This is a genomic window from Micromonospora sp. NPDC049081, from assembly GCF_040648835.1.
Taxonomy (GTDB): Bacteria; Actinomycetota; Actinomycetes; order Mycobacteriales; family Micromonosporaceae; genus Micromonospora; species Micromonospora antibiotica.
On record NZ_JBEZEK010000037.1, the window covers coordinates 1 to 44,529 of the forward strand.

General features: G+C 66.2%; 45 protein-coding genes and 2 pseudogenes. 19 read left to right on the forward strand and 28 right to left on the reverse strand.

The features are described from left to right. The first annotated feature begins 376 nt into the window (after positions 1-376). The 8 genes from AB0B63_RS30485 (at position 377) to AB0B63_RS30520 (ending at position 10,157) form a co-directional block, all read left to right on the forward strand. A complete protein-coding gene (locus AB0B63_RS30485) occupies positions 377-511 on the forward strand; it encodes an FxLD family lanthipeptide (protein WP_357025048.1) in 135 nt (44 codons plus the stop codon). Between the two features lie 111 nt (positions 512-622). Continuing rightward, the gene (locus tag AB0B63_RS30490; RefSeq protein WP_357025173.1) at positions 623-3,652 is read left to right on the forward strand and encodes a lantibiotic dehydratase; all 3,030 of its coding nucleotides are present in this window, start codon (positions 623-625) and stop codon (positions 3,650-3,652) included. Then, positions 3,649-4,911: a lanthionine synthetase C family protein gene (locus AB0B63_RS30495; protein WP_357025050.1), complete on the forward strand. Its 1,263-nt coding sequence runs from the start codon at positions 3,649-3,651 to the stop codon at positions 4,909-4,911. Before AB0B63_RS30490 ends, AB0B63_RS30495 begins: the two co-directional genes overlap by 4 nt. A 62-nt stretch (positions 4,912-4,973) precedes the next feature. Beyond that, positions 4,974-7,010, forward strand: coding sequence for a methyltransferase, FxLD system (fxlM, locus tag AB0B63_RS30500; protein ID WP_357025053.1), 2,037 nt, complete (start codon positions 4,974-4,976; stop codon positions 7,008-7,010). Positions 7,011-7,141: 131 nt separating this feature from the next. Beyond that, complete coding sequence (locus AB0B63_RS30505; RefSeq protein ID WP_357025055.1) at positions 7,142-8,278, forward strand: hypothetical protein; 1,137 nt, start codon at positions 7,142-7,144, stop codon at positions 8,276-8,278. A gap of 43 nt (positions 8,279-8,321) precedes the next feature. After that, positions 8,322-8,618 carry a hypothetical protein gene (locus tag AB0B63_RS30510; RefSeq protein ID WP_357025058.1) on the forward strand — a complete coding sequence of 99 codons (297 nt, stop codon included), beginning with the start codon at positions 8,322-8,324 and terminating at the stop codon, positions 8,616-8,618. Then, positions 8,615-9,325 carry a helix-turn-helix domain-containing protein gene (locus tag AB0B63_RS30515; RefSeq protein ID WP_357025061.1) on the forward strand — a complete coding sequence of 237 codons (711 nt, stop codon included), beginning with the start codon at positions 8,615-8,617 and terminating at the stop codon, positions 9,323-9,325. Before AB0B63_RS30510 ends, AB0B63_RS30515 begins: the two co-directional genes overlap by 4 nt. A 148-nt stretch (positions 9,326-9,473) precedes the next feature. Beyond that, positions 9,474-10,157 (forward strand): GIY-YIG nuclease family protein, encoded by a 684-nt coding sequence (locus AB0B63_RS30520; RefSeq protein WP_357025064.1) that lies wholly within the window; start codon positions 9,474-9,476, stop codon positions 10,155-10,157. 243 nt (positions 10,158-10,400) lie between these two features. Here AB0B63_RS30520 and AB0B63_RS30525 read toward each other — a convergent pair whose 3' ends face one another. Continuing rightward, complete coding sequence (locus tag AB0B63_RS30525; RefSeq protein WP_357025067.1) at positions 10,401-10,841, reverse strand: NUDIX domain-containing protein; 441 nt, start codon at positions 10,839-10,841, stop codon at positions 10,401-10,403. 920 nt (positions 10,842-11,761) lie between these two features. Here AB0B63_RS30525 and AB0B63_RS30530 point away from each other — a divergent pair. Genes AB0B63_RS30530 through AB0B63_RS30540 form a run of 3 tightly spaced genes read left to right on the forward strand, consistent with a single transcriptional unit; the run spans position 11,762 to position 13,499 of the window. Continuing rightward, complete coding sequence (locus AB0B63_RS30530) at positions 11,762-12,457, forward strand: hypothetical protein (protein WP_357025070.1); 696 nt, start codon at positions 11,762-11,764, stop codon at positions 12,455-12,457. Then, on the forward strand, positions 12,454-13,068 hold the full coding sequence (locus tag AB0B63_RS30535) for a DUF488 domain-containing protein (RefSeq protein ID WP_357025073.1): 615 nt from the start codon (positions 12,454-12,456) through the stop codon (positions 13,066-13,068). Before AB0B63_RS30530 ends, AB0B63_RS30535 begins: the two co-directional genes overlap by 4 nt. Further along, entirely contained in the window at positions 13,065-13,499 is a 435-nt protein-coding gene (locus AB0B63_RS30540) for a DUF488 domain-containing protein (protein ID WP_357025076.1), read from the forward strand. Before AB0B63_RS30535 ends, AB0B63_RS30540 begins: the two co-directional genes overlap by 4 nt. A gap of 13 nt (positions 13,500-13,512) precedes the next feature. Here the strand turns inward: AB0B63_RS30540 and AB0B63_RS30545 are convergent. Next, positions 13,513-13,770: pseudogene (locus AB0B63_RS30545) on the reverse strand (transposase); the annotation flags it as partial. Between the two features lie 50 nt (positions 13,771-13,820). Between AB0B63_RS30545 and AB0B63_RS30550 the strand changes: the two are divergent. Both AB0B63_RS30550 and AB0B63_RS30555 read left to right on the forward strand, forming a co-directional pair. Further along, positions 13,821-14,309, forward strand: coding sequence for a transposase (locus AB0B63_RS30550; protein WP_357025079.1), 489 nt, complete (start codon positions 13,821-13,823; stop codon positions 14,307-14,309). A 160-nt stretch (positions 14,310-14,469) separates the two neighbouring features. Continuing rightward, positions 14,470-15,333 carry a hypothetical protein gene (locus AB0B63_RS30555; RefSeq protein WP_357025082.1) on the forward strand — a complete coding sequence of 288 codons (864 nt, stop codon included), beginning with the start codon at positions 14,470-14,472 and terminating at the stop codon, positions 15,331-15,333. A gap of 80 nt (positions 15,334-15,413) precedes the next feature. Here the strand turns inward: AB0B63_RS30555 and AB0B63_RS30560 are convergent. Next, positions 15,414-15,563: pseudogene (locus AB0B63_RS30560) on the reverse strand (IS701 family transposase); the annotation flags it as partial. 266 nt (positions 15,564-15,829) lie between these two features. On the opposite strand from AB0B63_RS30560, the gene AB0B63_RS30565 reads away from it, so the two are divergent. From AB0B63_RS30565 to AB0B63_RS30575, 3 genes are read left to right on the forward strand one after another with little or no spacing between them, the layout of a single operon-like run. Beyond that, positions 15,830-16,420: a hypothetical protein gene (locus AB0B63_RS30565; RefSeq protein WP_357025085.1), complete on the forward strand. Its 591-nt coding sequence runs from the start codon at positions 15,830-15,832 to the stop codon at positions 16,418-16,420. After that, positions 16,417-17,067 (forward strand): hypothetical protein, encoded by a 651-nt coding sequence (locus tag AB0B63_RS30570; RefSeq protein WP_357025088.1) that lies wholly within the window; start codon positions 16,417-16,419, stop codon positions 17,065-17,067. The genes AB0B63_RS30565 and AB0B63_RS30570 overlap by 4 nt, the downstream gene beginning before the upstream one ends. Next, positions 17,064-18,044 (forward strand): hypothetical protein, encoded by a 981-nt coding sequence (locus AB0B63_RS30575; RefSeq protein ID WP_357025091.1) that lies wholly within the window; start codon positions 17,064-17,066, stop codon positions 18,042-18,044. The genes AB0B63_RS30570 and AB0B63_RS30575 overlap by 4 nt, the downstream gene beginning before the upstream one ends. Positions 18,045-18,127: 83 nt before the next feature. On the opposite strand, the gene AB0B63_RS30580 is transcribed toward AB0B63_RS30575, so the two are convergent. Continuing rightward, positions 18,128-18,904 carry a hypothetical protein gene (locus AB0B63_RS30580; protein ID WP_357025094.1) on the reverse strand — a complete coding sequence of 259 codons (777 nt, stop codon included), beginning with the start codon at positions 18,902-18,904 and terminating at the stop codon, positions 18,128-18,130. Positions 18,905-19,575: 671 nt separating this feature from the next. Here AB0B63_RS30580 and AB0B63_RS30585 point away from each other — a divergent pair. Then, positions 19,576-22,701, forward strand: coding sequence for a type ISP restriction/modification enzyme (locus tag AB0B63_RS30585; RefSeq protein WP_357025176.1), 3,126 nt, complete (start codon positions 19,576-19,578; stop codon positions 22,699-22,701). 290 nt (positions 22,702-22,991) lie between these two features. Here the strand turns inward: AB0B63_RS30585 and AB0B63_RS30590 are convergent, their stop codons facing one another. From AB0B63_RS30590 to folE, 21 genes are all read right to left on the reverse strand, one after another. Then, positions 22,992-23,699: an SDR family oxidoreductase gene (locus tag AB0B63_RS30590; RefSeq protein WP_357025097.1), complete on the reverse strand. Its 708-nt coding sequence runs from the start codon at positions 23,697-23,699 to the stop codon at positions 22,992-22,994. Between the two features lie 58 nt (positions 23,700-23,757). Further along, positions 23,758-24,627 carry an HAD family hydrolase gene (locus AB0B63_RS30595; protein WP_357025100.1) on the reverse strand — a complete coding sequence of 290 codons (870 nt, stop codon included), beginning with the start codon at positions 24,625-24,627 and terminating at the stop codon, positions 23,758-23,760. Between the two features lie 48 nt (positions 24,628-24,675). Beyond that, entirely contained in the window at positions 24,676-25,755 is a 1,080-nt protein-coding gene (locus AB0B63_RS30600; protein WP_357025103.1) for a glycosyltransferase, read from the reverse strand. Between the two features lie 112 nt (positions 25,756-25,867). Continuing rightward, a complete protein-coding gene (locus tag AB0B63_RS30605) occupies positions 25,868-26,815 on the reverse strand; it encodes a phosphotransferase (RefSeq protein ID WP_357025106.1) in 948 nt (315 codons plus the stop codon). A 93-nt stretch (positions 26,816-26,908) separates the two neighbouring features. Next, the gene (locus AB0B63_RS30610; RefSeq protein ID WP_357025109.1) at positions 26,909-27,577 is read right to left on the reverse strand and encodes a thymidylate kinase; all 669 of its coding nucleotides are present in this window, start codon (positions 27,575-27,577) and stop codon (positions 26,909-26,911) included. A gap of 14 nt (positions 27,578-27,591) precedes the next feature. After that, the gene (locus AB0B63_RS30615; RefSeq protein WP_357025112.1) at positions 27,592-28,401 is read right to left on the reverse strand and encodes an inositol monophosphatase family protein; all 810 of its coding nucleotides are present in this window, start codon (positions 28,399-28,401) and stop codon (positions 27,592-27,594) included. Next, positions 28,398-28,955: an AAA family ATPase gene (locus AB0B63_RS30620; protein ID WP_357025115.1), complete on the reverse strand. Its 558-nt coding sequence runs from the start codon at positions 28,953-28,955 to the stop codon at positions 28,398-28,400. The genes AB0B63_RS30615 and AB0B63_RS30620 overlap by 4 nt, the downstream gene beginning before the upstream one ends. Further along, the gene (locus AB0B63_RS30625; RefSeq protein ID WP_357025118.1) at positions 28,955-29,833 is read right to left on the reverse strand and encodes a nucleotidyltransferase family protein; all 879 of its coding nucleotides are present in this window, start codon (positions 29,831-29,833) and stop codon (positions 28,955-28,957) included. Before AB0B63_RS30625 ends, AB0B63_RS30620 begins: the two co-directional genes overlap by 1 nt. Next, on the reverse strand, positions 29,830-30,936 hold the full coding sequence (locus AB0B63_RS30630; protein WP_357025121.1) for a hypothetical protein: 1,107 nt from the start codon (positions 30,934-30,936) through the stop codon (positions 29,830-29,832). Before AB0B63_RS30630 ends, AB0B63_RS30625 begins: the two co-directional genes overlap by 4 nt. Beyond that, complete coding sequence (locus AB0B63_RS30635; RefSeq protein ID WP_357025124.1) at positions 30,933-31,727, reverse strand: hypothetical protein; 795 nt, start codon at positions 31,725-31,727, stop codon at positions 30,933-30,935. Before AB0B63_RS30635 ends, AB0B63_RS30630 begins: the two co-directional genes overlap by 4 nt. Continuing rightward, the gene (locus AB0B63_RS30640; protein ID WP_357025127.1) at positions 31,724-32,491 is read right to left on the reverse strand and encodes an HAD family hydrolase; all 768 of its coding nucleotides are present in this window, start codon (positions 32,489-32,491) and stop codon (positions 31,724-31,726) included. Before AB0B63_RS30640 ends, AB0B63_RS30635 begins: the two co-directional genes overlap by 4 nt. Then, a complete protein-coding gene (locus AB0B63_RS30645; protein WP_357025131.1) occupies positions 32,491-33,183 on the reverse strand; it encodes a ribulose-phosphate 3-epimerase in 693 nt (230 codons plus the stop codon). The genes AB0B63_RS30640 and AB0B63_RS30645 overlap by 1 nt, the downstream gene beginning before the upstream one ends. A gap of 6 nt (positions 33,184-33,189) precedes the next feature. Then, positions 33,190-34,011, reverse strand: coding sequence for a hypothetical protein (locus tag AB0B63_RS30650; RefSeq protein WP_357025134.1), 822 nt, complete (start codon positions 34,009-34,011; stop codon positions 33,190-33,192). 17 nt (positions 34,012-34,028) lie between these two features. Next, the gene (locus AB0B63_RS30655; protein ID WP_357025137.1) at positions 34,029-34,856 is read right to left on the reverse strand and encodes a TIM barrel protein; all 828 of its coding nucleotides are present in this window, start codon (positions 34,854-34,856) and stop codon (positions 34,029-34,031) included. Positions 34,857-34,922: 66 nt separating this feature from the next. Beyond that, on the reverse strand, positions 34,923-35,612 hold the full coding sequence (locus AB0B63_RS30660; RefSeq protein ID WP_357025140.1) for a 7-cyano-7-deazaguanine synthase: 690 nt from the start codon (positions 35,610-35,612) through the stop codon (positions 34,923-34,925). Positions 35,613-35,727: 115 nt separating this feature from the next. Next, positions 35,728-36,831: an aminotransferase class I/II-fold pyridoxal phosphate-dependent enzyme gene (locus AB0B63_RS30665; protein ID WP_357025143.1), complete on the reverse strand. Its 1,104-nt coding sequence runs from the start codon at positions 36,829-36,831 to the stop codon at positions 35,728-35,730. Continuing rightward, entirely contained in the window at positions 36,828-37,862 is a 1,035-nt protein-coding gene (locus AB0B63_RS30670) for a radical SAM protein (RefSeq protein ID WP_357025146.1), read from the reverse strand. The genes AB0B63_RS30665 and AB0B63_RS30670 overlap by 4 nt, the downstream gene beginning before the upstream one ends. Next, positions 37,859-38,353: a phosphoribosyltransferase family protein gene (locus tag AB0B63_RS30675; RefSeq protein ID WP_357025149.1), complete on the reverse strand. Its 495-nt coding sequence runs from the start codon at positions 38,351-38,353 to the stop codon at positions 37,859-37,861. The genes AB0B63_RS30670 and AB0B63_RS30675 overlap by 4 nt, the downstream gene beginning before the upstream one ends. Next, entirely contained in the window at positions 38,343-39,149 is an 807-nt protein-coding gene (locus AB0B63_RS30680) for a 7-carboxy-7-deazaguanine synthase QueE (protein ID WP_357025152.1), read from the reverse strand. Before AB0B63_RS30680 ends, AB0B63_RS30675 begins: the two co-directional genes overlap by 11 nt. Beyond that, positions 39,146-39,583 (reverse strand): 6-carboxytetrahydropterin synthase QueD, encoded by a 438-nt coding sequence (gene queD / locus AB0B63_RS30685; protein WP_357025155.1) that lies wholly within the window; start codon positions 39,581-39,583, stop codon positions 39,146-39,148. Before queD ends, AB0B63_RS30680 begins: the two co-directional genes overlap by 4 nt. Continuing rightward, positions 39,580-40,203, reverse strand: a complete 624-nt coding sequence (gene folE, locus AB0B63_RS30690) for a GTP cyclohydrolase I (RefSeq protein WP_357025159.1) — start codon at positions 40,201-40,203, stop codon at positions 39,580-39,582. The genes queD and folE overlap by 4 nt, the downstream gene beginning before the upstream one ends. A 782-nt stretch (positions 40,204-40,985) precedes the next feature. Here folE and AB0B63_RS30695 point away from each other — a divergent pair. Beyond that, positions 40,986-42,083, forward strand: a complete 1,098-nt coding sequence (locus tag AB0B63_RS30695; protein WP_357025179.1) for a helix-turn-helix transcriptional regulator — start codon at positions 40,986-40,988, stop codon at positions 42,081-42,083. Between the two features lie 8 nt (positions 42,084-42,091). After that, positions 42,092-42,439, forward strand: coding sequence for a PPC domain-containing DNA-binding protein (locus tag AB0B63_RS30700; protein WP_357025162.1), 348 nt, complete (start codon positions 42,092-42,094; stop codon positions 42,437-42,439). Between the two features lie 515 nt (positions 42,440-42,954). On the opposite strand, the gene AB0B63_RS30705 is transcribed toward AB0B63_RS30700, so the two are convergent. The 3 genes from AB0B63_RS30705 to AB0B63_RS30715 all read right to left on the reverse strand — a co-directional run. Next, positions 42,955-43,443 carry an NUDIX hydrolase gene (locus AB0B63_RS30705; RefSeq protein WP_357025165.1) on the reverse strand — a complete coding sequence of 163 codons (489 nt, stop codon included), beginning with the start codon at positions 43,441-43,443 and terminating at the stop codon, positions 42,955-42,957. A 203-nt stretch (positions 43,444-43,646) separates the two neighbouring features. Then, positions 43,647-43,856: a DUF397 domain-containing protein gene (locus tag AB0B63_RS30710; RefSeq protein WP_357025168.1), complete on the reverse strand. Its 210-nt coding sequence runs from the start codon at positions 43,854-43,856 to the stop codon at positions 43,647-43,649. Next, a partial coding sequence (locus tag AB0B63_RS30715) for a DUF5753 domain-containing protein (protein WP_357025170.1) occupies positions 43,849-44,529 on the reverse strand: 681 nt, incomplete at its 5' end. The genes AB0B63_RS30710 and AB0B63_RS30715, both read right to left, overlap by 8 nt.

A 44,529-nucleotide genomic window follows, 5' to 3' on the forward strand; every position in this document is an offset into this window, starting at 1 on the left:
CTCAGCCCAGTCTTCCAATGCGATCACCCCTCCAGCCTCGGAGGGGTCAGTCCCAATCCGCCGCTAGAGGGTCAGTCTCAGCGCGTCGTCGACAGCCTCCTCAATGCCTAAGCACTGTAATGCGCGCTCGCTTATCCGTTGAGGATCAACGACCAAGATCTGGTGAGAGACAACGGCGAGACTACGCCCCGGGCCTGTTCAACCGCTTCGTAGCACGGTTGGCTGTGGTTGCCGGATCGCGTTCGTCTGGCGCTTCTGAGGCTCCTGCTCGTCGTCACTGCCGGGGAGGGCGTGACGGCGGGCAGGACAAGACGCAGTGCTGGTAGCTGCGGGGGCTACCTGCCCACCCATCATCCCGGTCCTATTGGAGGTTGCCATGAACAGCGTGCTCGCCGTCAGCGACGACCCGTTCGAGCTCGATGTGCAGATCGTCACGGAGAGTCCGGTTGCCGCCGCCTTGCTGGGCGACACGGACGACGGCTGCGACACCGTGAGGGGCAGCGACTGCTGACCGATCATCCTCGCTGGTTCCGGCAGGCGATCCCCCGGTGCCTGCCGGAACCGGCACCCCCTATCCAGCCATGTCCCGCAGGAGCGCCTCGTGACGGAAGGAGAGCGACTCATGTTTCGGTCGGTCGATGCCGCGACGATCCGCATTGCCGCTCACTCATGGCCCGACGGCCCTGCGCCTTGGCCGGACCGGAGCGACGCCTCCGGTATCGGGGACTGGCTGCAAGCGACGTGGCGGAAGGTCGGTCTGGCCGAAGCTGTCTGGGCCGCCAGCCCTGAGTTCGCCGCTCGCGTAGAAGCGGTTCTCGCCACAGGAGGCGCTGCTCCGGACCGAGGGTGGCGGATGGCGTTGGCGTTGGCGCGGTACCTGGTCCGTGCGCAGCGGCGTGCTACGCCCTTCGGGTTGTTCTCGGGGGTGGCGGCCCTGCGGTTCGACGCGGTGGCTGCGGTGGTGCCGGCAGGGCGGCCGGCGATCCGGGTACGGCCGGACGCGAGTTGGCTCGCGTCCCTGATTGCGCGCCTTGAGGCTGAGCCCGACGTGCGCCGCCGTCTGCCCATGCAGGCGAACAACCTGGCGCTGGTGAACGGGCCTCAGATCGTCGTGGCCCGCCGGCCGCACGCCTCTGCACGTACGGAGTCGACCTCGGTCAGGAACACCGCAGCGGTACGGCTGGCGATGTCACTCACCCCTACTCCGTTGCCGTGGGGTGAGCTGGTCGACAAGGTCGCTGCTGCGTTTCCAGGCTTCCCACGCACATCCGCTGACACGATGGTTGACGGCCTGGTGAACCACGGCGTGTTGATCTCCGCTCTGCGGCCACCATCGACGTGCACGGACCCGATCAGGTATGTCCTGGACACCCTCGATGCGGCGTTCGACGGTGATCCGGAGGGGCAGCGAGCCGTTCGAGCCGAGCTGCGCTCGTTGTGTGGTCGTCTCGGTGGTACCAGCGCGGGGAGCTCGACGTACCTTCGTGGGCTCGCCGACCGTATGCGCAGCGTGGCATCGGCCACTCAGCCGCTCGCGGTGGAGCTTCAGCTCGCAGATCAGGTCACCCTGTCGGAGCAGGTCGCCACCGAAGTCGCCGCTTCGGTGGCGGTGCTGCGACGGCTGACGCCGGATCCGGCGGGGCGGCCGGAGTGGCGTGCGTACCGTGCCCGGTTCGTCGACCGCTACGGGATGGCGACGGTGGTGCCGCTGGATCGGCTGGTAGATCCGCTCGTCGGGTTGGGCTTCCCCGAGCACTTCGGCGCTGTGGCCGTCGCGCCTGCGGCTCTGCTGTCCGGCCGTGACGAGCGTCTGCTCGCGATGGCTCAGCAGGCGGTGATCGACGGTGCTCGTGAGGTGGTTCTCGATGACGCGGTCGTCGAGTGGCTCGCCGGCCCCAGCCGAGTCACGGGGCCTGTCAGCCCTCATGTCGACGTCTCGGCTGAGGTCCGCGCGGTTTCGCTGGAGGCGCTGACACGGGGACAGTTCACTGTCGCGCTGACCGGCATGGGACGCTCGGCGATGGCGACGAGCGGGCGTTTCCTCGACGGGCTGCCCTACGCCGATCGTGAGTTGATGTGCCGGGAGTTCGCCCGTCTTCCTGTCGCGGTGGCCGGGGCCATGCCGGTACAGCTGAGCTTCCCGCCGCGCAAGCTGCACACCCAGAACGTGCTCAGCTCCCGGCAGGTACTCCCGTGGCTGATCAGCCTGGCCGAGCACCGGCCCCTGGCCGAGAACATGATTGGCCTCGACGACCTCGGTGTGACCGCCGGCCGTGATCGGCTGGTTCTTGTGTCGATGTCGCGGCAGCGGGTGGTGGAGCCGACAGTGGCGCACGCGGCCGCCGTCCACACGATGCCGCTGCTCGGCCGGTTTCTCCTGGAGTTGCCGCGAGCTACGGATGCCCGGCTGAGACCGTTCGACTGGGGTGCGGCTTCCTGCTTGCCGTTTCGACCCGCGCTGAGGTACGGGCGCGTCCTCCTGGCGGCGGCCCGGTGGCGGGTCGATCCGGCGGCCCTGCCCGATGCGGACGCCAGCGATGGCGAATGGTTGACGGCCTGGGAGGCGCTTCGGGCGAGGCTGCGGTTGCCGGCATGGGTGCAGGTCGGCAATGGTGACCAGCGGCTTCGGCTCCATCTCGATCAGTCCATGGATCGTGCTCTCCTGCGTGCCCACCTGGAGGCCAGCGCCGGACCGGTAACCGTGGTGGACGCGGCGAGTCCGCAGGACTTCGGTTGGCTCTCCGGCCGCGCCCACGAGATCGTCGTGCCAGTCGCCTCGACGGTTGCGCCCGCTGCCGCGCCGGCTGCGGTTGGCGCGCGGAGCGCATGGCCTCCGCCCGCTCCCCCCGAGCCGGTTATTCCGGGTGCCAGTGGCCTGCTGTCCGCTTCAGTGACCGTCGAGCCTTCGACGGTGGAGCTGGTCTTGGGCCGAGGGCTGCCCGCGCTGTTCGCCGACTGGCCCGAGCCGCCGCTGTGGTGGTTCGTGCGCATGCGACGCCCCACCCCGCATCTTCGACTACGACTGCACACCGATGACTACGGCGACGCGGCGGTACGGGTCGGACGGTGGGTCGCCGGGCTCCGACAGCAGCGCCTTGCCGGCGATTGGAGCCTGGACACCTACCATCCCGAGTCCGGTCGCTACGGCTGCGGCACCGCGCTGGCAGCAGCCGAGAGGTTGTTCGCCGCCGACTCCTCCGCAGCCCTGGCACAGCTGGCAGTGCAGCCCGCGTCTGGAATCGATCGACGGGCACTGACCGCCCTGAGCATGGTCGACCTTGCCGCCTCGATGCTCGGCAGCCGCACCGACGCATGCGAGTGGCTGGTGGCGCGCCCCGAGCAGACCGGGCAGGCACCGATCCAACGAGACGTGCTGCGCCAAGCGGCCGCCCTCGACCCGAACGAACTTCCCGAGCCCATCCAGCATGCATGGCAGCAACGCTCCAGGGCCGCGACCCGATACGCCGGTCAACTGTCCGCCGTCGCCGGCCCGCTCACCCCCGCCTCGGTGCTCGCGTCACTGATGCACCTGCACGTCGTTCGCGCTCTCGGCCCCGACGAAGACGCCGAACAGCTCACATATCGGCTGGTACGCCATGTCGCGCTGGCGGCGGTGCGCCGCCGGACTCGCGCCGTAGGAGCATCCCGATGACCAGAGCACCGCTGAGGACACCGTTGCTACGGGCGGCCGAGACGATGGCCGCATGCATCACCGACACCCTGACCGAGCCGCCACCCCCGGATTTCGCAGCGGACGACTACGGGCCACGCAGTACCCGCTGGTACGCCCAGTCGCTGTCCCGGGGTGCCACCGGGGTGGCACTCCTGCACGGAGTGCGAGCGCAGACAGGACACGGCGGGTGGGAACCGGTCCATGCCTGGCTGCGACGCGCGACCGCTGACTCACTGAACAACGGCAGCGGAGCCGGACTCTGGTTCGGCGCACCCGCTGTCACCCACGCGCTGACCATGGCCATGCCGCACTCCCGCCCGGCGGCCCTGGACGCGCTTGATCACGCCCTCGATGACCTGGTGGAACGCCGCCTGGCCGCTGCCACGGCACGCCTCGCGGCGCGTGCCCGGCCCTCGCTGTCGGAGTTCGACCTCGTACGTGGGCTGACCGGCCTGGGAGCCCACCTGCTGCGCCGCACCCCGGACGGACCTCTGCTCCGGCGGGTGCTGGCGTATCTGGTCCGGCTCACCGAGCCGATGCAGACCGACGACGCCGCAGGTCGACTTGCGCCGGGGTGGTGGAGCGCAGACCCCGCAGACCGCGAAGGTTCGGAGCCGGGCGGGCATGCCAACGTCGGCATGGCGCACGGCATCGCCGGCCCGCTGGCTCTACTGGCCCTGGCCATGCGGCAGAACATCCTGGTGCCGGGGCACGCGGAGGCGATCCGCCGGATCTGCACGTGGCTCGACTCCTGGCAGCAGGCGAGCCCTGCGGGACCGTGGTGGCCGGAGAAGATCACCGTCGCGGAGTTACATGCCGGGAAACCCGCCATGAGCGGACCGGCGCGGCCGTCCTGGTGCTACGGCACCCCCGGAGTCGCCCGCGCCCAGCAGCTGGCCGGGATCACTCTCGACGACGCCGCCCGGCAAGAGGCGGCAGAAGAGGCGCTGACCCGCTGCCTGGCCGACCCTCTCCAACTCGGCCGGATCGTCGATCCGTCGCTGTGTCACGGCTGGGCAGGGCTTGCCGCTACGGCTTGGTACGCCGCCGCCGACGCCCGCACCACCAGTCTGCAGAAACAGCTGCCCCAGATCGTGCGCCTGCTGATCCAGCACGCCACGGACACCACCCCGGCACGATCCGGCTTGATCGCAGGCCCCGCCGGAATCGCCCTCACCCTGCACACCGTCGCGACCGGCACCGACGTCCGCTGGGCCACCAGCCTACTGATCAACTAGACGAGGAGAGCGTCGTGGATCTCGATCACGAACCCGACACCGAGCCACCAGGCGTGGCACCGATGAGCCGATGGCGCCAGATCAACCTGATCTTCTCGGACTGGCAGACCGCTGAGAATTTCGCCGCAACGCGGCTCGCCGCTGAGCTCGCCGCTGCGGAAGACCACCGGGCGATCACCGCCTTCTGGTTCATCCGCAAGAGCGAGACGTGGCGGCTGCGACTCCTGCCCGGCGACCGGCTCGCCCAGGTCTACGCCCTCCTCGCCGCCATCACCGACGACGACCGCATCCGCAGTGTCACCGAGCCCGTCTACCGGCCCGAGGCGTACGCCTTCGGCGGGGACCAAGCCATGACGATCGCCCACACCCTCTTCCACACCGACAGCCGCCACATCCTCGGCCATCTCGCCACCGCCAGCGGCACCCATCGGCGTGAACTCGCCGTCCTACTCGCCACCCGGCTCATGCGCGCCGCCGGACTGGAATTCTCCGAGCAGGGCGACGTCTGGCGGCTCCTCGCCTCCCGCCGGCACCAACCGAACGCCCCCGCGCCGAGCCCACGGCTCATCGCAGCGGTGCAGCGCCTACTCACCGCAGCCGACGACACGGCCGCAAGCCCACTGGCCATCACCCCGCAATGGCCGAAAGCCCACGAGCAGGCAGGCGCGGACCTCGGATTCCTCGACCGGCACGGCGCGCTGACCCGCGACCTACGCGAGGTACTGACCCACCACCTCCTGTTCCTGTTCAACCGGCTCGGCATCTCCGCCGCCGACACCTGGCTACTCGCGACGGCCGCCGTGACCGTCACCTTCCACCACCCCTTCGACACCCCATCCGGCTACCAAACCACCACCAAGATCGACAGTAGGGTCAACGCAGTGAACACTCCCCCCACCGCACCAGGAACGTCCAGTGCCGCGACGCTGCGCGAACAACTCGTCAGCACGCTCGAACAACGCGGCCACATCCGCTCCGCCCCCGTCGCGCACGCCTTCCGCACGGTCCCCCGCGAGCAGTTCCTCCCCGGCATCGACCTGGACACCGTCTACACCCGACGCCAGATCGTCACCAAACGAGACCCCAACGGTGCCGCGTTGTCATCAGCGTCGTCCCCCAGCCTCGTCGCGGACATGCTCGAACAACTCGCCCCACAACCCGGCCACCGCGTCCTGGAAATCGGCGCGGCCACCGGCATCAACGCCGCCCTCCTCGCCGAACTGACCAGCCCCGGCGGCACGGTCATCACCATCGAACTCGACCAGGACCTCGCCGACGGCGCCCGCGCCAGCCTCGACCGCGCCGGCTATAACACCGTCAAGGTGATCTGCGGCGACGGAGCCCTCGGCGACCCCGACCACGCGCCCTACGACCGGATCATCGTCACCGCCGGAGCCTGGGACATTGCCGCCGCCTGGTGGGAACAACTCGCCGACCACGGCCGCATCGTCGTGCCCCTGCGCGTACACGAGAGCGGCCTGACCCGATGCTTCGCCTTCGACCGCACCGACCCCCACCAGCTCGTCAGCACCACGACGCCACTGGTCTGCGGATTCGTCCCCATGCGCGGCAGCACCGAACACACCGACCACCACGTACGCCTCGACACCGACGTGGTCCTCAAACTCGACGCCACCGACCAGCCCGACCGCGCCGCGCTCGCCAGCGCCCTCAGTCACCCCCGGCTCGAACGCTGGACCGGCATCCAAGTCAGCGACGCCGACCCGATCGGCCACCTCGACCTGTGGCTCCTCGTGCACGCCAGCAGTCCGTTCGGCCGCCTCGGCGTCGGTGATACCGCCCGCACCAGCGGACTGGTCACCCCCGCCTACCGGTGGGCCGGTGCCGCCATCTACCACGGCGGCACCATCGCCTACCTCGCCTTCCAAGACACCGGCGACGGCCACCACGAACTCGGCGCAATCGCCCACGGACCCGACGCCAACGCGCTCGCCACCGACCTGACCAACCTGCTCGACCAATGGGACGCCGCAGGCCGCCCCAACCAGCCCACCGTCACCGCCCACCGCGCAGGAACCCGACCTGCCGAACCCGGCGACATCAGCCGACCCGACACCGCCCTCACGATCACCTTCTGACCGCACCCCGCGCCGGGACGGTGCCCTGTCCCGCCCCGGCACCCGTGGGACGAGCGCAGCTGAGATGTCGCGCACGCCCTGGACGCACCTCGTTGCCACTACGCGGCTCTTCCGCAGCAGATGAGGACACCATGACTCCGTCACTTGCCGCCACCATCGCCGCCCGATTCCCTCTCGTCGCCCGCAAACGACCGCCCGCCAAACCACTGGACGCTCGGGTCGACCGGCTCGTCAGGCTCGCCGAAACCGCACACCGCGAGAGCGACCCGGACAAGGCGTCCATGGTGTTCAACGGGGCCGCCCTCATCGCCTCCGACTGCGGAGAACCCCACCTCGCCCGCGCCTGGTGCCACCGCCACGCCAGCCTCTACCTCAACCAAGCCCCGCTGACCGGCTACACAGCCCGCTTCGCTCTCGAACCAGTCGTCAACCTCGCACGCCTACGCATCCGTGAAGGCGACGGCAACGGCGCGTACCGCCTACTCACCCACCTGTACACGGCAATCGTCGGCGGCATTCCCGTTCTTCTGGACGACCTGGAGGTACACCCTCGACAGCTTCCCGCCGATCCCGAAGAGCTCGATCAGATCATCAGTTGGCTGCGCGGCACACTGCTCTCCGACGGAACCCGCGCCCTCATCCTCGCCGAACGGTGGGACGACGCCGTAACCCATGTGCGCCGGTACGACGGGGTCGGACCTACCCTCATGGATGGACGACAGGTCGCGATCGTCGCCCACCTACTGCACAACGAAGGACCGGCAGCAGCAGCTCTCCTCACGACCACAAAGATCGAAGCGCCGTGGGAGCACGCGGTGCATGGACTCCTCACGACCTGGCTGGACCTGGCTGCGGGTCACACCCCCGTCGACCACGCTGACCTCATCGATCGAGTGTCGGCCACACCACGAACCACCGGTCTCACCGTGTTCCGCGTTCGCCTCGGACTGACGGCCCTGGACCTCTCGGTGGGCTTGCCAGTCGATGTCGTAGACAACCTGACCAAACAGTTGGTCGCAGATGCTATCCACGACGAGGACGCCCACGCGGCGCGCGACCTCATCAATCATCCGGCCGTTACCTCCGAAAGCGAAGGGACGCTGCGGGCTTTGATAGAGGCAAGTGGGTTAGGCCAGGGCCACCTACCAGCAGCAGCGGTTGATCAGCTTTCCTCAGCACTTGATGTGGCGGGAACCGCAATACAACGGCATCTGCCCTGCCAGCGGAACCGATTGAGGGCACGACAACCCCGGTCGATGCTGCGATGAAACGAGCCGCCATTCTCGTCGGAAGCTGTAGAGGCAGGTGTACGTGAGCCCGGACCTGCTCGGCAAGATCAACAAAGGCGAGCGTACCGCCAGCCTGGACGTCATGAGTCGCTGCGACCAGGCGTTGGGGACGGGCGGAGCGTTGGCCCGCTTACGACGATTCGTGGACCACCGCTCGGCAGCGCGGCCACGAACGGCTACCTCGGTGATGAATCCGACACGGTTCATGGTGGTCATGGAGATCCTGCCTGTCGGGCCTGTCGACTCCGCCGCCGTTCCCCTCGTGAACAGCGGCGGCCGGACCCGTTTGTACGCACTCCACGACGGACAGGGCAGATGATCGGAGCGGATGCCGTCCCGGTTCCCGTCACATCGGAGCAGATTCGCGACCTGCAGAAGGCACTGGGACGGCAGTTGGCCCACTGGCGCAAGGCAGCCGGGATGACCCAGGCCGCCCTCGCCAGGCGGACGGCCTACTCCCGCAGTTCCGTCGCGAACGTGGAGATCGGGCGGAACGCCATCACGCGTGGCTTCTGGGAACGCGCCGACCGCGAACTCCGAGCGCAAGGATCGCTGGTAGACGCGTTCGACACGCTCCAAGAGCTGATCACCATGCTCCAGAGGCATCGAGCGTGGCTAGCCGAACACGAACGACTGCTCCGCCATCAGGCAGCCGTACCCGCGAAGCCACCACCCGGCCTCATGATCACGACTCCAGCCTGCGCATGCACGGTCGCGATCGCTCGTTGGGGAGAACGGGAAGTCCTTGCGCTGCGGGAGGCACTGCGGCTCAGCCTTGGAGCGTTCGCCGAACGGCTTCGCGTGCCCCCCTCGGTCGTCGCCACCTGGGAGGACCGCAGACAGCTTGAACCTCCGAACCTGATGATGCAGGCAGCCCTCGACGACCTCCTCAAACTCGCCGACCAGGACACCCGGACCCGCTTCGCACGGATTCTCCAGATGCCACCGATGAGGTCCACAGGCCACCCCGGTATGCCTCAAATCGGTCAACCTGCGACGGACGGCGACCCCGCCTCACCGAAGTGAGGGACCGCAGGCCACCCGGTGAAGGGGACAACGATGGGCAGGCCGCAAAGGACCATCCCAGGATCGCGCCAGCCGGTCATGTTCGGGGCCCTACTGAGCAACGCCCGTTGCCACCAGTGGCGTCCCACCGGAAGCCCTCATCAGGTAGATGGGGTCCGGCTGGGGTCAGATCCGAGTAGCCGACCGCGTTCGCCCATTGGCTAGGTTGGCTGGACGACGACATCTTGGAGTGCCGGTGAACCCGCAAGAGGCTCTGCTACGTCCTGCCCGGCTTTACGGAGCTGAGGACGTCCGCAGGCGCGAGTGCCCGATACCTGCGGTCCCTGGCGTCTACGGCTGGTACTTTGCCTCTCCGCCATCCCTGGTCCCCGTCGAAGAGTGCCACAGGTGGAACGGGTCGATACTGCTCTACGTCGGCATCTCACCGAAGGCACCACCGAGCAACGGCCGCCCTCCGAGTCGGCAGACGATCCGAAGCCGGATTCGATACCACTACCGGGGCAATGCCGCCGGGTCGACGCTGCGGCTGACCCTCGGCTCGCTCCTCGCTCAAGACCTGGGGATCGGCCTGCGGCGGGTCGGGAACGGAAGCCGGCTGACGTTCGGCCGAGACGGAGAACAGCGGCTCAGCGCCTGGATGGCCGACCACGCCCGAGTCGTGTGGACCCCGGCAGAGCAGCCATGGGCACTCGAAGAAGAGTTGATCCGATCACACGTACTGCCGCTGAACCTCGACCAGAATCGGGATGGCTCCTTCCACAGCCAGCTCTCCGCACTCCGCGCCGCCCAGCGCGCACAAGCCCGGCTGTCACCCGTAGAACGGCAACCCTGATCAACGCCCACTCGCCGGGAACGCCAGCACGGCGCGCCTTGGCCTGTCGTCCGCCACCTCCCCGTGCCGCTGAACACGACCACCAGGCCGACCACGGTGGGCCACTTCGCCAAGGAGACACAGCGCATCGATGAACTTGGAACCAGCCAGGGCCGAGCGGCCCATCGCCGCCCGACGCGGCGGCCGCCCCCGGGCCTTCCTTCCGATACAAGCTCAACCCAGGCGCGGGCCGTCAGCCTGCCCCTACACCGAGAGCAGGGCCTCCTCGTTGGAGAGGATGAACTCTTTCAGCGCATCCGGCTTGAGATCCACCGCAGGCAGCTTGTCGATCGCCACCCGATCGACTTGGTAGCCACCACGCGACGGATCAGCGAACTCCTCCCCGGTCCGGGCGTCCTCGTTCAGCTGACGTAGCCGACAGACGAAGAAGTGCTGGACGGAAACGCCCTCACCAACGGAGGCGGTGAACAGGAACACCTGGACGAACCGGTCCGCCTCGGCACCGAGTTCCTCGTGCAACTCGCGGCGAAGCGCCGCCTCCAGGGAGACATCCGTCGACTCCAGACCGCCGCCCGGCATCGTCCAGTACGGCACCCGACCGGGCTTGATCCGCTTGATCAACACGAGACGGTCGTCCTCATCCAGCAGAACGGCCCGCACCGACCTACGTACGATCTGACGCACGACTTGCCCCTATCCGCGCCCAGAAATCACTAAGCGTTGCGAAACGTACCCGGTTGCGGTGTCGGGCGCACAACGAGGGACCCGGCAAGCCGCACCCCGCCGACGCGGACGTGACCGACGCGGCGCGTCAGGCAGTTGATCCGTCTCTCCACCGACGCCACCCGTCCAGCGGAAGCCGGAACGGTCCAACGGCTCCCGAGCACCCACCGAGACACCGAACCACCAACAGAAACGCCAAAAGGCTCTGACCCAGGGTGAAACCCCAGGTCAGAGCCTTTTCGGTGGTGCGCCGCCAGGGACTCGAACCCCGAACCCGCGGTTACCGAAAGTAGCGATCCGAACCTTGTCGCTGCCTGTCGAAAGTTGGCGCTGAGCTGCACAGACATGCCCGCGCTGTGATCGCTTCTTATCAACACTTGCCACTCACAAACGTGGGGTTTTCGGGGGGTAAAAGAGGGGGTGCCGACAGCCCGTTGCCAGGATCCACCGACCCGCCGCCCGGGTTAGGGCACTATCGGCGCGAGCACGACGAGCGCCTGCCCCTACCGCGACCCGCCCGCCGTCGGCAGGGGTTCGTGTCGGCGGGGAAACACGAACTGAAATCCAACCCTGTTCAGCGCTGTCAGCGTCGATCCTGTTGATCTAGCAGCTGATCATGGCGGCGTTCCGGTCCCACCTACAGAGTGGACCAATCCTGGGCACCACCTTCTCCACCCCTACCTATTTACCCACCCTTTACCCCTTTTCAGTGAACCTGAGCAGGTCATGCAATTCGGCCCCAGAGTTTCCATTTAGCCGCTCTTCAGGCAGTTGGGGTGCACAACCTCGCTCTTCAGCCCTGGTGTGACCAGAGTTCAATGATCAAGGTTAGACTGGCGCATGGGAGGGCGGTGCCCGAAATATTGCGCAGAGGAGGGGCGGTGCCTGAGACGAAGATAATCGTCTGCCTGGCAAACTCGTGGAAGAACCACGGTCGCTGCGTCGCTGGCGTCGAGTTGATCAACGGAAGGCCACGTGCCTGGATTCGTCCTGTTTCAGCGCGCGACGGCCACGCGGTTGACTTGACTGAACTCGAGCTTTTCGGTGGCGGGGACCCTGCGCCACTGGACATTCTTAAAGTACCGCTCCTCACCGCCCAGCCTAAGGGCCACCAGACGGAGAATTGGCTCCTGGACCCGACCCGCTGGTGGTCAAAGATCGGGGAGTACCACTGGAGCGATCTCGTAAATCTCAAGGACAAGCCAGTTGATCTATGGGGAACAGGCGACTCATCGGGCAAGGGCACGAACGACCGCGTCGCCGAGAGCGCAGCGATGTACCTAACGAGTTCCCTCGCGCTAATTCGCGTGAGAGAACTGGAGCTGCACGTGTTCGATGGAGGCTTCGGGCAGGTCAAGCGAGAGGTGCGCGCCATCTTCAGGTACGGTCAAGCCACCTACAACCTCGCGGTGACCGACCCCGTCTACCGCGATGAGTACCTGTCACGAGATGACGGGCGCTACCAACTGGGCGCCTGCTACTTGACGGTCAGCCTGGCCGAGCCGTTCCACGGGTTCTGCTACAAGGTGGTCGCCGCCGTCCTTGGCTCAGGTGTCCCTCCGGAAGGGAACCGATGATTTCAGCTTTCACTCACCTGACTGTGGGCCACTCGACGCATGAGATTGACCACTTTGTCGGATTGCTGCGTCTGAACGGCGTGACCGCCTTGGCCGATGTCCGCTCGGTGCCCGCAAGTCGCCATAGCCCACAGTTCAACCGTGCTCTGCTCAAGCAGTCGCTCGCTTCCGCAGGCATCAAATACGTTTTTCTCGGGCGAGAGTTGGGAGCGCGCTCGGATGATCCGGACTGTTACGAAGCGGGGAAGGTCCAGTACGATCGCCTCGTTAAGACAGAGCTATTCCAAAACGGAATTGAAAGACTGCTCCATGGCGCAACTAAGGAAACCATCGCCGTGGCCTGCGCAGAGCGTGATCCACTCGACTGCCACCGTACTCTTTTAGTTGCTACCCAACTCGTCGCCCGTGGCGCCACGGTCGGGCACATCCTTTCCGATGGCCGGATTGAGTCCCATGATGCCACAATGCTCAGGTTAAGGGCCATTCACGGCCTTGCAGAGCCTGATCTGTTCCACTCAGCGGCCGAGCTACTGGCAGAGGCTATGGACCGCCAGGAGTCACGAATCGCATACGTTAACAGCGCGGCAGCAACTGGAGGTGAGCACCCGTGAAGATCTACACGATTGGCTTCACGAAGAAGTCGGCGAGCGCCTTCTTCGAGCTGCTCAACAAGTCCGCAGCCGAACGTCTCGTTGACGTCCGGCTGAACAACGTTTCACAGCTGGCGGGCTTCACCAAGCGTGACGATCTGAAGTACTTCCTTGCTGAACTGTGCAGCATGGACTACGTCCACGAGCTGCAGCTCGCCCCCACGCAGACCATGCTGGACGAGTACAAGAAGCACAGGGCGAGTTGGCGCGATTACGAGCGCTGGTTCCTCGACCTAGTTAGGGAGCGCCGTATCGAGACAACGGTCCCTCGCGAGCTGATCGCCAACTCGGTGCTGCTATGCAGCGAAGCCACTCCTCACCACTGCCATCGCCGGTTAGCCGCCGACTACCTCGCCGAACACTGGGGCGGCGTGACCATCGAGCATCTCTAAGAGGACGTCTGATTCACGTATTTTGTGCGTGTTGTGGTTGTGGGGGTTCTCGCCAGGTTGGGGTGGTTTCGGTGGTGAGGCGTTTGGCGAGGTTGTCGATCATGGCGAGGGTGATCATGCTGGCGGAGTTGTGGGGTTGGGTTTCGTAGTCGCGGACGAGTCGGCGGTGGTGCATGAGCCAGCCGATGGTGCGTTCGACGACCCATCGGCGTTTGATCACGCTGAAGCCTTTGATCTGTGGGTCTTTGGTGACGATCTCGACGTCGATGCCGTAGGCCGGAGAAGCATCCTCATCGGGCGGTCGTCGACGGCATCCTGTACGTGGTGCGTACCGGGTGCGCGTGGCGGTATCTGCCGGTGGACTTCCCGCCCCGACAGACGGTGTACTCCCACTTCCAACGGTGGAACCGGCGGGGTGTGACCGATCGAACCCTCACCGAGCTGCGGGAGCAGGTCCGTCTGGCCCAGGACCGGGCGGCTGAGCCGACCGCGGGGATCATCGACTCCCAGTCGGTCAGGGCCGCGGACACCGTGCACTCCGACATCCACGGCTACGACAGCGGGAAGAAGGTCAACGGCCGCAAGCGGTTGACGGAGAGCGGTGGTTGGCCGAGCAGGATGCGGTGTCGCAGGAGGGTGAAGCCGACGCGTCGGGGCTGGCAGGTGCCCGAAATGCCAGGACAGCTGCCAGCCCGACCGGTCCGCGCGCGACCGTCAGAGACGGAAGGTCTGACGCGTCAAGGTGTGCGCAGTGCGAACCGCCTGAACGGCCACGGCCACGGCAGCCACCCACTTGATGACCTGGCGTAGATCCCTCATTCCTCTCACCTCCCCTACGTGCCGAGCTGGCTGGTTCCGACCAAAGGGCCGGAGTGGCGTGTCATGCCCATACGAGTGTGGACGCTTGAAGCTGCGAGATCCAGGGACTTCACCGATCTCACGAGCGCCGATGTGGTGTAGTTTCTAAAGTATGGATCTCGCCCAACCCGGCACCATCGATGATCTGGTCACGGATGCTCGGGCCGAGGGCTACCAGGCCACGACCCGGCTGATCACCGACTGGGTAAGCCTCGGTCTGCTGGACCGGCCGCGTCGCCAGCCACGAGGGCGAGGCCTGGGATCCAGCAAGGCTCTCTATGCTCCCCATCAGCGGAAACTCTTCCTCACGCTCCTCGCGAAACGCGCCGAAGCCTCGCGAGTAACGAGCCTGGCGCCCATCCCGGTGTTCATCTGGCTGTACTGGGGCGACGAGTTCGTACCGCTCCGCCAGGCGAGACGCGCACTGATGACTTGGCTGAAGGCCAACGAGGTGTCTAACCGGAAGCGGGCACGGGCGCAGGCACGCCTGCTCCTGGGACAACTGGACCATCCAGCCGCCGCCCCACGTGCTAGGCGCGAGCTCGTCGACGCCATGGCTGAGGTTGCCTACACGGGGCGGGCTGATCCTTCCCGCTTGGAAGCCGTTGTCCGTGAGGTGTTCGAGCCCGATGGCGTTCGGAGAGAGTTGGGACACCCAGCCGCGCTGCTGACGGTCGAGTCGGTCCTCCGGCTTATTGATGCCAGACTCGCTGCGGTGTCCGCGCTTAAGGCTGGAAAGGTCACAGACGGTCAGTTCGCCGAGACACGTCAAGCACACCTGATGGCCGCCGCCGACTACGCTGCAAGTCAACGAGAACTCGCCATGCAGGCCCCTCCGCATCTCAACAACTTCTACGAGCCGCTCACGATCCAGTCAACGTTCGACTCCTGCTGCGTAGATCTCCTGAGCATCATGGGGCTCCAGCTGAACAGCCGGCCGCCGACATCAGGGACCGCCTCGGACGCAACAGTCTGAGGCAGTCGGCCCGCGCGTGGGGCGTGCGCCGATTAGCCTGGCCGGGAGGGCTTGTAGTTCGCGGAGTAGGGCGTAGAGGGTCAGGCCGGCGCGGGGACTCTTGGGTCGAGGCGTTGCAGGATGCAGAAGGCGTCGGCGGCGGATACGAGGGTGACGTGGTGGTGCCAGCCTTGCCAGGTGCGGCCTTCGTAGTGGTAGAGGCCGAGTCCGGTTTTCAGTCGTTGATGTTCCGAGCACAGGTCGACATATGTTCGCGGTTAATCCCTTGGGCCTGCTGCACCCCTTGGCCGGGTCGCCGTACCGAGCCTCGCGGTGCATTCGGACGCGTTCGGGGCGATGGTGCTGAGCACCATGAGCGCGGCCGGCCACCCGAAACAGGTCCTGCCGTACAGAACGCCGGCACTCCGGGGCCGACGGGTGCGTACTTGCGGAGGATGACGCGACAGAAGCGATCTGCAACGATGCCATCGTCGACGATGATGGGAGGGAGCTACACGTGCACGCCGCTTCGGTGTGGAACAGCCTGGAGGTCGTCAAGCTCGTCATCGGCGGCATGGTTCCGGTCGCTGTGGCCGTATTAGCCGCTGTGTTCAGCCGCGCGTTGAAGCGTGCTGAGAACCGGCAGTGGTTCAGCCAGAAGCTGGTTGAGAAGCGTATCGAGCTGCTCACTGCCGCCTTGCCTGATCTCAACGACTTGTTCTGCTATTTCACATGGGTGGGCAACTGGAAGGAGCTTTCGCCACCCGAGGTCCTGCTACGAAAGCGGCGACTCGATCGGCTCTTCCACGCCAACAGCCCATTCTTTTCAACCTCGGCAGTAGTTGCATACGACGCATTCATCTCAGTTCTGTTCAAGACTTTCGTGGCCCCCGGTTCCAGCGCACAGCTACGTACAGGGCTTACGTCTCAGCATGGAAACCGGGTCAAGGCATTCACCGAGTACTGGGAAGCAACTTGGGATGCAATGTTCACACACGAAGCCGACCGGACCCCGCCTGATGTGATCAAGCGGCGGTACCAATCGCTGACTGCGGTGCTCGGATCCGAAATCGGCACACAGCCTGCACCGAAGGCAGCTTCGAGATGATTATTCAATGGTGCTGCAAGGGGCTGTCGAAACTCAACAGGGAGGACATCGAGCAGATTCTCACCAATCCAACGGGCCTGCTCTGCCGTGACTGGAATTCCCACTCAAGAAGGGGTATGCCTTTCCCAGTGGCGGTTGCCATGGGGCGTCTCACCGAGGAGAACCTAGACCGCCACGTGAACAGCTTTAACAGCGTGGAACCGAGTACGGGCCGGAAGTTCTGCGAGGTGACTCCTTTCATATCACTGTCAGCCGGTTGCGTCGACCGCGACGTGGCGGCTAGAACCAACATCACCCATCGCGCGCTTCGCACCGCTCTGGAGTTCGCCACCACGGACTACTCGGACCCAGCAAAGCCCGCGTGCCCCGGCTGGGTCCTCTACTGCTACGTGGTTGTGGGTGCCAACCCGGCCGTACGGATCCCTACGGTTGCCGAAGAGATCCGGGAGCTGAACCATGGCCGCGCATACTCCGGCTGGTACTGGCAGGGCGAGGTGGCGGCCAAGCTGCATGTTCCCTCCGCACAGATCCTGTGCGCGGAGCGGTACGAGCCTGCACCGGATGGCAGGCTCAGGCTCACCGATCTCCTGCTGAATCTCGATTTCTGTCATCCTGCGGCACTGCTTGCGGAACGGAGCATGCTATGACGCTACCGGAGCAGTTGTGGGGGGCGCTGCGGCTCGATCCGGCCACGGTCGCGGCTCGTGCCCGCTTCTATCGCGCATACGCAGAGTTGGAAGAGCCTACTTTCGACGTACGCGACTTGGCTGACTTAGTGCGGGATTACCCTTCCGGAGGCTTTGGCAACCGCGTCATCAACCTCGTAGGCAAGGAGGCAGGGGCGGTCGGTCAACGCTTGCGGAGGACCCAACGATCCCTTGGCGGGAGGCCCTGGGTGCGGCTGGCCGAGGTTGCGGACGCATTGCGAAACGCCGCCATCGCTGAATTGCTTCTCGACACACAAACCGGCCGGATAACTTTACTGAAGGCCAGTAGTGGCTACAGTGAGCTCGGGTTGCCATTCGGTGGCTTTCTAAGCGTCGCTGCGGCGGGAGACAGAGAACGGTCGGCCTCGGCCGCCGAACAGCTCGACGCCCTGCTGTCCAGTTATCAGATCACAGACACCAGGCTGCTCGGCTCGGAAGCAATTACAACACCTGCGCAGCAGCGCTACCTATTGCTCACGGCGGCCCTCGACGCTACTGACGTCCGGTCGCGGCTGGCTGACGCGCCCCAGGCGCAACGAACGACGGCGGTCGGCGTAACATCCCAGCCCTTTTCGACCTGGTGGCGCCTCGGTGGCCTGCTTTGCTATCTGGAGTCCGATGCCGAAGGGATCAAACGTGACCTGGCGCGGATCATCACTGACCTCGCCGAGGCGCACAGCCGGCAACTAGAGCTTGCCACGGTTGATGACCACCACTGGTCGACAGGCCGCGCCCAAACTGACTTAATCGATCTAGATCTGGCCGGCGCAGTAGCCATATCCGCGCGAGTAATGCGGCAACGAGATATCCGCCCATGGCAGGTGGAGCGCGATTTCCCCGCACTGTCGCCGCTGGCGAGGATCTCGCTGCAGATCGGCCTTCAGCTCGGCGACGACGCCTCGCCATCCGATGACTGAGCCTTGTCCAACGACGATGGCCAGCACTGCAGCCTGGGTCAATCCCAGGATGACAGGGAAGACCAGGTCTGCTGGGTCTTCAGTCAGGCGAGTGGAACCCCTGCCTTTTCCATGAGGTGCTTCGCGTATGCGGTGAGCAGGACACCAAGAGAGGTAGTCGCTACATCGTCGATCTTGGTTACCACGCGCTTCAGCACCGACTTGATCGCTCCCGCGTCGGGCTCTTCGCTCTCCAGCTCGCCCTCTGCGACCTCCAACTGGCCGCGCAGGCGCGTCGACTCGTCCTCGGTCAAACCCAGCACTGGCAGCGCCTGTTTGATCGCACCAATCAGCGCCGCGAGTTCATCGCCAGCAAGACCTGTGCTCGCCCTCACAGCCTGCGTGATCTCGCGGCTACTCCATGCCACGTTGCTTCCCGTCACCGGGCCGTGGAAGTTCACCGTCATGTTTGCGACCTTGCCTTCGTTGTGGCTCAAATAGTCGGCCACTGACCCTCCAAAATGCTCTGCGCAGTCGATGCCGAGATCAGTCAATCGAGGAGTCCACCAATGCCACTCATCTATCTCATCCACGTCGGCCATACGCTTCTGCGCCAGATAAGCCGTCGCCCGACGTATGTCATCCGGGGTGAACAAATCGCCCTCGAACTGGCCAAATCGGCTCTCAAGTAGCGAGTGGAAGTCCCTCCCCTGATGGCCGGGTGCTACGTGCAAGAATCGCACTACCGCGTCACGTGCCGCACTGTTCCGCTGGACCGGGTCCAATCGACGCAGACCGTGCGATTCGACGTCCACGCGACCGGCGTCCGTGATCATGACTCTGGTGTTCTCGAAGCTCGTCGCTTCGAAGAGCTTGATCAACCCTCGCCTGTCCAACTCCCAGAGGGTTCTCCGCCAGAGGTCCTCTAGCATCGGATGCTGCCACGTCCCCGGCAGATCCATGATCCACGATTCCTTGCCCGGGTAGTCGCGGTCGTGGCAGTAGAGCAAGTCCAGTAGGCGTCTCTGACGGCGATCCGTTCCAGTCACGTAGCCCCCTTCAGCGCAACACGATATCGCCGTACGGCCAGGAGTCGACGGAGTTAGAGGGGGATCAGGGCAGGAGAGAAATGTCCTGCTTCGGAACCTGTTGATGATCCTGATGCCCTGCTGCGGCCCTTACCTTTAGGCCACGTCAGTCCACCTCGACCGGACGGGATCGGGGAGAGGCAGTCCGTGCGCCGCGCGGCGGCCTACCGACGCTGGGCCGACGTCGTTGACTTGACCACCGGGAAGATCGACGTTGGGAGCGGCAGGAGGGGGCGAGCGAGCGCCGCGGGCCATTGATCCTCTAGTGTCGCAGGCACTGATTGTCGCAGAGGTGGTCTGGGGGCCTTGTGGCTGGTGCTTTTGGGGAGTGGCTGCGCTCAGCCGTCTCAGATTTTGGCCAGGAATGCAAGATCGCATTGGCGGGCCCGGGTGAACCTGAGGCGGCTATCCGCCCGCCCATAGAGCGGCTGCTACGTGCGTTCTGCGACCACCTCGGCGTGGCCATGACCTACTACCCGGAGACCGCGCTCGACGACTTGAAGGTCCGGCCCGACTACGCGATCCGTATCAACGGGGGGATCACCGGCTACTTGGAGGTCAAGAAGCCCAGCACGAGCATCGACCCGGCCACGTTCCGCGGGCACAATCGCACCCAGTGGGAACGGTTGAAGGATCTGCCGAACCTGCTGTACACGAACGGCGGCTCGTGGATGCTCTACCGTGACGGCGAGCAGGTCGGCGACACTGTCCACCTCGACAGGTCCTTCGCCACCGCCGGCAGCCTGCTGACCGTACGCGACGGCCGCTTCGAGCAACTGCTACGCGACTTCCTGACCTGGAAACCTGCGGCGATTCGGTCCGTGCAGCAGCTCGTCCGGGCTATCGCCCCGCTGTGCCGTCTACTCCGACAAGAGGTCCTCGACCAGCTCGACCGCGAAGCGACAGCAATCCGCGCCGGGCACGCCGAGGGAGAGCAGCCTTTCACTGGTCTGGCCAAGGACTGGCGGCGCCTGCTGTTCCCCACGGCGGACAACAGAGTCTTCGCCGACGGCTACGCCCAGGCGGTCACCTTCGCCCTGCTCCTAGCACGCTCCGAGAACATTCCGCTGACCGACGGCAACCTGCACGAGGTAGGCCGCAAGCTCGGCGACACCCACTCGGTCATGGGTAAGGCCTTACAACTGCTCACTGACAGTGTCACCGACCGGTTCCGGGTCTCCCTCGACCTACTCGTCCGGGTCGTAGACGCGGTGCAGTGGGACCGCATCCGCGCTGGCCGCGCCGATGCCTACTTGCACCTGTACGAAGACTTCCTTGAGGTTTACGACGACGATCTACGCAAGGCCTCTGGCACCTACTACACGCCGACTCAGGTCGTCACCGAGATGGCCCGCCTGGTCGAAGATGTCCTACGCACCCGGCTTGGCTGTGCCGACGGGTTCTGGTCCCCGCAGGTTGTCACCGTCGACCCGGCTATGGGCACCGGCACGTTCCTGCACGCGATCATTAAGCGCGTCGCCGAGCAGGTCACCGACGCCGAAGGCCCGGGTGCGGTACCGCAGGCCATCGAGCAGCTCGCTACGCGGCTGATCGGCTTCGAGTTGCAGATGGGGCCGTACGCCGTTGCCGAGCTGCGCCAGTCCGACATGCTGCGCAAGTACCAGGCCTCGCTCCCGGCCGGTGGCCAGCACCTGTACGTCACCGACACCCTCGACGACCCGTACGCCGAGGAACAACTAATCGCGTCCACCTACGCACCTCTGTCACGGTCCCGACGGCGGGCGAACAAGATCAAGGCAGACCAGCCGGTCACCGTGGTCATCGGTAACCCGCCCTACCGGGAACGAGCAGAAGGACTCGGCGGATGGGTCGAGAACGGCTCACCACACACGCCTGCCCCGCTGAACGCCTTCCGGCTGGCTGGCAACGGCCGCACCGAGTACGTGCTCAAGAACCTCTACGTCTACTTCTGGCGCTGGGCCACCTGGAAAGCCTTCGACGCGCACCAAGACCAGGGGCAAGGCGTCGTCGCGTTCATCACCACCGCCGGCTATCTACGCGGTCCCGGCTTCAAGGGCATACGCAAGTACCTCCGCGAAACCTGCGACGAGGGCTGGATCATCGACGTTTCCCCGGAAGGCATGCGCCCCGACGTCCCCACCCGTGTCTTCCCCGGCGTCCAACAGCCACTGGCCATCGGCATCTTCGTCCGTCGCCCCGACACCGACCGCGAGCAACCCGCCCGGATCTGGTACACCGCCCTCCATGGCCGCCGGCAGGCCAAGTACAACCAGCTCCAGAACCTAACTCTCGACGGCGACGGGTGGCGGCCGGCACGCACAGACTGGACCGCCCCACTTACCCCAGCAGCCGAGTCTGCCTGGGACGACTACCCGGCCCTGGGCGATCTGCTGCCATGGGCCGTGCCCGGAGTCAAGCCCAATCGCACCTGGGTCTATGCGCCGCATCCGAGCGTGCTCCAAGACCGGTGGTCTGGGCTTAAGAGTGCCAGCAACCGTGATGAGCGCAAGGAGCTGATGAAGGAGACGCGCGACCGCACGATCGATACAAGAGTCGAGCCACTCCCCGGCTTTGAGGCTCACCAAAAGACCCTTGCCGAGGATCAGAGCGAATGTCGACCGCCAGTGCGAATCGCGTTCCGAAGTTTCGACCGGCAGTGGATCATTCCGGACAGCCGGCTCATCGACTTCTCGCGTCCAGATCTCTGGCGAGCAGTCGACGCCGGCCAGGTATTTATCAGTGAGCTTCATTCGGCGCCGCTGACCAGCGGCCCTGCTATCACCTTCGCAGCGCTGGTCCCGGACATGCACCACTTCAAGGGTTCCGAGGGCGGCCGTGTGCTTCCGATGCGGCACGCGGGCGGTATGCCCAACGTGCCGCCGCTGCTGTTTGCCTCGCTTAGCGGCCGACTCGGGTTCGCCGTGTCAGTCGAAGACTTGGTCGCATACATCGCCGGCACTGCGGCACACCGCGCGTTCACCCCGCGGTTCGCCGAGGAACTTGTCACACCCGGAATCCGAGTGCCTTTCACCGCGGATCCCCAACTGTGGGCCGAGGCCGTCGCCGTCGGCCAGCAGGTCATCTGGCTGCACACCTACGGCGAGGCATTCTCCGACCCGACATCCGAGCGCCCAAAGGGAAACATCCGCTACCCAGCCGATGATCCCCGACGCCCGCTGAACACCACCGCGATCGCCGTCGACTCGCTGCCCGAAACCATCAGCCACAATCCCATAACCGAGACTCTGCACGTCGGAACCGGTTCGTTCGCTCCAGTCACCGCCGACGTCTGGGAGTACAATGTCGGCGGGATGCAGGTGATCAAGAAATGGTTCTCCTACCGCAAGGCCAACCCCGGTGGGCGCCGGTCCAGCCCGCTTGATGCGATCCATGTCGACCGCTGGCCACACGAGTGGACCGCGGAACTCAACGACCTGTTAACCATGCTCCGCCGCCTCGTCGACCTGGAGCCACACCAGGAGGATCTACTGGACCGCATCGTCGCCGGCCCACAGATCACCATCGCCGACCTGACCTCAGCCGGCGTCATTCCAGTCCCCGACCTCGCCCGCAGAGCCCACCGCCACGCACCCGACTTGTTCTCCTGAGACTCATAACTCATTTCACTTTTGGTCCAAGTTGGCTTGGTCCGGCACCGCCGGGACAAGCTGCCATGTGCTCGAAACGGCGATGATCAGCACCGATACCGGGTGGGGCTGACCCGGTTCGACGGATAGGTCGCTCAATAAGTTGATCTCACGCCACCTTGCTGGTTGGCCTACCAGAATAGGCGCTCTCCTCGCATTCGGCCAGACTCATGTAGTCCAGGGTGGAGTGGCGGCGGCGGGTGTTGTACTAGCCTAAATGGCAACCAAGGACGCCCGTACCGTACTGCGAGCTACCAGGCTAAGGGCAGTCGCTGGAAGAAGAGCCTCCCGGTGGGGCCATCCGAGGGCAGTGTGGCAAGCCACACGAAGGTATCCGCAGCCTCATCCGGCGCACAGTTCGCCTTTCCGTAGGCTAGGCGGGTGTCGACCTTTCCCGGTGAGGCGGCATTCACCAGAATGCCGTCGTCCTTCAACTCGGCCGCAAGAATGCAGGTCAGAGCGTTCACTCCCACCTTGGACACCCGATAGGAAACGCTGCCCGGCCCCATCTCGCTAAAGGTGCCCATATGGCTGGATACGTTGACGATCCTGCCGTGTTTGTTCTTCCTCATCTCCGGGATGGCCGAAGTGCAGCAGCGCCAGGTTCCCATGATGTTGGTGTCCAGGGTTGCTCGCACCTTCTCGATGTCGGCGCTGGCCGCTGCCTGGCCACGGTCGATGGCGATGCCTGCGTTGTTCACCAGGATGTCCAGCCGGCCGTACTGGTAGCCCACGTCGGCCATCGCGCGAGCGACGCTGGCTGGGTCGGCGATGTCGAGCTGATGGCTGGATGCGGAGAGTCCCTCCGCGGATAGTTCGTCAGCGGCCCGCACAGCGGCTTCTTCGGTACGAGCCGTGACGACCACGTGGGCGCCAGTCCGGGCTATGCCCCGGGCGATGGCCTTCCCGAGCCCACGGTTGGAACCGGTGATCACAGCGACGCGCCTGGCCTCACTCATGCAAGCAGAGTACGTACGCGCTCGTCCAGCGCGGTTCCGGCGGGGTGTCGATGGACCGTCAGGCGACCGTAGATGTCCAGTAGGCGGCGGTGGTTGCGCACCGCGCGGCTGGCGGCGACGTCGGGGGCGGCCTCGGCCACCAGGGCGCAGGTTCGCAAGGTGTTGGAGGCGCGCACTCACAAGCGACTTGGCTTAGAGAAGGAACATGCGTGACGGCGGCGTGGCGGCCTACGACGGTGGCATCGCACCATCCGGCCGGGCAGATATGGGCGGCCGCCCAACCGCCGTTACTGGCCAAACCAAGATCTTGAGTCGCGCTGTCACCGACCACGAGGCATACACCAAGCCCGTCTTCGGCCAAAGCTCGCCGGGTAACGGATGCGAAGACGGGGTTCGACTTCGCGGCACCTACCTCGCCAGAGACCAGGATCCGGTCGAAGAACTCCGCGAGTGCCGCCCCGGAGAGCTTCAGGCGCTGTTGGGCCGGCAAGCCGTTGGTGGCCAGCCAGAGGTGATGGTTCCGACGAAGAAGGTTCAGCATGGCATGGATACCCGGCAAGGAACGGACGTGTTCGTGTCGAAATGACCGGTACGCGCGCATTGCGGTGATCGCCCTGTCCAGGTCACCCTGACGCGAGTCGAGTATCGCGCGCCAGACCTGGATCTCATGTTGGCGCAGCGACTCGATGACAGGTTCGGGAAGTCGGGTGTTCTTGCGTGGTAGCCAAAGGGCGTCCCATCCGCTGACGTGGGCAAGCGGGCCGGTGCGCCGATGAGGGTGCACCTTCCACAATTTCCGTATGAACCTCAGAGCCAGTTCGATCGTCTCGACATCATTGGGCAAGGCGACAGCCGAAAGCGTATGTACGACTGCTTCCCTCGCGACCCGGACGTCGTCGATCAAAGTGTCGTCGAGATCCAGGATCATTACCTTCAAGTGTGCCCACACTTCCTCCGATACGTGCTGGACGGGAGTTCAGCCATGAGAGGAAGACTCGATTATGTGACTGAATGCGCGTTCCCAAATGGGCAACACCTCCGTGTAGTCGCTAGTGGCGGCGAAATCCCTCGCTGCCTGCGCCATGTGTGTCAGCCGGGTCGGGTCCGATCGCAATGCGGTGACCCTGTCTACGAAGGCTTGGATCACGAGGGGATCTACGGGATCTCCCTCGATTAGACAGCCGGTGACGCCGTCGATGACTCGATCCGGTAGGGCCCCGGCCGGCGAGCAGATGATCACTGCTCCGGCAGCGGCTGCTTCCATGGCCGCGATGCAGCAGGTCTCCGGGTACGTCGTGGGGTACAGGTAGAACTGAGCCGTCAGCTGGAGCTTGATGAGGTCGGGTTTACCTAGGCGGCCCAGGTAGCGCACGCCGTCGGATGCCATCGACTCTGCGCGCTTGTATAGCGCTCCGGCACGACGTAGGTCTTCCTCAGCTGTTATCCCTCGCAGTAGGTGACTCGATGCAATGAACAGCTCGGCGTCTCGATGCATATCGCGGATGGAGGGCCACATGTCCAGCAGTGGTTCCAGGCCGCGCCTCGGGTTCGCGGCGTGCAAGAACCGACCTGCCACCTTCGGCGACCGTTCGGCGTAGTCCGACGCGTTCAGGCCGTCGGCTGTGACAATCCACTCGACATCCGGCGGGTAACCATAACCTTCGACATAAAGGTTGCGTTGAAAATCCGAGAAGGCGATCAAGAGGTTGACGTCGCCAGCGCCGACGTGGCCGACAAGGCTGCCGTTGGGCGTCTTCAGTCCAAGTTTCGCCGCTCGCACCGGCGCATTGAATCGGCCCGGCTCGATCCTCTTGGTTCGCACCCAAAAGATAATCACATCCCGGTAGTCATCCTCGGTGAGTTCCGTGAGTGGCAGCCACTGCACGCCGAAGTCCTCGATGCGCGGGCAGTCGGCGTAAACCCGCACTTCGTGTCCTCGCGAGGCGAGTCCGCGGGAAGACAAGATCATGCCTGTCTCATTTCCGCCCAAGCCTTTCGTCGTCAGGTCGGACGGCTGAACGGTCAGGTATCCGGGGTGCACGATGTCGATTTTCATGAGGCTCCTGGGCGCGAAATTTCCGAGGACGATATCTGTATGAGTTGCGGAGCCGTCACCGCCGATCTGCGTTCGAATCAGGTCCGCGCACCAAGGACTGGGCCAGCAATCGTCACGCGTAAGGGTTGGAGGGACCGAAAAGCATGTCGACGCGTTCGTGCTGCCGGGCGAACTCGTCGCGACGGCGTACCCGCTGCTTCCATAGGACGGCGAGCCACCGCAGAGCGCACGTGCGCTGATTCGCAGCGAATCGCTTGCGGTTGGCGTCCGTGACGCCGAGATCGGGTAGTACCTTCACCCACACCTCGTCGGGTACGTCGCGTGCGCTGATGTGCTCGATGTGGTCGGCGGCGTCGAACGCCTGGTTGCTGAATCCGGCGTACTCGAAATCGACGCAGGCGGCACTGTCGCCGGTCTGGAGCCAGTTGAGCAGGTTCGCGTCGCCGCGGGACAGGATCGGCTCGTCTTGCTCGATGACCACGTCGGCGTCGCCGCTGCTATGCCAGGCGGCAAGCAGTTGCTGCATGGCGGGCGCGAGTGGGTCGTCGGCCTGTTCCTCGAGCAGTTTGGGCCATGCCTGGGTCAACCGGACCAGGTAGTGTTCGCCGCTGTCGATGCGGGGCAGCTCCGCCATCAGCCCGGACAGCGGTACCGCTTGTAGTTGCGTCGTCGTGTGGGCGAGGCCGCGTAGTGCATGGAGCTGGTCGGGTGCTGCGAGCAGCGGAGTGCCGTGCAGGACGGTCATCCCGAGGGCGGGTTCGGCCTCGGCCGGGTCGAGCCACAGTGGGACCGGGACGGTGCCTAGGTGATGTGGCTTGATGAGGTTCAGTGCTGCCCATTCGCGCTCGGCGCGGCGCCGGTCCGTCTTGGTGTAGAACTTGATCACGGTGTCGTCGCCATCTGGCGACGTCCAGCGGTAGAGATCGTTCTGCATGCCTCCGGCAAGGGGGCGTACGCCGAGCCTGGCCAGGGAGTCGCTGAGGGCTTCGCCTCCACGCGTACGTGCCTGCCGAAGTGCAGCGAGCATGTCCTGGGGGACCTCGCGGGATCGGGCAGTCATGCTGTTTCGGCTCCTAAGGTTATCGAGGGTTGATGGACGGCACCGACCGTAGTGGCTGGTCACGTGGTGGGTCTCGCGACGCCGCCGGTTGTGTCACGCAGTGGTGGCGAGTTTCGCGGCGAAGGTCGGCACGGTGGACAGGTCGGCGAGTACCGCGTGATGTGTCTGTTGGGTGTCGAGTCCGGTGACGTCGACTCGATGCAGGCTGGGATCGGTTTGCGCGAGTTCGGTGTACGCATCGTGGACGAACCGGAGGAAGGCGCGCTGCTCCGCGGTGTACGGGTGCCCTTGCCGGCGCTCCGCGCGGGCGATGGCATCGTCGGCGGGCAGGTATAGCCATACGGACCGGACCGCGGCGGGGCCGGCGAAGGAGCCGACATTGCGCAGCCACGCGATCGCCTCGCCGGGGACGATGTTGTGCTGCTGCAGGAGCCGGGCGAGGCTGTAGGAGTAGAGGGTGTGGATTCCGCGGTCCTCGATGACGGTGCTGCCGGCAATGAGTGGACCCGCGATGTCGGTGGCGTACGTGTCCGCGCGGATCGCTGCGCCGAGCAGGGTGTCGGTGACGACATTCTCGTGTCGAGAGAACGGATCACCGGAGTCGAACAGCCTCAGCAGCGCCCGGCCGAGCGGGTCGGCGTCACGGGTCAGGTTGTCCGGAAGGTAGTTGACGGACAGGCCCTGTCGGGCCAGAAAGTCGGCAAGCTTGCCGGACTGGGTGCTCTTGCCGGTGCCGGGCAGCCCTTCGAATCCGATGAGCATCTGTATCTCCTTGTTCAGGCGTAGGTGGTGCCGGCGGTTGCCTGGCGCAGTGTGTCGAGTACCGCGACGCTCAGTCCGGGTGCGGTGACGATCGTGGTGCGAGAGGCGAGGTCGTGGGGCGTGCCGTCGGTGTCGGTGACGCTTGCGCCGGCTGCTCGGGCGATCGCGACGCCGGCAGCCATGTCCCAGTCGCGGTTGCCGAGGGTGATGCTGGCGTCGAGCGTTCCGTCGGCGACGAGGGCTAGGTCGACGGCGGCGGAGCCCAGCATGCGGACCTTCCCGGCGACCGGGGCGAGGGTGGTGTGCAGGGCGACGGCGACGGCGTTGCGTTCGTCGGCGTCATCGCCTGTGCCGTAGTCGCCGATGGCGATTACGGCCTCGGCAAGGTCCCTCGTCGTGGACGGTGCGATGGCTCGGTTGTTGCACCAGGCGCCGAGTTCGGCGGCTCCCCAGTAGGTGCGGCGGAGTGTGGGAAGGCTGATCACGCCGAGTAGTGGCCGGACCCCGTCGGTGAGGGCGAGGGAAACACCGTAGAGCGGCAGGCCGTGGACGAGGTTGACGGTCCCGTCGATCGGGTCGAGGACCCACCGTCGGCGTGGCCGAGCCGGGTCGCCGCCCGCCTCCTCGCTATACCGGTCGATGTCGGGGGTTCGCTCTTCCAAGAAGGCGAGGATCTGCTGCTCGATGCTCAGGTCGAGGTCGGTGACCACGTCCTTGGGTCCTTTGGCGCTGACCTGCCGGACGGCGGCCGTTTCTAGGACTCGTGTCCCGAGTTGCACGGCAGTGCGGGCGATGTCGAGCAGGTTGGCGAGCTGGCGCGTCATCGGGCGGCTGCCTCCGATCGGGTGGGGTTCAGCTGGTCGAGATAGCCGAGCGCGGCGTCGAGCAGTTCATCGGCGGAGGTGTCGGTTCGCAGCCGCAATGCGGGAACGGTGATCGGGTCCGCGGACTGCTGCAACTGCTGGTGCAGGCTGAAGGTGCGGTTGCCTGCGGGGTGGGTGCCGCCGTGTTGGTCGGCGTCGAGCCGGTCGCGGGCCACGTTGTCGGGGCACCAGCAGGAGATGACGGCCAAGGGCTGGTCGAGCGTGGTGGCCAGGTGGGTGACGTCGGCGAGCTGGTACGCGCGGGTGCCGGTGCGTTCGAGGACGACCACAGCGTCCGGGTCGCGGGTGAGCCGCTCCCGGGCAGCCAGATGTAGCAGGGACACGACGAAGTCGTCCTGTTCCCGCTGGTAGGTGACCTGCCCGGACGGGCCGTACAGGGCAGCGCGTACGAGGTCCTTGTGCAGCAGTAGGCAGCGCTCGCCGAAGTGTCGGCCGATGCTGGTGGCGAGCGTGGTCTTGCCGGTGCCGGGCAGACCGGTCAGTTGCACGATCATCAGTGGCCCCCGGCCAGAGGCGCGTCCTGCGGAAGTTGAGGCCAGCAGGAGCGGACGGTTTTCCAGCCCGCCCGCGACGGCTTGTCGAGGGCGGTGGCTGGTTGCGGATCGGTGTCGTCGAAGGCGTAGTGCAGCGCGTCGGCCAGCGCGGGCCAGCGGCGCTGCGAGGCGACGCGGGCCAGGGTGTGCCGGAATCCGTCATCTCGGTGCAGGACCGGCAGCGGTGCCCGGTGTTCGACGCTGCTGGGTGCGGGTATGCGCCGATTGAGAATCGTGTGAATAGTGGCGTCGTCGCCGGTGTGGGCCAGCCGGGTGGTCAGGTCGAGGGTGAGCCCGGGCACGACGGGGTCGTCGAAGTCGCGGTGCAAGGTTGTGGGACTGCGGCCGGTGCTGTAGTAGCCGCGGCGGGTGAGCACGCCTGCGGCGGTGGCCGCGGCGGATGCGGGGATGAGGATGTCGACGTCGCTGGACTGCCGGACGCCTGCGCCGGGATAGAGCAGGGCGGCGTGGGCGATGCCGTTGATCGCTGCTGCGGGCACATCGTGGTCGTGCAGCGCGGCGATGATCGCTGCGGCTTCCTCGTGGTGTTTTCGCGACCGGTGGGCGTTGAGGCGCAGTTGCCCACGCAGGAACTGCTGCATCGGCCGGGGAAAACTCGGGGTGTGGTGGTGTCGGCTGAGCCAATCCGCCAGCAGGCAGGTCATCTTGGCGTTGATGGCGTACTCCAGCACCTCCCCCAAGGGATAGATGTCGTCCAGGTCGGGCGTCTCGCCGAGTTCCCGGTGAGCCGGTTCGCTTGCCGCCCGCAACAGCCGGTACACGCGCGGACAGCCGGTGGTGTCGGGAAAAAAGCTGTGGACGGGTTCTGCGGCGTTCATCCGGCTACCTCGTGGTGGAGCAGCCGGCGGACGGCGGCGGCCAGCGCGACCGGGTCGGCGCCGGCACGGATGCGGAAACAGGGCTGTTCGGCCAGGACCGCGGCTGCTTGCTCCACATTTCGGTAGACGATGTCGTCCTCGGGGGCCGCGGCGAGCCACTGGTTGGTGTGGGCGCTGGTGCCACGGTGCAGGTCGTGCATGAACATGCGGGTGCTGGTCAAGGTGTCGGTGACCTCGTCCGGGTCGACCCGCTCGACCTGGACCTCGCTTCTGGCTGGGTCGAGCTGCGGCCAGAGCATCATCGAGATGCTCAGGTCGCGGGCGACGGTCGCTCCGGGCTGCATCAGGGTCGGGAATGCAGGCGGCTCCACGACGATCTTGGTAGGGAACGTCCACCGTTTCTCGGCCGGCAGCGTCTGCTGCTGCGGCGGGACCAGGTGCCGCAGGTGCGGCAGGGCGGTGAGGGTGCCGATCCCGGCCCGCAGCGGCATCGGCCATGGATAGCCGTGCAGCCGCTCGGAGGTGGCGTAGAGCATGAGCCGGTCGTTGGTCGAGTAGTTGCCGCCGAGATGGTGCAGGCTCGCCAGCAAGGTCGTCGTCTTACCCCAACCGCGGTTGCCCGCAATCAGGACGCCACGCTCGCCATAGGTGAAGGCAGCGGCGTGCGCGTAGACCATTCCGGCTGCCAGCAGTTGCGCGGTCATAGCTTGCCGAACCAGCCGCGGTGCCCAGTCAAGAGCAGCGGGAAGGCCGTCACACCAGGCGCAGATCACCTTCGCGGCCGGGTCAGCGTGCAAGAGGGTGCGCCGGGCCGGAACCCAGAACACGTTCTGCTGAGAACCGTGGTGCCGGTATGCGTACGTCTGCGGCCCGATGTCGAACTCGTCCCCGTCGGTGTGCGCGCCTGGATTCTTGACGACGTCCGGGTCGTAGTTCAGGTGTACCTGCCAGGTACCGCCGCTGCCCGGAAGTTCGTCGTAGGAGTAGAGGATCTTCCGGGCCTCCTCCAGGACGCCTGCGATGTCGGTGGTGAGCGTGACCGACGCGGTTGCGCATCGGAACGTCGCCGTGTCGGCCGTTGCAGTGGGATTCGGTGTGGTCATCGAGGATCCGTTCGGTGGCAGACAGGTACTTGGCGGCGCGCGTGTGCGACCAGTGCGGCGAGCGTCGCGCTGTCGGCGTTGCTGTAGAAGTCCGGAAGACCCGTGCCGGCGACGATGTCACGCAGCCAGGCCGGCTCAGAGACCGGTTGTGCGACGCCCCAGACGGCCAGACTGTCGGCGGACCCGGTGATCGCGAAGCCCTCCCTGGCACGTACTGCGGTGAGCTCGACCGCCGCCGCTCGCCGATACTTGCCTCGATCGCCGGCCGCCGGTGCCTGGTGCGGTGGTGCGGTCTCAGCTGGGAGGTCGCTGTAGAAGTTGAACACCGCGGCAGGGCCGTCGAGGACAAGGGTGAGGTGCCAGCCACCGAAGGGAATGACCGCCATCTCCCCGGCCTCACACGTCTGACAGGTCAGGACCGGCTCACCCGAGCTGGTGCGCCATGCGGCCAGCATCAGGACCCGTCCGGTCAGCGTCTGGAAGATTTCGAGCTGGGTCGGGGTGTTCCAGTGCCCGGTGGAGCGGATCAGCTCGCCTCCGGGCAGTTGGCCCGGCTGGTACTCGACCAGGTCCGCGAACCAGTTGGTCTCGCAGGCTGTCCGCGGTAGGAGCACGTCGCGGTGCGCGGTATATAGGAGCGGGTCGTGGCCGCCGCAGTAGCTGACGACATCGTCGGTGACGAAGACCGCGTCGCCAGCTCGGTGCCGTTGCAGCAGGTCCGACAGCCGGTATTCGGTTCCGTGGCCGGCAGGTCGCAGCGGCGGAACTGTGCTGGACATCGGGGGGTTCATGACGACTCCACGATGCAGTCGCCAGCCGTCTGGCGGGCGGTCGCCAGCAGGTCGATGAGCTGACCGAGATGGGTAATGACGGGAACGCGGCCTCGGGCGGCTTCGCCGTCCGGCCGGTAGTGCACGGCTCGGCACCCGGCCATGAGCGCCCCGTTGACGTCGGTGAGGCGGTCGTCGCCGACATGCCACACCCGCTGCGGCGGGCACTGTGCCCGAGCGGTGATCGCGGCGAACACGTCGGGGTGCGGTTTCGCGATGCCGAGTTCTCCGGAGAAGAGCATGTCTGCGAAGTACACGGACAGGCCGAGGTCGTCGAGGAGTTGACGGTGCACCTCGGCCGAGGTCGCGAGGGTGTTGGAGGTCAGCACGAGCCGGGTGCCGCTCATGCTCAGCGCGGTGAGTGCCTCGACAGCGCCCTCCAGTGGTTGTGGGCACCCACGCAGGGCGGCGTGGGTGTGCACGACGCGCAGCACCGAGGCCATCTGTGGCGTGTCGGGGATGCCGAGCGGGGCCCGGATCGCTGCGAGCATGTCATCCAGGACCGGCTGAACGCCGTGCCGCCGCTGCTGACGCAGAACCTCTCGGTCTGTGGCATCGATGGCGGCGCGAACCTCATCGAGCGTACGGCGGTGCCCGAACGCGTCGAAGACTCGCGTGAACTCCGCCACCCGCCAGTCGGCGACCGCGTCTTTGTCGGTGTGGTCGATCAGCGTTCCCCACAGGTCGAGACTGACGGTCCACCCTGGCAGGGCTTCGGCGGTCATCATCGGCCCCGTTCCGGACGCTGGCCGCGTATCCAGGCGGCTGTCTTCGCAAAGTCACCACTGCTCCACAGCAAGGATCCGGGGACCACGCCCGTCGCGCCGGCGTCGGCCAGCGGTGCCACGGTGTCCCGGCGGATCCCGCCGTCGGCGAAGATCGGGACACGTCGGCCCGCCGCGTGCAGCAGGTGCCGGGTGTGGGCGATCCGGGCAACGGCGGCTGGGTCCATGGAGGTGCCCTTGGTGCCCAGCGGCGTGCCGGTCAGGACGACGGCGTCCGCTGCCGTGAGCATGTCGGCCACTTCGTTTGGTGGGGTGTCGAGGGTCAGGGCGACCCCGGCTGCTCGGCCGGCGGCGCGGATGACCTCGATGGCGTCGGTGGCCTCTCGGGCTTCTGCGTGCACGGTGATCAGGTCTGCGCCGGCGTCAATGAACGCCTGCGCGAGCTGGGCCGGATGGTGCGCCATGAGGTGCACGTGCAACGGCAGGCTGGTGTGCGCGCGGACGGCGCTTACCAAGTCGGGGAAGAACAGCGGTTGCGGGACGAACATGGTGTCGGAGGCGTCGATGTGCAGCAGATCGGCGTAGGGGCTGACCCGAGCGGCCTCGGCCCCCAGCGCCGACAGATCGGCGGACCATAGGGATACGTCAAGCAGGAGCCGGTCGGCCGGCAGCGTGTCGAGGAAAGACGTCATGGTCTATCAGTTCCTCCCGTGTGCGGGCACCGGCGTGTGCGGTTGCGCTGCCGTGGTTTGGTCCGCGGCCCTTAGCACGCCGAGGAGCTCGGAGGTGATCTCGTCGGCGACGTCATCGGAGTCGCGCAGCCCGACCCGTACGCGCAGCTCCGGGGGTACCCGGTCGGTGAGGACCTGGCGATACGCCGCGACGTACCGGGGCAGGAACAGCAGCCGTTCGATAGCTGCCGGATTGCCGCCGCCGTGGCCCCTGCTGATCGCCCGTTCCCGGGCCAGCGGCCAGGGGGTGTCGAGAAAGACGGGCACGTCGGGCGTGCAGAACCAGGGCGCAGACAGACCTTGTATGCGGGTCAGGGTCTGGGCCGGGTCAGCCTGCGGATCGGTCTCGGTCAGCACGGTCAACGCCCAGGCGATCTTGGAGTAGATGCCGTGGTCGACGAGCACCACATCGTTGGTGGCCAGCGCTGGCCCGAAGCAGGTGAGGTGGTGGTGGGCTTCGCGGCACAGCCGAAGCAGCACATCGACGGTGCTGTGGTGGGCGCTCTGGTATCCGCCGAGTCCGGTGCGGGCGCGTAGAGGAGCAGTTTCGAGGAACTGCGACAGGCGGCCGATGGTGCCCGGCTCGCTGCCGTAATGGATGACGGCAGTGGTGAAGCCAGCTTCCCGTAGGCGGGTGCTGACCAAGCGGGCTGCGGTGGTCTTGCCCGCTCCCCAGACGCCTTCCATGGTGACTAGGCGGCCCTGCGGCAGCGCCAGCCAGCGCCGCGGGTCGACGGGGTTGCTCCGCTGGAGGGCTGATGCCGGCGGCGATGGCGCCAACGACTGCATCTGTTATCCCCTTGCTCTTAGCTGGCCGGCCGCAACGTGGGCAGCCAGTCGAAGTCGACCCGGGGATCGCGGGTCGGTTCGTACTCCAGTCCGACCCAGCCGGCGTAGCCGATGTCGCGCAGTGCGGCGAAGTACGCCGGGTAGTCCAGTGCTCCGGAGCCGGGCCGTCCCCGGCCGGGATCGTCGGCGATCTGCACGTGCAGCAGCCGCTGGGCGTGGCGTCGCAGCAGGTCGGGCACATCCTCGCCGGAGCGTCCGTGGTGGTAGAGGTCGCACAGCAGCCCGGTGTTGGTCAGCCCGCTGAGGTCGTTGACCGCGTCGGTGGTCGCCGCAGCGGTGTCGGCGTCGCTGATCGGGTAGTCCGGGGCCTCCGCTGGGCTGATCGCCTCCAACGCGACGCAGGCGCCGATCGTGTCCGCAGCTGCTGCGGCGGTGGCGAGGTTCTCGACGGCCAGCAGGTCCTGCTGGTGCGGGTCGACGCCAGGTTCGCGGTTGCCGTAGAGCGCCATGAGGATGCGGCAGCCGACCCGGTCGGCGAACCTGGTCGCGACGTCCAGGCAGGTGAGGAACTCGTTGTGCCGGGAGGGACTCGACAACAGCCCGCGGTCGCCGGCGCGCATGTCGCCCTCAATGAGGTTCATCGCGACCAGCTGTACGCCGGCGTCGGCGAGCGCGGCCGTGAACGCGTTGACGTCGGTGACGTTCGGTTCGGGGCCCGCGAAGGGCCACCACGTTTCGACGGTGGTGAACCCGTCGGCGGCGGCAGCGGCGGGTCTGCCCAGCATCGGCAGGTGCCCGTAGAGCATGGATATGTTGGCGGCGAACCGCAGTCCGTACGTGTTCATCGTTCCTCACAAGGGTCGTCCATGGGCGGGAAGGGGCCCGGTGAGCAGCTGGGGCTGTGAGGTGGTTCAGGGGGCGATGGTGGACAGCGCCCGTTGGAACTCCTCGACGCGGTGCGGCGGGTAGCGCCCTTCCGCCATCGCAGGCAGGTAGTAGCTGCCGACTCGTTCCCACGTCCATGGGTCGTGGGCGAACGTGCCGGTGATGCCGTTGTTGACCAGCGCGATCCACCGTCGCAGGCAGCTGGGGCACTGCCCGCAGTGCTCGAAGGCGTCGCCGGGGGTGGCGCACGAGAACGTCTGCAGCAGCGCGTCCACGGGCAGCCCCGCGTCGAGGTACCAGGCGACGACCTCGGTCTTGGTCTTGTCCCAGAACGGGCTGTCGACCCGGATAGGTCGTCCGGCGAACTCGGTCAGCACGTCGCTCATCCGCGCGAACGCCTCCGGGCTCTTGTCCGCCGTGTGATCGCCCTTGACCCCGATACACCAGATGACGTCTGCGCGGAACGCCGCGAGCATCGCGAACAGCACGTTGCGGAACGGGATCAGGTCGCCCTGGACCGTGGCTCGGGCCGACAGGTCGAGCTCGGCGCTGATCTCCAGATCCATGCCGTGTGCCGCGGCGATCGCCCGCACGGTATCGATCTCCTGCTGCCGGCCGTAGTGGCCGCTGTCGAAGTACAGCGCCGGTGGCCTGCTGAGGAAATGCCAAGCCGGGAACGAGTCCAAGCCGGCGGAGAAGAGCAGAACTTCACGCACTGGGTGCTCCTTGTCGGAACGTCTTCGTGGGGGCTATGCAGGGCCGCGCGGATGCCGGGTGGAGTTCAGCGCCGGTCGTGCAGCTGTTTGCCGTGGGCGTGTCTGGCGCCGGAGATCACGGGTGTGTGGCCCATGTGCTCGCCTCTCGCGAGATCGTCTGGGCGTAGCCGTTGATGCGTTCCTCGGTGTCGTGGTCGGTCAGGACAACTGCCAAGGTGCGGTCGATAACCGTCGCCGCCTGCCGGCACGGCGAACCGGCATAGCGGGCGAAGGCTGGGCGCCGGTCGGCGGGCATCAACCCGAAGGTGCCGACGCTGTTGGGCACCCCGAGCTGGGCGAGGTGTTCGCAGAACGCCCGCGGATGGTCTAGGTCAACCCTGATCAGAGCGCTGTAGCCGTTGTCACCGGCCGCTGTGGGGGTCGCCGTGATCCCCGGCGTCGCGGTGAGCAGGACGGCGAGCTGGCGAGCCTGCTGCCGACGATGGTCGAGAAGTTCGTCGAACCGGGCCAGATTCGCGTGGGCGAGGACTGCGAGCGGTTCGGCGAGGCGGTAGTTGTAGCCGACCGTTTCGGGCTGGCCGCCGTATAGCGGCAGGTGGTGCGCCCGCAGGGCGCGGGCCCGGCTGGCGATGTCGTCGCGGTCGGTGAGCAGATAGCCGCCCTCACCGCACCAGAGGATCTTGCCGTCCTTGAGGCTGAAGCAGCCCACGTCGCCGTTGGTTCCGGCAACTCGCCCCTCGGTGCTGCTGCCTTGGGCCTGACACGCGTCCTCGATCACCGCCAGACCGTGTGCGGCGGCGACGCGCGCTAAGTGTGTCGGATCGCCTTGCCGGCCCCATAGGTGAACAGTCAGGATCGCCTTGGTAGCGCCGGTCACCTTGGCGGTGAGATCGTCCAGGTCGAGACCGCAGCCGTGGCGATCGCAGTCGACGAAGACGGGCCGGGCGCCGGCATAGATGATTGGCGCAACCGACATCACCACGGACAGCGCTGGCACCAAGACTTCGTCACCAGGCCCGATACCGAGGCAGAGCAGGGCGGTATGCAGGGCCGCGGTGCCCGACGACACCGCGACGGCGTGCCGGACCTCGAACCTGGCGGCGAGCTCGTCTTCCAGGGCTGCGACATATTCGGTGCCGGCCGGCCGGGGCATCTGCGCCAGCAGCCGCGACAGGTCTTCGACGGCACCGCCGCGTGTGGTGAGTGGCCCGGCGGTCATGTCGGCACCTGCTCGGTCAGGAACCGGTCGAAACCCATCAGCGGCCACATGTTGACGCAGTCGCGACTGAACAGCGCGCAGTCGGTGCACGGCCCAGCCGCTGCGAACAGCGTATGGGCGTCGGCGTCGCGGATGGTCCGTGCCGTGGCGGTGGCGGTGATCTTCAGACTCGACGGGCAGTCATACAGGCTGCCGTCCGGTTGGATGAAGAACAGGTTCGTGCCGCCGAAGCAGCCGCTCACGAAGCCTGACTCATGGGTGATGCTGTCGACGACTTTGCCGGGATAACTGGGGTCGGGCAGCCGCACTGGCATGCCGGAGTGGTAGAGCTGTGTGAATGCCTCCGACATCGGGTCTGCGTCGCCGCCGGTCAGCGACAGCTGTGTGTGCAGGGCATGGCCGCGGTCGAGCGCGATCGGCTGCGGCACGAAGTAGTCACAGCCGAGTTCGGACGCCAGCACGGCACCGGCCCTGATGACGTCGATGTTGAGTCGGGTGATCACGGAGTACAGGCCGACCTTCGGTGATGGGCGGCTGCCCCGGGCGGCGATCAATGCCTGGATGCCGCCGATCACATCCTGGTGCCCGTGTTTGCCGTTGCGGGCCGGACGCCACGTGTCGTTGTAGCGGGCGTCCGGTGAATCGACGGACACGGACACGGCGTCGACGCCTAAGGTGATGATCCTGTCCACCAGTTCGGGCCGGTTCAGCGGGATCCCGTTGGTGCACAACACCACCTGCACGTCGGCGGCTTTGATCGCGGCGATCACCTCCATCACCGGCGGCCAGATGAGTGGTTCGCCACCGGCGATGAAGATTCGCTTCACCCGGGACCCGGGCAGGGTGTGCACGAAGGCGGTGATCGCAGTGAGGTCCAGGTCGGTGCGGGCCAGGTGTGACATCGCTCCGGATTGCTGCGGCATGGCTTCGCGGTGCTCTTCGATCGTGCCGAAGTAGCAGTAACGGCAGCCGAGGTTGCAGGGTGACCGTAGCGCCCACAGCAGGGTGACCGGGCTCAGGTCGGCCGTCATGCTGGGACCTCCCACGGGAAGATCACCCAGCTGTCGGCCTGGCGGCCGAGGTAGCTCACGACGTCGGTAGGGCTTTGCGGCCTGTGCCAGTTCGCGCGGTTGACGGTCAGCACGGCGGTACGTACGCGCGTGGCCCCGGCGGCGTGCAGCAGGCCAACGGCGCAGACGAGGGTGTCGCCGCTGCCCGCGATGTCGTCGACCAGGAGCACGTCCATGCCCTTGAGGTCGCCGAGGGCAGCGGGGTTCACGACCTGGGGTGTGCCGGACTTGTCGGCGTTGACGGTGTCGTCGAGGGTATGGGCCACCTCCACCGCTCTCACCGCACGGGCGCCGAGTTGGTGGGAAAGCAGGACGGCCGGGACGAGGCCGCCGCGGAGCACGCCCACCAGCACGTCGGGCAGCCGATCGGCGCGGACCTGGCTGGCGATTGTGTCGACTGTCTTGGTGATGTCGGGCCAGGTGAGGACGATCGGGGTCTGGTCACCGGCCACGTTCGTCACCCCAGATGAGGACATGGGCGCGGCTGGTCACGTTCCATCCGTGCGTCAGGGCGGCGTCCGCCATCCACCGCATCCGCTCGACGACCACGTCCGCGGTGGTGCCCTCTGGGGACAGCCACACCTGTGTGAGCCCGAACTCGTGCTGCAGGGCGACGATTTCCTGGATGTCAGCTGGGCAGGTCACCACGAACTTCCACCGGGCTTGTCCGGTGTCCTGTAGCTGCCTGATGACGTGCGGCTTGATCCGTCTTCCACGCGGGACCGCTGAGCTCTCCAGCTTGAGACCGGCGTTGAAGCAGACGCCGGCGGCGATCAGGTCGCTGCCGGGGGCGACCGTGGCGTTCGTCTCGACCTCGACCGCGCGTCCGTCCGCACGTGCTGACCATGCGAGGTGAGTGACCACATCCCGGTGCAGCAACGGCTCGCCGCCGGTCACGATGACCAGGTCGACCGGCATCAGCGACGGGTCAGCGGTGGCCGGGTCGATTCGTCGTAGCTCATCCCAAATCTTGGCCGACGTCATCGTTCGCGCCGTGCCCGGGTCGTGCCGGGCCACGTTCCAGGTGTATTCGGTATCGCAGATCATCGTGCCGTCAGCCGGCGTGTCACTGGTGCGCGGCAACGCAGCGTAGCCGCATGTGAGGTTGCAGCCCATAAGGCGGGCAAACAGTGCCCGGCGGCCGAAGCTGGGCCCTTCGCCTTGGAACGAGTAGAAGAGGTCGGCGACCTGCGCAGTGTCGGCCTTGCGTCGGACCGTGGGGTGAGCCGCGGTAGTCAACGAGGTCATCTCCTTTCCGTCGAGACCGGAATCCGGAACTCCGCCCAGCTGGTCGCCGTTTCGCTGACCCTCACGGCCTCGACGTGCACACCGTCGGGAAGCGGCAGATTCTCGGCGCACCAGTCGAAGATCAACCGGGCTAGGTTCTCGCTGGTCGGCTCGACGGTGACAACGTCATTGACCAGCCGATGGTCGAACGCATCGGCCAGGTACTGCTTCACGGGCTCCAGTTCCGCGAAGTCGACGACGAAGCCGGGACCGCTCAAGACCTGCGCAACGAGGGTCACCTCGACGGCGTACGAGTGGCCGTGGACTCGTGCGCACTTGTGGTGCTCCGGCAGGTCTCCAAGCCGGTGCGCAGCCTCGAACTTGAAGGACTTCCCTATTCGGTACTCCCCGTCCCTGGCGGCAGCCGGCGTCGTCCCTGCCACGGTGTTGCTCATGCGGCACGCCCCGCCATCGACGCCAACTGGAGGAACTCGGCGCGGGCAGAGACGTCCGTCTGGAGGGCCCCGGTCGTCGCGACCGTGATCGTCAGTGATCCTTGCGCCCGGACACCGCGACACGTCATGCAGGTGTGCTCGGCCCGCAGTAACACGCCAACGTCAGCGCATTCCAGCTGCTGCTGCAGGAACCGGGCGACCTGCTGTCCCAGGCCCTCCTGCGTCTGCAGGCGTGCGGCGAACATTCGTACGGACCGCGCGACCTTCGATAGGCCAGGAATGAGCTCTGCTGGGCGGTACCCGACGGCCGCAGTACCGAAGAACGGAAGGAGGTGGTGCCCGCACACCGAAGTGAACTCAATCCCACCGGTCACGACCAAGTCATGCTGGTCGTCCTCGTTCGGGAACTTGGTGAACTCCCAGGGCTTCTGGGTGAGCATCTGCGCATAGGCGTCAGCGACCCTGCGCGGGGTGTTGACGCCGATCTCAGTGCTCGCATCGACGCCGAGTGCGGTCAGTAGTTGCCCGACAGCCAACTCAGCGGCGTTCCGGTCGATCGAGGGTGCCGTCGGGGGTAGGAGCGTATGACCAATCTCCAGATTGGAAAGAGTGGCGACCACCAGGTCTCCTTCGGGGGTGAGGTCGAACGCCTGGGAATGTCTGTGCTGCGTCCCCCGCCGCGCGGATCGGGGAGTGTGGGGCAGTTGCGATCTGGCCAGAGTTCGGGGCGTCCGCCCGCTGCTTAACCCCTGAGCCACACCCAGGAGGTCGTGACGACGACGCCTCCTCTATCTCGCCGCGGTGTTGCGGGGAGCTGGATCTCCTCGCGTCTGAGGGCCAGGTCCTGAATCCAGCACCGCCTCCGCATGCTCGACTTGATCACCGCCGGGACAAGGTTTCATGTCCGAACGCCTCCCTGTAGCGACCGCTCATGAGGTGATGGGGTGTGCCCCGCGCCGCGTGCAGCGCCGGGTTGAGGCGTACCTCATCCCGTCACTTGGCCGACGGAGGCTTCGTCGCGGACGACCAGGGAGTCGATCGAGTCAATCGCTTGCCTGTCGCCTATCGTTACCAACACGATGCCCAACGTCAGGACGGGTGCACCATGACCGAGGGCGGGTATCAATATGCGTCGCGCGTATGACCGCGACCGGGCGGCATGTGGGACTTTGGAGCATGCCCTCGTACGATCCAACACTGGTGGTCACACAAGGACGCCACGATGACTGCGACTCACAAGGCGCGGTACTGCCGTTGCGGTGCCCGTCTCGCCCGTGACAACCCCGGCGCGCACTGTGCCCCGTGCATCACTCACGAACGAGATCATCTCCACACGGCTCCCGAACTTCCGGCCGACTTCTGGGATGAGGTGGTGCTCAGCGAGGCGCTTCGGAGCCGACACATGGGCCGGGTTATACGTGCGTGGCGGACGCACCCCTACCACGGGCGGCGATCGATCTCCCAAGATCGCGTGGCGTCGTGGATGGGGCTCACGCAGGCTCAGCTAAGTCGGATCGAGAACGGCCCGGCGATCGCCCACCTTAATCGGCTGACCCAGTGGGCGGAGGTGCTGCGGGTTCCGGCCGACCGGCTGTGGTTCGCGCTACCAGCCGTCACGGAACGGCCGGCCGAGGAAGAGGACAAAGTGAAGCGGCGCAACTTGATCGCGGTAGCCGGGGTGACGCTGGCGACCGGGGTGTTCGGGGAAGCAACGCCCGCAACGCCGTTGAGCAACGACGGGGAAGTGGTCGAGTGGTTCGCATGGCACCTTTGGCAGCACCGAGCCGAAGAAATCCACTCGTCTCAGATCCCTGACCACGTACGCCGTCGGCTTGACAGGAATCCCCACATCAACCGGACGGCAGAGGACACGTTCCGCCTCACTGATCCAGCGCTTGTGGACGTGCTGGTAGCTCACCGCGTCTTCGGCGATATCACGCGAGGCGGCGGGCACCTGCTAGCCACCGCACAGACCAGCCACGCAACCGACCTGACCATCAGCGCGTTGACCGCCGATGACGAGAGCGCTCGACGGACGCTGGTCGCGTGGATGCGGCACGGACCAACAGCAGTCTTGCGGGTGAACTCGGCCGGCATCCTTGCGAAAGTCGGATCGCCTGAGGTCGGCGACGCAGCGATTTCCACCATTCGTGCCGACGATGACGTCCGACATCTGTATTTGACCGCCGTCGCGTGTCGTGTGCTGGACACATCATGGGATGAAGCCGCACACGTCGCTGCTTTGGCTGCCGGATCAGGTAGCCGAGCCGCCACGAGCTTGGCATCGAGTTGGGCCACCGAACGCCTGACAGCAGAGCTAACCAACCCCCGCGACGCTGCGGCACGTTGGTGCAGCGCGGTCCTCCTCGCAACACTGCCCAGCGTTCAAACCGACACCACCCGTCAGGCGGTCATGAACGCCGTATCACGCGAAGCGTGCCGCGAAAATCTGCGCGCCTATGCTGCCATCCTCGCCGGAACCCGCCCCCTCAATATCTAGGAGTCCGAATGAAGCTGCTCGCCGTAAAGCCCGGCGAAGAAGTCATCGCAACGCTAAGCAGGCACGCCGCCGAGGCGGGCATCACTAACGGCGCGATCGTTTCTCTCGTCGGCGCGATCGATGCATGCGCAATCAGTAACATGCCTGCCACTGACGCAAAGTCCGATGTCGTCACGGAGTATCGCCAGCCATTCGAGTTGAGCGGCACTGGCGAGATTGTTGATGGCAAGGTGCATGTGCACGTTGTCCTTGGTCGTGAAGGCGACATGGCGCTTGCAGGCCACCTGCACTGGGCAAAGGTCGACACCTTCTTCGTCCACGCATACACGATATCTCTCACCGCGAACGATTCTTGACCGCTCACAGGGTGCAGCAGATCTGGTGCTGATGGTGTCGGAATCTGCTGACAATGTCAGCGCACGGCGCGGCGGGCGTGTCGCCGTGTCGCATGCTTTCCGGACGCCCCGATGTCACCGCCGGTTTGCCTCGTAAGCGGGTGGCCGCCGGACTGTTGATCACTGACGCGGACGAGCGGGTTCTGGTGGTGGAACCAGCTGTACAAGGCGGGTTGGGAGATCCCCGACGGGCGCTTCGAGGTTGATGAGTCGCCGTACCTGGCGTAGCCCGGGAGTGCGGGGAGGAACTCGGCGTGGCCCGACGCCAGGCCGTTTGCTCGTCGTGGACTGGGTACCGGCTCTCGACGGGCGTACCGAGGGCGTCATGGTCATGGACGGTGACAGCACCCTGAGCTTCACCGAAACAGCGGGATCGGATGCGTTAGGCGGGCCAGAACGCGCCGAAATCCCGCTTTTGACCACCATGCCGCGGTGGGCCGGTTCCTGGGTGGTGGGGTCGCGCCGTGGAATGTCCGCTAGTCGATCACGGCCAGCGGTGCCGTCGGCGACCCAACAGGCAGACCCCACCTGGTCGCTGCGACCCGGGCCGCCGCAACAGCCTGCTCGGCTCCCGAGTCGCCCCACCCGAGTAGGAGTGGAACGTCGACCACCGGCACCAGCCGCCGCCCGAGCAGCCGGCCGCCATCCGGGTCCGGGCGGCGCGCGTCGAACCCGACGATCCGCGCGGCCATCCGCAGGTACGCGTGGCCGCCGGCCAACTCGTGGCCGAGGAGCACCGGGTCGGTCAGGCGCACCTGGGACTCCTCGGCAGCTTCCCTATGCAGGGTGGCGGCCGGATCGGCGTCGACCAGCTCGGGGCTTCCGCCGGGGAGGTTGTGGCCGTCCGGCGTGTCCTGCACGAGCACCCGCCCATGGTCATCGAACAACCAGCCGTACACCTGCACCACCGTTGCAGTCGGTGCCGGTCGGTCAGCGATCCACCGGAATGGGAGGGCGATGGACATGGCGGCAGGCTACGGGGTGGGCAGGCGCACGTCGCGGAGGCCCGCCGAACTGATCGCGTCGTGAGCGTGACCCGCTGCCCAGGCTCCCTCGGCTTGGAGTCTGCCGCCGGGGGTGCAGGATCACCCTGGCTTTCGCGGCCACGCCGCTACCGAAGGCAGCCGGTGTCGACCGGCTGCTTCCGGTAGAACGGCGCGCGCCCCGGTTACGGGGTCAGCGCGCCCTCCCGCAGGGCATCAGTGAAGGCCGTCCAACTCCGCGCCGTCACCGCGATCTGGCCACCCTGAGGGTCTTTGCTGTCCCGGACGAAGACCGCACCCTGGCGGGAGAGCAGGTTCGTCGCCACCTCGACGCAGTTTCCCTGGTTGCCGCTGCGGGTGCTCTTGCGCCAGCGGGCCGTCGTCATATCAGCCACGGGTGAATGCCTCCATCGCTTCGGTGATCAGCTTTCTCGACGAGTCCTCGTCGAGTGCTCGTGAGGTCACGTCGTTCCAGGCCAGCTCGTAGGCCGCAACCTCGGTCAGCTTGTTCAGATAGAGCGCGCCAGTGAGGCTGTCGACATAGACCAGCGGGGGTTCGAGGGGCTCCGAACTGCCTGGCAGAGCCGGGAATTGCAGGATAGTGAACGCGGAGTTCATGCCGCCATGTACGCCCGCCTCGAAGGTAAGGACCCTGAGCGAGACGCTCGGTGACCGGGTTACGTCGAGCAGGTGCTGTAGCTGGGCAGCCATGACCTTGGGACCGCCTACAGTTCGGCGGAGGACTGCCTCGCTCAGGACGATCGAAAGATGCGGCGGGCGGGGGTTGGACAGCAGGCGTTGACGCTCCAGACGAAAGTCGACTTGGCGGTCGACCTCCTGCTCGTCGATGAGACCCTGCGGCACGCCGGTCACCTCTCTGGCGTATGCACGGGTCTGGAGGAGGCCGGGCACGGACTCCGGTTCGTAGTTCCGGATGCGGTCGGCGCTGGCTTCCAGTCGTACGAACAGGCCCAACCAGCTCGGCAGGCTGGTGTTGGTGTAGTCGTGCCACCAGGCGCTCGCGCCATTGCTTCGAGTCTCGGCGGCGAGCGCGAGCAGGTCGGCGCG

Excerpts from the sequence above, each read along its gene's own strand:
- AB0B63_RS30485 (WP_357025048.1), top strand. The coding sequence starts at position 377 with ATGAACAGCGTGCTCGCCGTCAGCGACGACCCGTTCGAGCTCGATGTG.
- AB0B63_RS30490 (WP_357025173.1), top strand. The coding sequence starts at position 623 with ATGTTTCGGTCGGTCGATGCCGCGACGATCCGCATTGCCGCTCACTCA.
- AB0B63_RS30495 (WP_357025050.1), top strand. The coding sequence starts at position 3,649 with ATGACCAGAGCACCGCTGAGGACACCGTTGCTACGGGCGGCCGAGACG.
- fxlM (WP_357025053.1), top strand. The coding sequence starts at position 4,974 with ATGAGCCGATGGCGCCAGATCAACCTGATCTTCTCGGACTGGCAGACC.
- AB0B63_RS30505 (WP_357025055.1), top strand. The coding sequence starts at position 7,142 with ATGACTCCGTCACTTGCCGCCACCATCGCCGCCCGATTCCCTCTCGTC.
- AB0B63_RS30515 (WP_357025061.1), top strand. The coding sequence starts at position 8,615 with ATGATCGGAGCGGATGCCGTCCCGGTTCCCGTCACATCGGAGCAGATT.
- AB0B63_RS30520 (WP_357025064.1), top strand. The coding sequence starts at position 9,474 with ATGGGGTCCGGCTGGGGTCAGATCCGAGTAGCCGACCGCGTTCGCCCA.
- AB0B63_RS30535 (WP_357025073.1), top strand. The coding sequence starts at position 12,454 with ATGATTTCAGCTTTCACTCACCTGACTGTGGGCCACTCGACGCATGAG.
- AB0B63_RS30555 (WP_357025082.1), top strand. The coding sequence starts at position 14,470 with ATGGATCTCGCCCAACCCGGCACCATCGATGATCTGGTCACGGATGCT.
- AB0B63_RS30570 (WP_357025088.1), top strand. The coding sequence starts at position 16,417 with ATGATTATTCAATGGTGCTGCAAGGGGCTGTCGAAACTCAACAGGGAG.
- AB0B63_RS30575 (WP_357025091.1), top strand. The coding sequence starts at position 17,064 with ATGACGCTACCGGAGCAGTTGTGGGGGGCGCTGCGGCTCGATCCGGCC.
- AB0B63_RS30585 (WP_357025176.1), top strand. The coding sequence starts at position 19,576 with ATGACCTACTACCCGGAGACCGCGCTCGACGACTTGAAGGTCCGGCCC.
- AB0B63_RS30590 (WP_357025097.1), bottom strand. The coding sequence starts at position 23,699 with ATGAGTGAGGCCAGGCGCGTCGCTGTGATCACCGGTTCCAACCGTGGG.
- AB0B63_RS30595 (WP_357025100.1), bottom strand. The coding sequence starts at position 24,627 with ATGATCCTGGATCTCGACGACACTTTGATCGACGACGTCCGGGTCGCG.
- AB0B63_RS30600 (WP_357025103.1), bottom strand. The coding sequence starts at position 25,755 with ATGAAAATCGACATCGTGCACCCCGGATACCTGACCGTTCAGCCGTCC.
- AB0B63_RS30605 (WP_357025106.1), bottom strand. The coding sequence starts at position 26,815 with ATGACTGCCCGATCCCGCGAGGTCCCCCAGGACATGCTCGCTGCACTT.
- AB0B63_RS30610 (WP_357025109.1), bottom strand. The coding sequence starts at position 27,577 with ATGCTCATCGGATTCGAAGGGCTGCCCGGCACCGGCAAGAGCACCCAG.
- AB0B63_RS30615 (WP_357025112.1), bottom strand. The coding sequence starts at position 28,401 with ATGACGCGCCAGCTCGCCAACCTGCTCGACATCGCCCGCACTGCCGTG.
- AB0B63_RS30620 (WP_357025115.1), bottom strand. The coding sequence starts at position 28,955 with ATGATCGTGCAACTGACCGGTCTGCCCGGCACCGGCAAGACCACGCTC.
- AB0B63_RS30625 (WP_357025118.1), bottom strand. The coding sequence starts at position 29,833 with ATGAACGCCGCAGAACCCGTCCACAGCTTTTTTCCCGACACCACCGGC.
- AB0B63_RS30630 (WP_357025121.1), bottom strand. The coding sequence starts at position 30,936 with ATGACCACACCGAATCCCACTGCAACGGCCGACACGGCGACGTTCCGA.
- AB0B63_RS30635 (WP_357025124.1), bottom strand. The coding sequence starts at position 31,727 with ATGAACCCCCCGATGTCCAGCACAGTTCCGCCGCTGCGACCTGCCGGC.
- AB0B63_RS30640 (WP_357025127.1), bottom strand. The coding sequence starts at position 32,491 with ATGACCGCCGAAGCCCTGCCAGGGTGGACCGTCAGTCTCGACCTGTGG.
- AB0B63_RS30645 (WP_357025131.1), bottom strand. The coding sequence starts at position 33,183 with ATGACGTCTTTCCTCGACACGCTGCCGGCCGACCGGCTCCTGCTTGAC.
- AB0B63_RS30650 (WP_357025134.1), bottom strand. The coding sequence starts at position 34,011 with ATGCAGTCGTTGGCGCCATCGCCGCCGGCATCAGCCCTCCAGCGGAGC.
- AB0B63_RS30655 (WP_357025137.1), bottom strand. The coding sequence starts at position 34,856 with ATGAACACGTACGGACTGCGGTTCGCCGCCAACATATCCATGCTCTAC.
- AB0B63_RS30665 (WP_357025143.1), bottom strand. The coding sequence starts at position 36,831 with ATGACCGCCGGGCCACTCACCACACGCGGCGGTGCCGTCGAAGACCTG.
- AB0B63_RS30670 (WP_357025146.1), bottom strand. The coding sequence starts at position 37,862 with ATGACGGCCGACCTGAGCCCGGTCACCCTGCTGTGGGCGCTACGGTCA.
- AB0B63_RS30680 (WP_357025152.1), bottom strand. The coding sequence starts at position 39,149 with ATGACCTCGTTGACTACCGCGGCTCACCCCACGGTCCGACGCAAGGCC.
- queD (WP_357025155.1), bottom strand. The coding sequence starts at position 39,583 with ATGAGCAACACCGTGGCAGGGACGACGCCGGCTGCCGCCAGGGACGGG.
- AB0B63_RS30695 (WP_357025179.1), top strand. The coding sequence starts at position 40,986 with ATGGGCCGGGTTATACGTGCGTGGCGGACGCACCCCTACCACGGGCGG.
- AB0B63_RS30700 (WP_357025162.1), top strand. The coding sequence starts at position 42,092 with ATGAAGCTGCTCGCCGTAAAGCCCGGCGAAGAAGTCATCGCAACGCTA.
- AB0B63_RS30705 (WP_357025165.1), bottom strand. The coding sequence starts at position 43,443 with ATGTCCATCGCCCTCCCATTCCGGTGGATCGCTGACCGACCGGCACCG.